A 57,671-nucleotide genomic window follows, 5' to 3' on the forward strand; every position below is an offset into this window, starting at 1 on the left:
TAATACAATCGTACTGACCGTTTTATTATGAAGGTTTATTGTAGCTACAAGGGGGAATTCGTACTTTGTAGGGGTCCATGGGTTTGAACTATGCTCGTGTTATAAAAAGAATCGGATCCGTTGTAAAAAACAAAGACCCATTGTAAAAAATAAATTCCTGCCCTATGAAGAAAAAAGCAATATTACTTGGCGCCAGTGGTTTAATCGGTTCTGGTTTGTTAACGCAACTGCTCGATAGTCCGCAATATAGCGCTGTCCTGATTGTGGTTAGAAAGCAGCTGGATCTTGCACACCCTAAATTGCAGCAACTGGTGGTGGATTTTGAAAAACTCAATGATTACCGCTCAGAAATGACAGGTGATGTGGTCTTCTGCTGCCTCGGCACTACAAAAAGTAAAACCCCGGACCCGGCTGAATACCGTAAAATCGATTATTTATACCCCCTCGATGCTGCCGCAATTACACAGGCGAATGGCGCAAAACAGTATCATTTGATTTCTTCTCTAGGCGCAAACCCCGATTCCAGCATCTTTTACTCGCGTATGAAAGGGGAAACGGAACGCGATCTGCAAAGTATTCCTTTCCAAAGCATCCATATTTACAGGCCTTCTTTGTTAGATGGAGAACGTAAAGAACACCGGAGCGCTGAAGGATTTATGATTTCAGTGATGCGTGTTTTAAACCCGATTTTAATTGGAGGCCTCCGCAAATACAGAAGCATAAAAACTGAAAATGTGGCTTTAGCGATGTTAAAAGTATCTTTGAAGGATACGGAAGGGGTGTTTATTTATCCTTCGGACCGGATTGAGGAAATTGCTACAGGTAACTTTTCCGGCTAAAAGCCCAACATAAAAAGGCTGGTAGCGCTTTAGACCAGGTCTGGACGTTGTGCTTACCTCCTACCATTTCGTAATAACTGATGTGCTCCGGACGCTGGTATCCTTTTTTCAATAATTCCTTAATGATATCAATCGTATCGTCAATGGAATCAATGATGCCGTTGCGGTTTCTGTCGGCAGTTTCATCTTCAGTTCCGGTCATGAGCCAGAATTTAAGTGCCGGACTTGGTTCTACTATTGAATCTGCCCCGGGTCTTAGCTTGTTCTTGCTTTCGCGTATCATTTGATGCACGATACGATCATCATCGGTGTATCCCTCTTTAAGGTCTTTGCTCCGCCACCAGAAGGCTCCGGAAAATACCCCGCAGAGGTCAAAATAATCCGGATTGTTCCAGACAATATCAAATGCTGAAATTCCACCCAGCGAACATCCTGCAAAACCTTTTTTTCCGTTGATTGGGATTTTTAGCTCTTTTTCAAGGTAAGGAAGCAGCTCTGTCATCACAAAATCGTTATAGGTTTTAGCAGATGATCCCCGGCTAAGATAGTCCGGCATCCCGGCAACGCCATATTCCTGAATTCTGTTTTCTCCCGCATGGATGGCCACTACCACTAAGGCTTCCAGCTTATTCTTTTGATAAAGCACATTCAAAGTCTCTTCCATAGCCATCCCAACCGCATCCTGACCATCGTTTAAAAGTAGCAGATTTAAAGTTTCATTTCCCAGTAAATGATCAGGGATGAAAATATCCAGTATAACTTCTCTTTTTAACAAGACAGAGGGAATGGTATCTTGAGTAGATGTGACTTTGGAAAATAACATAACAATGGAATAGTAGGCAAAGGTACCATTCTTCATAAAACATCCTGCTACTGACAATATTTTTACTTAACTGGCAGATTTTTAGTGACAACTGAAAATATATCTTGTAGATGAAAATAGTTTTCTATACCTTAAAGAGCTAATTGCTCTATTATGGTTGAGACCTATAAAAAGTGGTATAGTCCGCATTTAAGTGCAGATTTTGAGGTGTTAATCTTCGGAGAAACCGGCTATCCCATTGTGCTTTTCCCAACCAGTATGGGCCAGTATTTTGAAGCAAAAGATTTCAAATTAATAGAGTCGGTACAACAGTATGTTGAGGAGGGAAAAGTGAAAATATACTGCGTGGACAGTATCGACAAACTCAGTTGGTATAACATCAATATTAGTCCGGCCGACCGTATTAGAAACCACATCTGGTATGATCAGCTGTTACTCAAAGAGCTTGCCCCTATTGCCCGACAGGAGACCGGCGCAGAGAAAATTATCGTTGCGGGTTGTAGTTTTGGCGGTTATCATGCAGCAAATTTCGCCTTCCGACATCCCTGGCTAGTCAGTCATTTGTTTAGTATGAGTGGCATATTTGATATTCGTGGTCAGCTGAACGGCTTCTATAATGACGATGTTTATTTCAATAATCCAATAGACTTTTTGCCCCATGATCAGAACCGGGAGTTGTGGAATATGAAAATTGCACTCGGTACTACCGATAGAGATCCTTGTAAAGCCGATAATGAAAAGCTTTCGAAAGTATTAACCGACAAAGGAATTGATCATTGGCTGGATATCAAAGAAAATGCAGATCATGACTGGCCGGCATGGCGACAAATGTTTCCGGAATATATCTCTCAATTGTAATCAACTTGCCGGATTTTAGATCGCAACCCAATACCTTAGAGAACATTAGCCTTGTTTTTTTGTTTAAAAAGCAATGGATTTTCAACATACCGTTTAAACCAGTTTACCTATTAAAAAGAGTAGAAAAAGACAAGTTAAGGAGCATAGCGTATAGGAATCCAGCAACGAAAGCAGTACAGAACCTTTAAAATCGACAAGGAATGAAAAAAATCGGAATCTTATTCGGGCAGGAAAGATCTTTTCCTGCAGCCTTTATAAAGCGTGTAAATGAAATCGAAGGAAAAGATATCATCGCAGAATCTGTAAGTATTGACAAGATTTTTCAAGCTACTCCTTTGGAGTATGCCGTAATTATGGACCGTATTTCTCAGGATGTTCCTTTTTATCGGGCAGCCATGAAAAACGCAGCAATTACCGGAACAGCAGTCATCAATAATCCATTTTGGTGGAGTGCGGATGAGAAGTTTTTCAACAATGCATTGGCGGTAAAACTGGGGATTCCTGTTCCTAAAACAGCTTTAATCCCTTCTTATGACCAGCCATCCGATACTTCTGACGCTTCTTTTAGCAACCTCGCATTCCCCATGGATTGGGAAGGAATTTTTGAATACATCGGCTTTCCAGCTTACATGAAACCCTATGATGGCGGTGGATGGAAGGACGTTTACAAATTAACCGATAAAGAGGAATTTTTTGATAAACACAGTCAAACCAAACAAACGGTCATGATGCTTCAGGAAGAAATCGTTTTCGATGAATATTTCAGGTGCTATTGTATCGGTGGGAAATATGTGAAAATCATGCAATATGAGCCGCGAAATCCAGCGCATTTAAGATATGTAGTAGATAGTCCACCTTCCAGTGAAAAACTTTTGAAAACCATTCATAATTATGTGATTCTATTGAATCAATACCTGGGTTACGACTTCAATACCGTGGAATTTGCCGTTAGAGAGGGTATTCCTTATGCCATTGATTTTTGTAATCCGGCACCGGATGCTGATGTTTCCAGCGTAGGTCTGGAAAACTTTGAATGGGTGGTTGAAACTTCCGCCAGATATGCCATAGAACGTGCAAAAGCACACATCGACGGTCAGGATAATCTTACCTGGGGCGAATATCTCCGAACTTCTGCTACCGGAATCTCATTAATTGAAAAAATGAAAGTATAAAACCATAAAAAGGCCAAAAGAAAAAATCAAAAGATAAAACTTAAAATTAGTATCAAAAGAAAATACTAAATACCAGCCTCCACAGTATTTAGCCATAAATAACCAGGTATCACAAGCTAAAAATCAAACGATGAATATTTTTACACTTGGTGTAGAGGAAGAGTACATGGTAATCGATCCTGTAACCCGCGAATTGACCTCCCATGATCAAAAGATTGTGGAGGCCGCACAGAAAATACACAAAGACCAGGTGAAGGCAGAAATGCACCAGGCGGTAGTAGAGGTTGGTACCGGAATCTGTAAAAACACAGAACAGGCACGCGCAGAAATCTCCCAATTGCGGTACACGGTTTCGCAGTTGGCAGGGGAACAAGGCTTACGAATCGGCGCTGCCGGTACGCACCCTTTTTCACACTGGGAAAAACAACTGATCACGGAGCACCCAAGGTATAGCGAGATTGTAAATGAGCTTCAGGAGGCCGCCAGGTCTAATTTAATCTTTGGACTGCATGTACATGTGGGCTTCCAATCCAGAGAATTGGCGATACATATTGCCAATCAGGTGCGCTATTTCTTACCGCATGTGTTTGCTTTATCTACCAATTCGCCTTTCTGGGAAAGCAGAAATACCGGTTATAAATCGTACCGGACGAAAATATTTGATAAGTTTCCTAGGACTGGAATTCCGGATATTTTCAATAGCATTGAAGATTATGATAACTATGTGAAGTTATTGATCAAAACGAACAGTATTGATAATGCCAAAAAGATCTGGTGGGACATTCGGGTTCATCCATTTTTTGAGACAATAGAGTTCAGAATCTGCGATTGTCCGATGTTAATTGATGAAACCATGGCCTTTGTAGCGCTATTCCAGGCGCTATGCGCCAAATTATACAAACTTCGCTTGCAAAACATGAAATTCATCAGCTATTCCAGAGCCTTGATTAATGAGAATAAATGGAGAGCAGCCAGATATGGTATTGATGGGAATCTGATCGATTTTGGAAAAGAAATGGAGGTAAATTGTCGGAACCTGGTCCTGGAATTACTAGATTTTGTGGATGATGTAGTAGATGATCTGGGTTGTAGAGAAGATCTGAAATATGTACACACGATTTTGGCAAATGGCACGGGTGCCGACAGACAATTGGCTGTCTACGAACAAAATGGTAACTTTGAATCAGTAGTAGATTACATTACAACGCAAACATTAATCGGTGCCAGATAAGTATGAACAAAGATAAAAACAACATCAGAGTTGCTGTAATTGACATGAATAATGGCGCTGCGAATCAAGGAATGCGTGGGATACAAGAGGTATTGCTCCGTTATCAAAAAGAAACCGCAATTAACTTATCTTTTGATCTTTTTGATTTGAGGCTAAAAGGAGAAATTCCGGATGCTACTTATGATATTTATATTTCCAGTGGTGGCCCTGGTAGTCCTTTTGATGGCATTGGCCAGCAATGGGAAAGTGATTTCTTTGCGCTAATGGACGAATTGGAAGCTTTCAACCTGGAGCATGAACATCAAAAGAAACATGTTTTCTTAATTTGTCATTCTTTTCAAATGGCCTGCCGAAAATTTGGCGTAGGAAAAGTGATCAAAAGGCGCTCCACCGCCTTCGGTATTTTCCCGATCTTCTTAACGGAAGAGGGTGAAAATGATCCGGTTTTTAATGGTGTTCCAAATCCTTTTTATACCGTGGATAGCAGAGACTGGCAGGTGATCAATCCGGAAGATATTTTCTTTTCTAATCATGAAGCCGAAGTATTGGCCATAGAAAAGGAACGTCCGCATATTGAGCTTGAACGCTGTGTAATGGCCATTCGCTTTACCCCGGAAATTGTAGGCACGCAGTTCCATCCCGAAGCAGACCCTGTGGGCATGAAATTGTACCTGCTCCAGGAAGACAAGAAAAAAGCAATTATAGAAAATCATGGCGAGGAAAAATATCTGGATATGCTGAACAGCGTGGACGATCCGAATAGAATCAGCCTAACCCAAAGCCTGATTTTACCGAATTTTTTAAATGAAGCTTTAAACGCCTTGCAGGAAGCGTAAAATGCACTAACTATTGCATCACCATTCAGCGCAACATAAAATATGATCAACAGTTACCGGGCTTCTTTCAACGAGAAATTTTCAAAAGAGCAGTACGCTTTGTTTTTAAAAGCGCTGGAAAAAGGATTTATGGAAATTCCATTCAGGGTAGCTGAAAGTCCTGTATTTCTTCCGGCTGCATTAAAAAATCAATTGATCACAGCCGGTGCAGAGATCATCGCCTTGATTAAAAATGAAAACTTTAAAAAGCTCACAGAAAATGCTATTCCAGCGGAATGGAATGTCCCTGCCGAAAATGATCATCCTCATTTTCTAACGTTCGACTTTGCCATTTGTAAAGATCAGGCAGGAAATCTCTACCCAAAATTAATTGAACTACAGGGATTCCCTTCGCTTTATGGCTTTCAATCACATTTAGCAAAGACTTTTCAACAATCATTTGATTTATCACCGGAACTGACTCCCTATTTCAATGGTTTAAATGAAGAAAGCTACCTGGATTTGCTGAAAGAAGTGATTATTGGCAAGCATCAAGCCCATGAAGTTGCCTTGATGGACATAGATGCCCCTCATCAGAAAACTGCTATTGACTTTATGATCAGCGCAAAACATCTGGGGATTAAGGTACTTAGCCTTGCTGATATCAAAAGAGAAGGAAAGCAGCTTTATTACCTGGAAAATGATCAAAAGATAATCCTCAAAAGGATATATAACCGATTGATTTTTGATGAAATTGGCAACAACACCGCTATTTTCAAAGACAGTTTCGATCCCCGTGAAGCACTGGATATAGAATGGGTAACACATCCAAACTGGTTCTACCGAATCAGCAAGTATACCATGCCCTTTTTAAAGAGCAACTTTGTGCCTCCTACCTGGTTTCTGAAAGATCTGGAGGAGCTTCCGGAAGATTTGGAAAACTATGTCTTGAAACCTTTGTTCTCTTTTGCAGGCATGGGCGTGATTATTGATGTTGAAAAGAAAGACATTGAAAACATTTCTGATCCGGAGAACTGGATTCTCCAGCAAAAGGTAAGTTACGAACCTGTCGTTCAGGCTCCAGATGGCGGCATTAAAGTAGAGATCAGGCTGATGTATCTATGGCCGGATGGAAAAGAACCGGTACTTTGTATCAGTCTTGCGCGGTTAAGTCGCGGGAAAATGATCGGTGTCCGATACAATAAAGATTTCGATTGGGTCGGCGGAACCGTTGGCCTGATGGAAAAGTAAATTTACATTTAACAGACCTGCCTGAAGCAGGCTTTACCTAGTTTTGTACTTATGGATATACAGACCATATTAGTTGTCATTCTTTTCATCGCTGCTATATTTTATGTAGGGCGCATGATTTTCAGATCAGTATCTCCCAAAAAAGGAGGCTGTGCATCTAACTGCAAATGCGGTGTAGATTTTTCCAATATCGACCCTGTTAAAAAATAGATTTTATCTATATCATATATGCTTGAGCAGTTCAAACTCTATTTGCAAAATAAAGTCGCCCTTACAGATGAGCAATTCGACCTGATTTCTGGTCGGCTTAAAGTAAAGAGCTTTGATAAAAATGAAATGATCCTGATGAAGGGGGAAGTCGCTTCTCATGGATATTTCGTCCTCAGCGGATTATTGCGCAGCTATTCGATAGATGCGAAAGGAAAAACCCATATCATCCAGTTTGCCCCGGAACAATGGTGGCTTTCTGATCGTAATGGGATGTTTAATGAAGCTTCCGAGTTTTTTATAGATGCTATTGAGCCTACACAGGCGATCGTAATGCCCAAAAATTTTATTGATGAAGCGGCCAAACATGTTCCCTGCATGTATGATTTAAACAACACGATGCTGAACAATTCTATTCGTTTCATGCATAAAAGGATCAATATGTTGCTCAGTGCTACCGCTGAAGAAAGATATTTAAACTTCATTCAACTCTACCCAAACCTCACCCTAAGGGTGCCACAATGGATGATTGCATCCTATCTGGGCATCACACCGGAGTCTCTCAGCAGGGTTCGTAAAGACCTCGCGCACAAGCATTTTAAAGTATAGCGTTTTCTTATCATACATCAATGTGTGCTTAGTTTTGTGGCCGTAATTTTGTGTTGTTAATAAAGAACAACTAAAAACAACAATACTATGGCAACTACTCAATGGTCATTAGACCCAACACACAGTGAACTACAGTTTAAAGTAAAACATTTAATGATCACTACGGTAACTGGTAGCTTGAAAACCTTATCAGGAACTTTAACTTCTGATACGGAAGATTTTGAAAATGCTAAAGTGACTTTTGAAGCAGAAATCAACTCCATTGATACCGGTAATACAGACAGAGATAATCATTTGAAAAGCGCTGATTTCTTTGACGGAGAACAATTCCCAAAAATGACTTTCAGCTCTAGTTCTTTTGAAAAAGATGGTGGTGATTATGTTTTAAAAGGTGATTTAACCGTTAAAGGAACAACTAAACCGATCAAGTTAAATGTAGAATTCGGTGGTATCGCTACAGATCCATGGGGAAATACTAAAGCTGGATTTACCATTAGTGGTAAAATCAACAGAACTGAGTTTGGTTTAACCTGGAATGCAGCACTGGAAACTGGTGGAGTGATGGTGAGTGAGGACGTTAAAATATTAGGCGAGTTACAGTTTGTAAAGCAAGCTTAAAAACAACACGTCCATCTTAATTTAGAATGGAGAGACGTAATGAATGAAAATATAAAACAGGTATCGGCGGTTTTAAACCCGCCGGCACCTCATATGGTTGGCGACGGATTTAGGGTTCATAATTTTTTCCCCAATGGGTATAAATTGAAAATGAGTCCGTTTTTTTTGCTGGATTACAATTCCAAAATCCAGTTTTCTGCACGTAATGAGCCCAGAGGCGTGGGTGTTCATCCACATCGTGGATTTGAAACGGTAACTATCGCTTATCATGGCGCAGTTGCGCATCATGATAGTGCCGGAAATAGCGGCATAATTTATCCCGGAGATGTTCAATGGATGACTGCAGCAAGTGGTATTTTACACAAAGAATATCATGAAGAGGCTTTCAGTAAACAAGGCGGTGCCTTCCAAATGGTACAGTTATGGGTCAATTTGCCTGCAAAAGATAAAATGAGCAAGCCGAAATATCAGGCGATTAGTCAGGCACAAATTGCGAAACATCAATTGCCGGATCATGCTGGCCTGGTAGCCGTCATTGCCGGAGAATATCTGGGCACAAAGGGTTCTGCAAGCACTTTCACCCCGATTCATGCCTATAATTTACGCTTGAATAAAACTGGAAAAGCGACTTTCAATTTTCCTGCTGATTTCAACACTGCTTTTGTGGTGATTGAAGGGGAAATCAAAGTGAATGACACTGAAATCGCCAAAGCAGATCAAATGATTCATTTCAAAAATGAAGGGGAACAGATTTTTGTAGAAGGCATTCAGGATAGCGTTGTGCTTATTTTAAGCGGCGAGCCTATAAACGAGCCTATCACACATTACGGGCCGTTTTTAATGAATAAACCAGAAGAAATCCAACAGGCTATTGCCGACTATAACCAGGGAAAATTTGGTTATTTAGAAGAATAGTACCGTTTTAAGCATCGTTATATGCTTTTTAAGAAGCCGGCCATTGCAAAAAGCAATTTACCGGCTTTTTGTATTTTATCCTTTTTGAATCAGGCAGACTGCATAAGCAACCACACCTTCTTCTCTTCCAATAAATCCCATTTGTTCGTTGGTTGTCGCTTTAATCGAGATATCTTCGATATCCATGCCCATTGCGGTAGCAATATGTTGTTGCATTGCCGGAATATGCGGGTTGATTTTCGGTGCTTCCAAACAAAGCATCGCATCGATATTGCCAATTTCAAACCCTTTTTCTTTGACCAGCTTCACACTTTCCTGCAACAGGATCAGGCTGCTAATTCCTTTCCAGCGGGGATCGGTATTCTTAAAATGGTAACCGATATCGCGCAGGTTTGCGGCACCAAGTAATGCATCGCAAATTGCATGAAGCAATACATCCGCATCTGAATGACCAAAAGCACCTTTATGGTGTTCCAAATTTACTCCTCCTACGATGAAAGGATGTCCATCCTTTAGCTGGTGTACATCAAAGCCAAATCCTACCTTAATCTTCATTTCTATATCTATTAGTTTATACGTATTCTCTTTTACTATCGCGATCTTTTCCGGCTTGATCATTTTATGATCAGCAGCTGCTAATCCGGTCTCCCCGAAATTAAGCAATAAAGCTAACCTTAACGTGTTTCTGCTGGAATTTTTGGACGGTCGCCAGCAAATATCCAAATACCAGCACAAATCCCTTAAATTTTAGACGCATCTCCTGTTTTCTGTGGTCAGCTAAAAATTTCAGGTTAATTCGGACAGATTATTGCAAAACCTGCCTTAGATATGCGCAAAACATATTTTACAAAAGATTATTTTTTATCTAAGTCGTGTTTTTTCTTGCTCGGTAACTCTTTTTTTATGTAATTTTAACAGTTAAAGCACTATGAGTCCCTCAATATGAAAAAATCATACTTATATTATTCGATTGCATCCCTTGCAATCGTAGCTTCTCTCTCTTCCTGCAAGTCAAAATCAGGAACTTCAGAGAAGACAGGAATGGCGTATAACAAACGCGAGTTTGGTGGCTTTGAAGTAAATAAAAAATTTAAGCGTGGCCCCGGTCCTGGATTAGTGGAAATTGAAGGTGGTGTTTTCGTGATGAGCGGAAGTGCAATCAATGTTGCCGGTGAAGAACTGAGCAATTACAACCACAAAAGAGAAACTACTGTTTCTTCTTTTTATATGGATGAAACCGAAGTTTCCAATACCAACTGGCTGGAATATCTGAGCTGGATTCGTACCACTTATCCGACAGATCACGAATACTATTATAACGAACTTCCGGATACTTTAGTGTGGCGCAGACCGCTATCCTACAATGAACCTTACGTAGATAATTATTTAAGGCACCCCGCTTACCAGGATTATCCGGTAGTAGGTGTAACCTGGGAACAGGCAGAAAGATATTGCGCCTGGAGAACAGACCGCGTGAATGAGCTTTTACTCCGCGAAAAAGGTTACATGACCAGCTTCAAAGACAAAAATGGCGGAAACTCCAACTCAGCAGCGGCTGCCACAACGAATAATTCCAAAGGAGCCTTCAATACAGATGTTTACCTGAACGGTCAGTACGACGATAAGGGAAAAAGAGCGATGAAAGACCTTAATCCTTCCAATGCAGCTAACGGAGCAACCAATACAGGTGGCAGAAGTGGCGCAACCAGAAATGTAAGACTGGAAGATGGCATCATCAAACAACCTTACCGCTTGCCAACTGAAGCAGAATGGGAATATGCAGCCCTTGGATTGATTGGCAACACGCAATATGAAAATATCAATGCCAACAAGATTTATCCATGGAATGGCCTGGGCTTAAGCTCTGCCAAAAAAAATACCAGAGGATTGATTTTAGCCAACTTTAAACGAACTAAAGGAGATTACATGGGTGTTGGTGGTTCCCTGAATGATAAAGGTGGTGTAACCGTTGCAGTCAGATCTTATATGCCAAATGATTTTGGTTTGTACAACATGGCTGGAAACGTAAACGAATGGGTTGCTGACGTTTATCGCGCCAAAACATTTGAAGCTGCTGATGCATTCAACCCATATAGAGGTAACTATTATAAAGACAAAAAAGTTGCTGATCCAATCAGTGGGAAAATAGAAATAGATAAGTACAACAGACCGGTCTTAACCGATGCTAAGGCTTATAAGAAACAAACCTGGGCTGAGAAACAAGCAGCAGCGCCTGCCACAGTGACGGCAAATACTTATGCGGATCAAAGAGGCTTCCGTGATAAAGCCAATGAATTATATGGCGAAATCACCCTGGTAACCGATAAATCAAGAGTTTTCAAAGGTGGCTCATGGGATGATCAGGCATTATGGCTAAACCCAGCGACCAGAAGATTCCTGCAACAGGATGAATCTACAGCCGATATCGGCTTCCGTTGCGCCATGACGATGTTGGGTGCACCAGAGATCAGATCAGCCGGTAAACCACAGTTTAAACCGAAACCTGCAAGGGCATTCAAGGCTAGAAACTAAAAAATCATCATAAAAGAAGGCGTATCAATTGATTGATACGCCTTCTTTTTTTATAGGTTCATTTTGAATGTATATGTATTTTGAATGATCTAACAATCAACCCTTTACTTTAGGCAAATTGTATCAGAATACCATTCTTCTCTACTTTATCTCCTTTTTGCACTAAGATCCGCTTCACGGTGCCTGCGGCAGGAGATTTAATGATGTTTTCCATCTTCATCGCTTCCAGCACCAACAGACTGTCGCCCTTAGCCACTTCCTGACCTTCGGTGACCATGATCTGGAGCACTAAACCAGGCATCGGAGCTTTGATTTCCTGCACTTTATGCGCAGCAGCACTGTCCATTCCTAATTGTTTCAACAATTCATCATACTGGTCTTCCACTTCTACCTGATATAAATTCCCGTTTACCCTGATTGTCGCCTGCTTTTCTCCTTCTTCCCGTTCTACGACTTCTACTGTATAGGATTTATGCTCATAAATGATGTGTTGGGTGTTCGCCGATAATTCTTTGGCATCAATCTCCAGTGCTTTTCCGTCTACCGTTAAGTTTTCTTTTGATACGGTTACGTCAAAATTGTACTGCTCATTTACTTTTACCTTCATAGTTATTGTGTTAGTGCATACTGAACCAAATTGGCGCCCATTTTTAGCGCGTTCAGGCGTTTATCTTGTGTATCCTCTGGATAGGTCCCTAAATCCTCCCAGCCATTCCCCAGATCGCATTCAAAGGTGTAATAGCAAACTACCCTACCTTCGTGTATCAAAGCCAGACCCTGAGGGGATTTCCCATCATGTTCGTGGATTTTCGGTAAGCCATTAGGGAACTTAAATTTCTGCTGATAGAGTGGATGATTTGCTGGTAATTCTACAAATGAAAGTTCAGGAAAAACCTTTTTCATTTCCTTGCGAATGAACTTATCCAGACCGTAATTATCATCGATATGGAGAAAGCCTCCCCCATTAAGATATTTCCTTAGGTTCTGTGCTTCAGCATCGCTGAAAACCACATTACCATGCCCTGTAAGATATACAAAAGGATAATTGAATAGTTCGGCACTGCCCACTTCAACGGTGGCATCCTGAGGCGCGAAATTAGTATTCAGGTTTTTATTGCAGAATTCGATGAGATTTGGAAGCGCGGTTCTGTTGGCATACCAATCACCTCCCCCATTATATTTCAACTTAGCCATCTTATAAGTTGGCGGCTTAAAGCCACACAACAAAAACATTATTCCGACAACTAAGCCTGTTTTTAATTTCATCTGTTTAAATAATTCACCTCAAAGCAGGCTGCTAATGCAGCAGTTTCTGTTCTCAGACGTGTATTACCTAAAGTTAAGGGTTTAAAGCCGTTTTGCAAAGCGAGTTCGATTTCTTTCGGACTAAAGTCCCCTTCCGGGCCGATCAAAACCGTGTAGTTTTGATGAGGTTCGGTCACCTGACTAATGTACAGGCGGGGTTCTCCATCGATGCAATGTGCAATCATTTTAATGGAGTTATTTTCAATTTTCAGAAAATCTGTAAAAGAGATCTGCGGATTTAATACCGGATGGTAAGCTTGTAAAGATTGCTTAACCGCAGAAGTGATCACTTTATTAAGCCGATCTTCTTTGATGACCTTCCTTTCGGAGCGCTCGCAGATGATCGGAGTAATTTCATCGATCCCTATCTCGGTTGCTTTTTCAAGAAACCATTCCAGGCGATCTATATTTTTTGTAGGTGCCACCACAATATGTAAGTGGTGATTTCGTTTTTGATACTCCTGAATTGCTTTGATCACTCGAAGCTGGACATTTTTCTTTCCTTCTCCAATGATTTCTGCTTCATAAAAGCCTCCTTTTCCATCAATCAGATTCACCACATCGCCAAGTCCTAATCTCAGGACTTTCAGACAATGTTTACTTTCTTCTTCATTTAAAGAATACTCGGTTGCATCAATATCAGGGGTATAAAAAACGTGCATTGTATAAAAGTTTTAGTGCTTGTCCACCATATCGCTTTTATCAATAACCAGTTCAAGCTTTATGGTTTCAATATTTTGCTCAGTTTTCTTTAAGATGGTAAACAGATACCCATAGCATTCTTCGCTATCACCTACTTCCGGTATTTTACCAAAAGCATGAGATACCAATCCGCCTACGGTATCAAAATCCTCATCTTCGGGAAGATCGTGCGGTAAATGCTCATTCACATCATAAACAGTGGCATAAGCGTTAATGATGAATTCAGTATCAGAGATTTTCTCTACTGTTGGCTTCTCTTCATCATACTCATCCTGGATTTCCCCAACGATCTCTTCTACGATATCTTCTAGTGTAACCATACCTGCGGTACCGCCAAACTCATCAATTACGATTGCGATCTGAATGCGTTTCTGTTGAAGTTCGCTCAACAGGTCATTAATTTTCTTTGTTTCAGGAACGAAGTAAGGTTTTCTGATGATGTCTTGTAAGACCCAGTCCTTTTTAGAGGCCAACAGCGGTAAGATATCCTTGGCATGAATAATACCAATGATTTTATCGATGATGCCATCATATACCGGTAGTCTGGAATATCCGTCGCCGATGATTTTATCAATCACAACTGCCGGAGGTGTAGACAATTCAATTCCTGATATTTTGGTTCTTGGAACCATAATATTTTTTACAACTCTTTCGTTGAAGTCAAAGACATTTTTAATCAATTCGTGCTCATTGGTATCTAAAGCACCACTCTCTTTACCTTGATCTAACAAATAATGAAGCTCTTCCGTACTGTGTACCGACTCATGGCCACCAACAGAGGAGATTCCGAATACTTTAAGAATCATATTTGCAAATCCGTTCAGCACCCAGATGAAGGGTCTGAAGACCAGGTAAAACCCTTGTAATGGCACTGCGATAAACAGTGTGGTCGCTACAGGACGTTGTATCGCTATCGATTTAGGCGCCAGTTCACCAAATACAATGTGCATTACAGTGATAAATAAGAAGGCAATTGCGGTAGAGATGGAAGTGATGTAAACTTCAGAAAAATTAAAGCCGACAAGGAAGTCGTGGATCAGACTGTGCATCACAGATTCACCGACCCAACCTAAGCCCAGAGAGGCTAAAGTAATACCTAGCTGCGTGGCAGCCAGGTATCCATCCAGATGCTGGGTAATATATTTTGCAATATTGGCTACCCTGCTACCTGATTTTGCTTTAATTTCAATTTGTGATGCCCGGACTTTTACAATTGCAAATTCTGCTGCAACGAAAAACCCGTTCAGTGCGACCAGGAAGAAAGTTAAAAATATCTTGAATCCTTCCATTAAGTTGTTTGATTTCTAAACTTCTGGTCATAAAGGAGGATACTTTCCTGTATCACTTTATGCGCATATCGAACGCCCAACAGGTGTTCAATAGTAACTTGCTTCTCTTCTAAAGCTTTGTAGTCCTGGAAGAATTTCACAATTTCCTTCATCGTATGAGGAGGCAATTCAGCTAAATCATTGATGTAGTTTACAGACATATCATTTTTTGCTACTGCAATAATTTTATCGTCTTGTTCACCATTATCCACCATGTGCATTACACCGATAACTTTTGCTTCTACGATTGACATCGGATAAACGTCAACAGAACAAAGTACAAGGATATCCAGAGGATCATTATCATCACAATAAGTTTGTGGGATAAAACCGTAGTTAGCCGGATACATTACAGAAGAGAAAAGTACCCTGTCTAATTTAATCAGGTGGGAATCTTTATCGATTTCGTATTTTGCTTTAGATCCTTTAGGAATTTCAATAATTGCATTTACTGTTTCAGGTAAGTTTTCACCTGGAGAAACAAAATGCCACGGATGACGCTCGTCTTTAATCATTTTTAATGTTCAGTGTTTGATATATCGTCATTGTCGTCTTTCACCACTTTCTTCTTTACAAACGTGTAAACCAGTGGAATGGTGGTGATGACAATAAAACCTATAATAATGTATAATAAATAATCGTTAATTTCTTTTTCAAATCGTTTGCCAAGGAAATAACCCAGCAAAGTTAAGGAAGCAATCCAAATAATTGCACCCGCAAAGTTATATAATGCGAATCTTTTAAAGTCCAGTTTTACTACACCAGCAAAAATCGGTGCAAAAGTTCTTACAATCGGAACAAAACGCCCCATAATAAGTGCAAAGGCTCCCTGTTTATTATAATAATCTTCGGCAGCCTTTAAATAACGTTTTTTAAAGAAGAAGGAGTCCTTTCTTTGATACAGGACGGGGCCCGTCTTTCGACCAAACCAGTAGCCAGTAAAATTACCTGAGACGGCGGCAACAATTAGTCCTAGAATCAACACATAAAGGTTGACGTCTAATTTGCCTGTAGCGACGAACATGCCGGCAAGAAACAACAGGTAGTCTCCTGGTAAAAAGAAACCAAAAAACAAACCTGTCTCGGCGAAGATCACAAACATTACTACATAAAAACCACCTTCTTTAAGTAGTTTTTCAGGATCAATGAATTGCAGTAACGAGTTCCAAAAATCTTGCATAGTTCAATTATTCGTAAAACTACATATAATTATCTACAGATATTGACTATATCAGATTTAAAATTATAGCTGGATATATCCCAAGGAAAACGGTGACGATCAGCGACAACACCAATACAACTTTGTACTGCACAGGCGTTTCCAACACGATCTCCGTACCCTCTTTGAAATACATCGCCACAATTACTTTGAAATAATAGTAAAACCCTACTAAAGCATTCAAAATTGCGAAAGCAACTAAATAAAAATGATAATCGTGCATCACATTCAGGAACATCAGGTATTTACCGATGAAACCAGCTGTTAATGGGATACCCGCTAAGGACAACATCGCTACCGTAAGGGCAAATGCCGCGAATGGATTGCGCTTTCCTAAGCCATTGAAGCTTTCGAAATTATCGTTACCTGTTTTCTGTTTCACAAGGATAAGTACCGCAAAGGCCGAAATACTTGCAAAAGTATAAGCAGCAGCGTATACAAACACATTGTTCATAGAACTGGCAGTAAGAGATACTAAAGAGAATAATAAGTAACCTGCATGAGAGATACTGGAGTAGGCCAGCATTCTTTTGAAGTTCTTTTGAAATAACGCAGTTACGTTACCGATGAATAAAGTCAGACATACAATCACCATCAAAGGAGGTAACCAGAAATCATGTAGCGGTGCAAAAGTATCTGCGAATAAACGTAGAATCGCTGCGAAACCAGCAGTTTTAACTACAGTAGACATGAAAGTCGTTACCCATGTTGGTGAACCTTCGTACACATCCGGAGTCCAGAAATGGAAAGGTGCAGCACCAATCTTAAAGCACAAACCGATCAGTAACAAGACAACTCCTGTATAAAATAAAGGAGAAATCGCCTGTGGATTATCAATCAGGTATTTATTGATCGTATCCAGATCAAAGGAAGCCGTAGCACCGTAGATCAGGGTAATACCGAACAACAGGAAGCCTGTAGAGAAGGCACCCATCAGGAAGTACTTTAAAGAAGCCTCATTGGAAGCGAAATTGTTCTTTCTGATCCCTGCCAGAATATATAGGGCCACAGACATGATTTCCACACCGATAAATAACATCGACATGTTTTTGTAAGAAACCATGATGATAATCCCCGTTAAGGCAAAAAGCATCAGGGTAAAGTATTCTGCTACATTTTCACTATTGGCCGCAAAATAATTCTGCGTCAACAGGAAGATTAAAATAGTTCCGGTAATCGCTAAACCTGCGAAAGCTAATGCAAAGTTATCCATTTGCATCATTCCGTAATGAGTCTGATTTGTGTTCCAGGAAGTAACGACAAAAGTCAGCGAGGTAAGCAACCCAATTAAGGTAAGGGGTAATAACGCTTTTTTCGCTTTAAACAAACCTGCATAAAGCACCACTAAAGCTGTAACAATAATTGTTATGATGATATTCATTTGCTTAGTTTACCGATGTTAATTTTTGTGTTACCTGTTCTATTAATTGTTGTACCGAGGCTTCAGATAAGTGAAGAATTGGCTTAGGATATACACCTAAAGCAATGATCATGGCACAAATGACATACAATACTACTTTTTCAGATCCTTTAATATCTGTAAAGCCGATGGTTAAGTCATTGGTTTTTCCCAGCATAATGTTCTGATACATTCTGAACATATATACCGCGCCGAAGATGATAGACAATCCAGCGAAAACGCCTGCCCATACCTGGTACTGATAAATGCCGATCAGCAATAAGAACTCGCCAATGAAACCATTTGTTCCCGGTAATGCTACCGTTCCCAATACAATGATTAGAAATGCGATGGCCAGTTGAGGTGCTTTTTTAGCAATCCCGCCTAACTCCGCGATTTTATTAGTTTTCATGCGACTGGCGATAATGTCCAGCACAAAGAATAAACCAACAACGTTGATACCGTGACTTAACATCTGCACCATAGCACCCTGCATACCCTGCGTATTTAACGCGAAGATACCTGCGGAGATTAAGCCTACGTGAGCAATAGAAGAATAAGCAACCAGTCTTTTAGCATCCTTCTGCGTAAAAGCAATCAGGGAAGCGTAAACCACACCTATAATCGAAAGGATCATGGCTACATGGCCCCATTGCTCAACACCTGCAGGTGCAATCGGCAATAACCATCTGATCAGACCGTAAATACCCATTTTCAACATAATACCAGACAATAACATCGTACCCGGAGTTGGAGCCTCCACATACGTATCCGGCTGCCAGGTATGGAATGGGAAGATTGGCATCTTAATCGCAAATGCGATAAAGAAAGCCCAGAAAATCCATCCTTGCTGTGCAGCATCAAGGTTTAGGTTATAGAAAGCCTGAATCTCGAAATTGTGAGCAGGGTTTTGTAAGTATAAGTAAATGATACCCATTAGCATGAATAGAGATCCTGCAATGGTGTACACGAAAAATTTCATGTTTACTTTAATTCTGTCTTTACCACCCCAGATGGCGCAGATAAAGTAGATTGGAATTAAAGCCGCTTCCCATCCGATATAGAATAAGAACGCGTCTAAAGCAGTAAAAACCAATAATAAACCAAACTGCATAAACAGGATCAATGCAAAGAAAGCATTGGCCTTTTTATACTCATGTTGATAAGCCGATAAAATGATAATCGGAACCAACACATTGGTTAATAAAACGGTGATCATGCTGATACCATCAATTCCCGCATGGAAATTGATTCCTAAATCCTGAATCCAGGGATAGTTTACCGCAAATTGCGTACTGGCATCTGGTGTAAAGTTACATACCATGATGAGCGTCAGTCCTAATGAAAGGATTGCCGAGCCCAGAGCCACATGTTTTGCTGCATTACCTGTGAATGCAGTAACCACAGCGCCTAGCAATGGTAGAAAGATAAGAAGTATTAAAAGTTGTTCCATTATGTTTTCTTGAACGATCTTTTACAGAGATAAATAAGTATACAATAACAATGAGATGATTCCTACCACCATCATTAACAGATAGAAGCCAACGTTTCCGGACTGAACCAAACGTAAACCTTTACTGGCTTCCGAAGTTCCCCAACCTAAACCGTTCACTATACCATCAACAATTTTATTGTCAATAATTTTATAGAAGAAAGTTGAAAATGCATCCAAAGGTTTTCTGATCAGCATATCATAAATCTCGTCGATATAGAATTTATGGTAAGATAAGTTAGCCAAAGCCGGTCTTTTTCCTTCATCAGGAAGTGGGATATGGCTTTGTTTAACATATTTCACATAGGCAAAGCCGATAGCAATCAATACCCCGATTACTGAAACTGCCATTAACATATATTCCGTTGCATGGTCTGGAGCTTCAGCAGTGTGCTTAATCACCGGAGCCAACCAATGAGATAACCAATGATTACCACCCAATGCTTCCGGTACACCGATCATTCCACCGATAGCAGATAAAACTGCCAACACGATTAAAGGAATGGTCATAGATTTCGGAGATTCATGGATCTTCTCTTCTGCATGATGCGTTCCGCGGTACTTTCCGGAGAAAGTAAGGAACAACATTCTGAACATATAGAAAGCCGTAAGGAAAGCGGTGAATACACCAATTGCCCACATCGTTTTATCATGTGCATAAACATGTGCCAGAATCTCATCCTTAGAGAAGAAACCAGAGAATGGAGGTAAACCAGCGATAGCGATGGTACCAATCAACATCGTCATAAAAGTAACTGGTAATTTCTTACGTAAGCCACCCATATGTCTCATGTCTTGTTCATGGTGTAAAGCATGGATCACAGAACCTGCACATAAGAACAGTAACGCTTTAAAGAAAGCATGTGTGATGACGTGGAAGAAAGCACCGTTGTAAGCGCCAACTCCTAAACCAAGGAACATATAACCCAATTGAGATACTGTAGAATAAGCCAGTACCTTTTTAATATCTGTTTGTGTCAAGGCGATCACTGCACCTAATACTGCCGTAGCTAAACCAACGATAGCAATAATATGCTGAATCATTGGCGCCAGGTCGAAGAGCACATTTGATCTTGCGATCATATATACACCTGCAGTTACCATGGTAGCCGCGTGAATTAACGCAGAAACCGGCGTTGGACCAGCCATCGCATCCGGTAACCAGGTAAACAAAGGCAACTGAGCCGATTTACCACAAGCACCGATAAACAACAGTAAAGCGATTAGCGCGATGCTGCCATTTCCAGGAAGCATGTTTGCCGCCTGAGGAAAGATTTTAGAGAATTCAACGGTACCGAAAGTGGTAAAGATGAAGAACACACCTAACAGGAAACCAAGATCACCGATACGGTTCATGATAAAAGCTTTCTTAGCTGCCGAAGCATAGCTGCTATTCGTGTACCAGAATCCGATCAGCAGGTAAGAACAAAGTCCTACCCCTTCCCATCCGATAAACATCACGATGTAGTTAGAGCCTAATACCAATAGCAACATGAAGAAGATAAACAGGTTCAGGTAGCTAAAAAACTTACCGAAGGCCTCATCCGTATGCATGTAGCCAATGGAGTAAATATGGATTAAGAAACCTACGCCGGTAATGATCAGCAGCATAATTGAGCTTAACGGATCTACCAGGAAGGATAATGGAATGTTCAGCTTACCAGCGCTGATCCAGTCGAACAAAAAGATCTCGTGCGACTTATTCGCATCTGCTCCCAATTCGAAGAAGATACCTACACTGATGGCAAAGGAAATGAATATCACGCTGCTTCCGATGAAACCGATCAGGTTTTTAGAAAGCGTATTTCTTCCCAGGCCATTGATAACAAAGCCTAAAAGAGGAATTAAGGGAACCAGCCAAACTAAATTTATCATGTTATTACTTTATTCTTATTAATTACCACTTAAGGCGATTCAACACATTTATATCTATAGATTGTGTATTTCTGTACACCATTACAATTATACTTAGTCCAACTGCAACTTCAGCAGCGGCAAGTGCCATAATGAAAAATACGAATACCTGTCCTGACGGATCATTGTTATGTACCGAAAATGCGGTTAACAGTAAATTTACTGCATTCAGCATCAATTCTACCGACATAAAGATGACGATGGCGTTTCTGCGGGTCAATACCCCAACTACACCAATGGTGAAAATAATCGCACTTAGCCAGATGTAGTGGTTAAGTGGTACTCCCTGCAATCCCTGAGTTATGTTTTCCATTCAGTTTATACTTATTTTATGACCATGAGCTTTACATCAGATGATGCAAACCCAAATCCTATGCTTTTTCTTTTTTAGTTAACAATACTGCGCCCACCATTGCCGTCAGCAATAGAATAGAAGACAGCTCAAAAGGTAACATGTAAGGCCCAAATAACTCCTTACCTAAATTCTTCACCAATCCAAGGTTCGGGTTTTTCAGTAATACCGGATCAGAAATCGCAGTTGCTTTTAAAGAACCGATGATCGTTACTACTAAGCAACATCCTGCAATCACGCCGACCACCTTAACCAGGTTAGATTTTAATGGCTCATTCTCCTTGTTGAGGTTGAGCAACATCAGCACAAAGAGGAATAGCACCATGATGGCCCCCATGTAAACGATAAAATTCACGACTGCCAGAAACTGTGCATTCAATAGAATGTAATGAATCGTTAATGTAAAGAAAGTAACAATTAAGTAAAGTACGCTATGCACCGGGTTCTTAGAAAAGATGACCATCAGTGAAAAGATGACGCTTAATGCTGCTACAAAATAGAATACCGATGTACCCATTTATTATATGTTTAAACTGTTTATATTAATAACCCGAAGGTTACGTATGCTAATTATTTCTTTTCTAATGGTGCCTCTACCAGTTTATCCTTGCCGTAGATAAAATCTTTACGCAGGTAATCTGAAGGGACAATCGGACCGTCTAAGTAGATGGCTTCTTTTGGACAGGCTTCTTCGCACAATCCGCAGAAGATACAACGTAACATGTTGATCTCATATACTGAGGCGTATTTTTCCTCACGGTAAAGGTCTTTCTCTTCCGGTTTACGTTCTGATGCAATCATCGTGATCGCTTCTGCCGGACAAGATAATGCACAAAGACCACAGGCCGTGCAACGCTCTTTACCTTCTTCATCTCTTTTCAAAGAGTGCATACCCCTGAAGTTCGTAGAAAACTCTCTTTCTTGCTCCGGGTATCTGATGGTCGCTTCCTTCTTAAAGAAGTGGCTGATGGTAATAGCTAAACCCTTAGTGATTGCAGGCAAATACATGCGTTCTGCAAACGTGAGGGGTTTTTTCTCTAATACTTTCTTTTTACTGGTTAATGGTTCCATTAAACCTCCTATTATACCGCTAAATGCGGATAGTTAAAACTTTTCAATTATAGCAATCACAATACTTGTGATGATGATATTCGCAATAGCCAAAGGAATCAACACCTTCCAACCTAAGTGCATCAGCTGATCATAACGGAAACGAGGAATAGTCCAGCGTACCCACATGAAGAAGAAGATGAAAGCAAAGATTTTAATAAAGAAAACAGCCGTTCCAATTAGTGGAGCTATCACTGTTCCTGTTTGTGCCAGTACCCAATCCATACCCGGGTAGTTGTAACCACCAAAGTATAAACTAGCCATTACCGCTGCAGAAACAAACATATTGATGTATTCCGCGAACAGGTAGAAACCTAGTTTCATAGACGAATATTCTGTGTGGTAACCACCGATCAGCTCCGTCTCACATTCCGGTAAATCGAAAGGAGCTCTGTTCGTTTCTGCAAAAGAGCAGATCATGAACAATAAGAAACCTAGTGGCTGATACAATACATTCCAGCGCCATCCGTGCTGATTGGCAACAATCTCACCCAAACTCATCGAGTTCGTTACCAATAATAAAGCAATGATCGAAAGCCCCATTGCAATCTCATAACTGATATTTTGTGATGCTGCACGAATCGCACTTAATAAAGAGTATTTGTTGTTAGATGCCCAACCACCGATCATGACACCATATACACCCAGAGAAACAACTCCGAAAATATAAAGAATACCAACGTTGATGTCAGTTACCTGCAAAGGAATCACACGGTCACCAATGGTCATATTACTACCCCATGGAATCACTGCTGTACCGATACAAGCTGTCAACATAGATAAACCAGGACCCACCATAAACAACCATTTACTGGCGTTCGTAGGAATGATTTCCTCTTTCATGAACATTTTCACCCCATCAGCTAAAGGCTGAAGGATTCCAAATGGACCTGCTCTGTCTGGTCCTAACCTATCCTGTAGAAATGCAGCCACTTTCCTTTCTGCATAAGTGGAATACATGGCTATCAATAAACTTATACCGAAAATAATCGCTACCAGTACAAATTTTTCTATTACAAAAGATATATCCATTAGAATTTAGTGGTTTTTTCTAGTTCAACCCTATTTGCTTCCTTCAATCGCTCATCTTCCTGAATTACCGGTAAAGGAACGAAGGTTTCATAGTGATTAGAGGCAATTACAGACGTATCCGAAATGTGTGTAGGATGTTCAAGAGTCCAGTCTGCAGTCAGTTTCTTATCAAAACGACAGGTATTACAGATAAACTCTTCCACTTCACCATACACATCTTTACGAGCTGTAACGCGCAAAACATCTGCTCCTTTATACCATAGTGTTACTTTACCGCTACAAGTAGGGCAATCTCTATGCGCATCAATCGGTTTAGTAAACCAAACCCTGTTTTTAAATCGGAAAGTTTTGTCTGTTAATGCACCAACCGGGCAAACATCGATCACGTTTCCGGAGAAATCATTGTCGACAGCCGTTTGGATATAAGTAGAGATCTCTGAATGATCTCCACGGTTTAAGATACCGTGAACACGTTTATTGGTAATCTGATCTGCTGTAAATACACAACGGTAACACAAGATACACCTGTTCATGTGTAACTGGATTTTATCACCGATATCAATGCGTTCAAAAGTTCTTCTTTCGAATTCATATCGTGTTTTCTGCAAACCGTGCTCATAACCTAAGTTTTGAAGGTCACATTCACCGGCCTGATCACACACAGGGCAATCTAATGGATGGTTGATTAACAACATTTCCACTACACCACTTCTTGCTTCGATCACTTCCGGAGAAGTAATATTCATCACTTCCATTCCATCCATTACAGTGGTACGGCATGAAGCTACTAATTTCGGCATTGGGCGCGGATCTTTTTCAGAACCCTTGCTCACCTTTACGATGCAGGTTCTACATTTACCACCGCTACCTTCTAATTTGGAATAATAACACATCGCCGGAGGAACAATATCCCCACCGATTTGGCGCGCAGCATTAAGGATGGTCGTCCCTGGTGCTACTTCTACGGTTATTCCGTCTATGGTTACCTTAACTTTATCACTCATTGTTAAAGATATTCTTTATCATCACTTTACTTTTCAAGGCTTAAAGCCTCTTGGGCATCGGTTTGATCGTTAATTTTCTGTACTAACTGCTTTAGCTATTGGCTCGGCATAATTTGCCAGGCCGTAATTTGTATCCAGGGATAACAGCGGGTTTTTCACATGCCATTCAAATTCATCTCTGAAATGTCTGATGGCACTTGCTACCGGCCATGCTGCTGCATCACCTAAAGGACAAATGGTATTACCTTCGATTTTCTTCGCTACATCAACCAGCAAATCTATATCGCTCATTTTACCATGGCCATATTCAATGCGGTGAAGCACTTTTTCCATCCATCCGGTACCCTCACGACAAGGCGAACATTGTCCGCAACTCTCATGGTGATAAAAACGGGAGAAATTCCAGGTGTTTCTAACCATACACTGGTCTTCATCAAAAGCGATGAAACCACCGGAACCCATCATCGATCCAGTCGCAAAGCCACCTTCAGATAAAGATTCATAACTCATCAAACGAGGCTCCCCGTTCGCAAGTTTTAAAGAAAGATTAGCAGGAAGCACCGGAACAGAAGATCCACCGGCAACAGTTGCCTTTAGTCTTTTGCCATTGGCGATACCACCACACCATTCATCAGAATAGATAAACTCTTCTACAGGTAAGCCCAATTCAATCTCATAAACACCTGGTCTTACCAAATTTCCAGAGGCTGAGATTAGTTTTGTACCTGTACTACGACCAATACCAATCTTTGCATACTCATCGCCCCCATCATTGATGATCGGTACAACAGCAGCAATAGATTCCACATTGTTAACTACCGTTGGGCAGCCATACAATCCTGCAATGGCAGGGAATGGAGGTTTGATTCTTGGATTACCACGTTTTCCTTCTAATGATTCTAACAATGCCGTTTCTTCACCGCAGATATAAGCACCACCACCCGGCTGAACGTATAATTCCAGGTCGTAACCTGTACCTAAAATATTTTTACCTAAAAATCCAGCGTTCTTAGCTTCAGCAATTGCCTTTTCCAGAATACGAATTTGAGGCATCATTTCACCACGTACATAGATAAAAGAGGTTTTTGCACCTAGCGCAAAGCTGGATACAATCATACCTTCAATCAGTGCATGAGGAATGTGAGTCATCAGATAACGGTCTTTAAACGTTCCCGGCTCCGATTCATCGGCATTACAAACCAGGTAACGTGCTACCCCCTCAGGTTTAGCTAAAAAGCTCCATTTCATTCCCGTAGGAAATCCTGCACCCCCGCGACCACGTAATCCGGACTTCTTCACCTCTTCCACGATTTCATCAGGAGTCAGTGTTTTCAGCGCCTTTTCCACAGCACGGTACCCGCCTTTCTGGCGATAAACATCCAATGTATGAATGCCCGGTACGTTTATATGTTCTAATAATAGTTTACGACTCATTATTTCTTGCGTAAGTCTTGTATCAAATCGTCTACCTTTTTCTCGTCAAGGTTCTCGTAGAAAGTATAGTCAGGGCCAATTTGTAAAACCGGACCATAGCCGCAAGCAGCCAGACACTCTACGCCTCTCCAGCTGAACAAGCCATCCGGAGTAACCTCATTTTCTTTAACGCCAAGGCTTTTTTCAATATGGCCCATCAGTTTTTCTGCACCAACTAAACAGCAAGGTCCCGTTCTGCAAACTTCCAGAACGTATTTTCCTTTAGGCTGTAAGAAGTACATACTGTAGAACGAAGCTACTTCATATACCTCAATTGGCTCAATGCGCAGATATTCCGCAATTTTATCCATAGCCGCCGGACTTAACCAGCCCAGCACTGCCTGTACTTCATGCAAAATTGGCAATAAAGCGGACTTTTGCTTGCCTTCCGGATACCTTTTAACGATCTCTTCAAACTTTTCAACTAAAGCTGAGGAGAACGCTACAGGTTGTTGTTCTTCTACTTTAAGCATCTAATTCTCCTGCAATAATATTCATACTACTCATGTTAATGATGGCATCTGATAACATCATACCAACACTCATGGGCGCAAACATTTGATAATTTATAAAGCTTGGTCTTCTAAAGTGCAAACGATAAGGCGTTCTACCACCATCGTTGATCAGATAGAAACCCAATTCTCCGTTACCACCTTCTACTGCATGGTAAACTTCTGCTTTTGGTGCATCAATCTCTCCCATCACAATTTTGAAGTGATAGATTAAAGCCTCCATATTGTTGTAAACTTCTTCTTTGGCTGGCAAATAGAATTCAGGAACATCTGCATGGAAAACACCTGCAGGTTCATGCTTCAATTTCTCCATACCTTGCTCAATGATTTTAAGACTTTCCCACATTTCTGCATTACGCACCAGGTAACGGTCATAAATATCACCGCTGGTACCTACCGGAACTTCAAAATCAAAATCTTCGTAAGAACAATAAGGCTCGCTGATACGAACATCATAATCTACCCCTGTAGAACGCAATAAAGGGCCAGTCCAACCATAATCCAAAGCTGCTTCTGCAGTAACTGCAGCCACACCTGAAGTACGGTCAATAAAGATCCTGTTGCGGTCAAGCAAGCTTTCGAATTCTTTTAATGCTACCGGAAATGTTGTTAAGAATTTATTGATTTTCGCGAATGCGATTTCATTGAAATCTCTTTCAAAACCACCGATTCTACCAATGTTAGTCGTTAAACGTGCACCACAAATCTCCTCGAAGATTTCATAGATGTGTTCTCTGAACTGGAACAGGTAAAGGAAAGTAGTGGTTGCACCAGTATCCTGAGCAATAATGGTGTTACAAATGATGTGATCGGCGATCCTTGACAACTCCATAACGATCACCCTAAGGTAATCTACCCTTTTAGGCATCTGGATGTTCAGCAATTTCTCTACCGTCATGTGCCATCCCATGTTATTGATCGGCGATGAGCAGTAGTTCAATCTATCTGTCAGTGGAGTGATCTGATAGAATGGGCGATGTTCTGCAATTTTCTCAAAAGCGCGGTGGATATAGCCAATGGTGGAAACACCACTAACAATAATTTCGCCGTCTAATTGAATTACATTTTGAAAAACACCATGTGTTGCCGGGTGAGTAGGCCCTAAATTCAGGGTTACTAACTCATTCTGAGGATCATTATCTGTATATACCGGTTGATTGTGATTCATATGCTTATCTACCAAAGTATTTGTCTTTTTTATCTACTCTATTTGGATCTTCCAAAGGATATTGTTTCAACATCGGATGAACACCAAGCTCGTCCATGTTCAATATTCTTCTTAAATCCGGGTGACCTTCAAATTTTACTCCGAAGAAGTCATAAGTTTCTCTTTCCATCCAGTTCGCTGCATTCCAAAGAACGGTTGCAGTAGGAATTGTTGGATGATGTTCATCGATAAACACTTTTACTCTTACCCTTACTTTTTTCACCATGCTGTGCAAGTGGTAAACCACTGCAATCCCATGTTTCTTCTCCGGGTAATGAACTGCTGTAATATCAGTCAGGAAGTTAAAGTTAGTATCGCTTTCTTTTAAGAACCTCAACACATCGATGATGACATCTTTTGTGGTTTCGAACGTCAACAAACCATAAGGTTCATTTACGCCTGTTATTTTGGCGCCAAACTTTACATTTAGGGCGTCTAAGATTTCATTATTTGTCACTTCTGCCATTATAAAATTCCGTATGAAGCCAACATTTCTTTGTATTGATCTGAATCTCTTCTTCTCAAAGATTCATTTTTAACCAGCTCCTGAATTTTTCCGAAACCATCTAAGATTGCTTCTGGTCTTGGCGGACAACCCGGAACGTATACATCCACAGGAATGATCTCATCGATCCCCTGAAGTACAGAATACGTATCAAAGATACCACCACTGGAAGCACAGGCACCAACAGCAATCACCCAACGAGGTTCAGCCATCTGTAAATATACTTGTTTTAAAACCGGACTCATTTTCTTAGCGATGGTACCCATCACCATTAATAAATCCGCCTGACGAGGAGAAAAACTTAAGCGTTCAGATCCAAAACGACCAAGGTCATAATGAGAACCCATTGTAGCCATAAATTCGATACCACAACAAGAAGTTGCGAATGGCAGGGGCCATAATGAATGGGAACGTGCCAAACCAATTACTTTGTCTAAAGAGGTGGCGAAAAAACCAGATCCTTCTATGCCTGGAGGCGCGTCTACTATATTGATGTTACTCATGATACAAAACGAAAAAAGGTTCATTCCTACAAAGAATGAACCACAAATTTACAATATTTTGAAAGGAATTGACCTAAGCCATGATCATTTAGAAACAATCTAAATAGGTTAATTCCAGTCTAATGCTTTCTTTTTCAAAACGTAGATAAAACCTAGCAATAAGGTTCCCATAAAGATGAACATTTCAACCATACCAGCCATTCCAAGCTCTCTGAAGTTCACTGCCCATGGGTACATGAAGATGACCTCCACATCGAACAATACGAACAGGATAGCCACCAGGAAGTACTTAATAGAGAAAGGTTGACGTGCATTACCTACAATCTTTACACCAGCTTCAAAAGTCGCTAGTTTATCAGCTGTCTTTCTTTTCGGGCCTAAAAAGTGTGTGGCTATTAAAGTCACAACAACAAATCCCAGAGCAACAATGATCTGAAATACTATAGGTAAAAAATCTACGGGTACACTTTGGGTTTCCATGGTATTAAATTTGGGACAAAATTAAAAGAAAAAGGCAGGATAACAACCCTGCCTTTTTCTTTTATTGGAAAATATTACTTTTTCTTTACCGGAGCCTTAGCAGCTGCTGGCATTAATTGCTTCAAACGCTCCTGAGCACCTGAATTTGCAGGGTCAATTGCTAAAGCTTTATTTAGGAATTCTTTTCCTTTTTCTTTATCAGTTTGTGCATAATAAGACCCTAAATAGATGTAAGCTTCTACCAGTTCTTTTGGTTGAGCTGCTGCAAGCTCAGGCTTAGTTACCGTTAACAATTTAACCAATTCTTCATACTGAGGAACAGCTAACCATTTAGGGGCATTTAAATCATCCTGAATTTTAGCAATACGAGCTCTGTAAGCATAAGCTAAAACAAAATCACTTTTACCTTTAATGATGTTTACAAAAGCGGAATCCGCATCTGCCAGGATTTTTTTATCAGGGTTTTTACCAGCCTGACTTTTAGTTCCATAATCAACGTATTTAGCTACACCTACATAATAGTAATTCTGTAAAGTGTTTTTACCGTTAGGATTTTCTTTAATCGCGATTGCAAACACATCTCCAGCTTTATCATATTTTTTAGCTTTGAAAAGCGCACTTCCGATTTCTTCTAATGCTTCTGCATTAGTAGAATCTTTTTGAACTGCTTTTACAATGTTTCCCATAGCTAAACTATCCTGACCAGCTTGCATTTGCGCTCTACCAAGGTACAGGTAATCACCAGCAATAATACGTGAAGTATCTTTAGCTTTTGTAAAGAACTCATTCATCAGCTCTAAACTTTTAGGGTAATCTTTATTCTCATAAGCAGAATAACCACGTAATCTTGATACTACCAATGCTTTCTCATTGTTAGGATTCATTGTAGCCAATTCAGCAGTTACCTGCGCTAAACCCGGGTAGTCTTTTGCATAAAACAAGAACTGCGCATAACGCAATTTAGAGTCGTATGAGTTGTCTGTCAGGTCCAGATATTTTTTATAGTTAGTCAATGCCAAAGCAGACTTCGCAACTTGTTCAGTTGCTACCTGATTTGCCCATTGCATGTACAATTCAGCAAGTTCTCTGTAAGCCGGACCATAGTTTGGATCAGCAGCAATAGCGTCATTGAATTGCGCTTCTGCTTCAGGGAATGCTCTTGATTCAGTGTACATTCTACCAATCTGAGTTGTAGCTCTGATTAGGCCAGCATTGATGTTCAATGCTCTCATGTAGTTTTGCAAAGCTTCAGAGTTCTTTTTCTGAGCAGCATAGTAATCACCTAGTGCTAAGAAAGTTTCTGCGTCTTTATCATTTGCATCTAACTCATCTGCTTTCTGCAGGTAAGGTAATGCAGCAGTAAAGTCTTTGTTATCAGTTGCGATGTATGCTTTACCGATATATAACTGAGGGATATAATCTTTTTTAGAAGATACATCTACAGCTTTATCAAAATTAGTTTTTGCTGAAGTCGGATTTTTTTCAAATAAATCTGCTTCACCTAAACCAATATAGTTTAAAGGATTTTTTGGATCTGCCGTTACACCCTGAGTAAACGTTGCTCTGGCTGAATCGATATAATCCATTCTCAAATAAAGATCACCCAAATTGAAGTAGTTTTCTCCTTTATTGGCTTGTGATTTTACCAATGCTTTCAGCATGGTTGTCGCTTTCTGGTACTGTTCGGCATCTACAGCCTTCTTTGCATCATTTAAGCTTTGAGCAAAAGAGGCAGAACCCATCACTACTAAACCTAAACTTAAGGTTATTGCTTTCTTTGTCATTTTCATGGTTCACTATTGTTTTAATTGTAATGGAGCTTGTAACCAGACTCCATAGTTCAAATATAAAATTTAGTTTGTATTCTTTAAATTAAATTCTCTCGGCATCATCTTATGTGGACCCAATCCGGATTTAAGAACAATCAGTTGTGCACGCTGACTTACTAACCAGTTTGCAAAACCTGTGCCTAAACCTTCGCGGCCCTCCGCATTAATGATGTAGATATTTCTTAAAAAAGGATATATCCCATTAATTAAATTCTTTTGGATCGGCGTATAATACGCGTCATCCCCTTTTTTTCCTGGTAAATTCTTAACCCCCAGCATCTTCACTTTCGCAATTGACCCGGCCATATCCGGCTGATTAGAGATTAACCAGTTGACACCGACTACGCCAATAAAACCTTTATTATTCGCAACGTACTTTATCACGTCATTATTGTTCTGTAGTGTAAAAACTCCGGTTTTTGGCAATTCTTTAATTTTAGCCAATTCCATAAAGTAACGAATGGTACTGGAGTAAGCATTATCGAACACCAGTTTTTTACCCGAAGTTGACTTTCCCTTCAAAATATCAATCACTTCCTGCACCGTAATGGTACTGTCCGGACTATCCACATTGCTGATCAAAGCGATCCCGTCAATGGCAAATCTCGAAGCTCTTGGAACAATACTTCTGTTTCTATACATTTTATCCTCTTCCGGAGTCAGCATTCTGGAAGAAATCATCACCCTGATGCTATCGTTTAAAAAGGTAGGGAAAATTTTCTGTTCATTACCTTCAATCACTTTAAATTCCGCTTTGGGATAATCTGATTTAAAAACATCAATCTGATCGGCCAGTACTCTGGCAAAAGACTCGTCTGCGAGGATCGTTACGCTACCTGTGGTACGGCTTTGTTCTACGGCATCAACTGCCTTAGGTTTGCGCTTACAGGCCACAAATACGAACAATAACAAGATCAGACTTAAGTACTTCATTTGAATCAATTTTTTTTTGTTAGTTAATGCGATTATTCTAAGTTATTTCAAACTCCTTAACTTAGGATAATTCGGATTTAATCGTCTTTTGGATTAATTAACCGGGAAAATCTAATGGCTGCATAAACGATTAGCAGTCCCCCAAACAAGATGCGATAAGTTTTTTGAATTTCAAAAGGAATATCAGTCCAGAATATCAACAACAGCCCTAATACGAAATAAAACGTAAACATCACCAGGCCTAAAATGAACAGAAATCGCTGTTGAGGCGATTTCTGCATAAATGTTTTCAAATTAAACATCCTTAATACTATTGAGATAAAGTAAAGCTGATTGGAATATTGAACTTCACACGAACCGGTTTTCCGTTTTGGATACCCGGAGTCCAACGTGGACTAGCTTTCAATACTCTGATTGCTTCTTCATCAGTACCACCACCAAGTTTTCTTTCCACCTTGATGTCAGTTAAGGTTCCGTTTTTCTCTACTACGAAAGAAAGGAACACTTTACCTTGAATGTTATTTTCCTGAGCCATAGGAGGATATCTTACCGTTTTTTTCAAATAACCGTAAAATTTATCCATCCCACCAGGGAAACTTGGTTGAGTTTCGATACTCACGAAGTCATAAACCTTGGTATCTTCTACAGCAGCTGCTTGTTTAGGGCCATCTCCAACAGGACCGGCAATTACAATATCAGCAGTAGGATCACCTTCAATGGTTTTCTGACCAGGATCCGCTTTCTTCAAATCTTCGATCTGAACAGGCTCTTTATCGATTACCTCATTATCCGGTTTTACAATCGGAGGAGGGAATTTAATCTGATCCTGCTTTGGCGGCGGTGGTTGTACCGGCGGTGGTGGAGGGGTATCCGGATTTACCGGTGGCGGTGGTTGAACCGTTACCTCTACCTGTTTTACAATCTCTTCTTCAGGAATACTGCCCTTGATCAAATTTACAAGTTTCGGCGCTAAAAACGCTCCCACAAATATACAAGATGCAATTAATAAAGCTTTTGTCGTATTCGAGGCACTAGTACTGCGTAGCTCGTAAGCTCCGTAGTTCTTGTTTTTACCCGCGAAGACAACATCAAGCCATTCCCGTTTCAATAAATCTATTTTAGAACCTAACATAGCTTACTATTTTAATATTATTAATTCTTTTATTATAAAATTCCAGCTTGTTTCATGAACTGTTTCTCACCATCAGTGATGTTCTCATCATCGATCGCAGGAGCCGTTTTGATCTTAGTGATCGCCAACTCATCCATAATATCTACAAAGTTCTTGTAGGTAGCTCCTGAAGTAGGCTTGATCACCATTACGATCTGTCTTCCGCCAGTCGCATCAGCAACTTTCTTTTTATTCTCTAATATTGATTTTCTGACTTCAGCAAAACCCTCAACATGTGGTTGAGCAGTCTTCGCTTCTCCCATATACCAGGCAACTTTATCGTTTTTACCCAATAAAATAGTCATAGTCTCAGAAGCACGTAATTCATTTTTCTCTTCTGAATTATCGTCTTTATCAGGCTTTGCAATATCCATTGCAATTGGTTTCGACAGGGAAGTGGTCAACATAAAGAAGGTGATCAGCAAGAAGGCTAAATCTACCATTGCCGTCAAATCGACTTTGGTGTTCGCTTTCTTACTCCTTACTTTTTTGCCTTTTTTCCCCCCGCCGGAGGTATCTAATTCAGCCATAATATTTATTTATTGAGCATCGCCTTCGGCAGATGTGATTAAACTAAACTTGTTAATTTTTTGCTTCTGCAGAATATCAACTACTTTCTTGATCGCAGGATACTCTTCTTTAGCATCACCTTTGATACTGATACGCATTGGGGCATTGTGTAACTCCGCCACAGCAGTACGAGACTGCATAATCCATTCCGCCAGTTGATTGTTAGTTGAATCAGTTGGGATACCTGCATCAATACCAGATTTAGTACGCTCATCGCCGTTCATCATGATGAACTGCTTTAAACTCTGAACTGGTACACCGAAAGCACCTACCACACCAAAACGCTCTCTTTCTTCCGGAGTGAATTTAATGCCGTACTTATCGCCCATTTTATCAAGGGTAGCCATTTTAATGTCTTTCCCTACGATTTCATAAAACACTTTGCCTTTACCTATCGACAAAATACCCATGTCCAAATCCGGAACTTTAAGTTTAAATGTCGATGAAGGGATAGTAACATCCAAAGGATCAGGTTGACGTGCTGTTGCTGTTAAAATAAAGAAAGTAAGCAATAGGAAAGATACGTCGCACATGGCGGTCATATCTATCGAAGTACTCTTTCTTTGAACCTTTGCTCTTGGCATAATTTTAAAAATTACTTATGTATTTAACTAATGATGTTAATTCTTCCGGTTTTCCATAAAAGCCGGTAAAAAAAATACATTATTTTTTATTTATGCGTAGAAGCGTAAGTTTGGATGATGCTGAAACCTGCTTCATCAATAGCGTAAGTCAATTTATCGATTTTCGAAGTTAAGATGTTGTACATGATAATCGCGAAAGTAGAAGTACCAATACCTGTAGCTGTGTTAATCAAAGCCTCAGAAATACCAGTTGCTAATGCAGCCTGATCCGGAGCACCAGAGTTAGCTAAACCACCGAAGGCCTTGATCATACCTGTTACTGTTCCTAATAAACCTGTTAATGTACCTACTGATACTAATGTTGCAATTACTGTTAAGTTTTGCTCTAACATTGGCATTTCTAATGTTGTAGCTTCTTCGATATCTTTTTGGATAGCTAAACATTTTTGATCTGTATCCATGTTTGGCTCAACTTCCATATCTCTGTATTTTTTCAAACCAGATTTGATTACGTTTGCCACAGAACCTTGTTGTCTATCGCACTCAGCCATAGCACCTTCGATGTTGTTTGAGTTTAAAAGTGATTGTACTTTTTTAACGAAAGCGTCTAAGCTACCTTTACCAGTTGCTTTACCAATTACGATCATACGCTCAATAGAGAAAACGATAACCATTAAGAACATACCCATTAATACTGGTACAATCGGACCACCTTTGTATGCCATACCCATGTAGTTACCTACTTTTGGCATAGTCTCATGCAAATCTGGATCAGCACCGTCAATAAAGTTATCTCTGCTACCCAGGACAAACTTGAAAATACAAATACCGATAATGATACAGATAGGAATTACTAATGTTGCGAATAAATTTGAAGCAGATGAAGAGCTTTCTTTTTGACCTGTTGTTGGTTTTGGTGCGTTTGCCATTGTTTTTTAGTTTTTTAGTTTTTAGTACTCGTGTTTTTTTAAAATTAGATTATTATTCTGTAATACACACAACGATCATTACAAACAATTGTTGCAAGAACAAATTTATAACTTTGATTTTAATTCCAAATTAAATAATCGTTAGTTTTCTTCCCTTGAACTAAGTTTCCCCCCTGTCCGCATCGGCGTATATTAAAAATGATTGTCCCCTTGCGGAGACAATCATTCACAATTTAAACTAAAAAAAAATTGATATGCAAATTTTTGAGCAAAAAAAAAGCTTTATGAGGCGTTTTCCACAACTTTAGGGAAGGATGCAAGGATTTCAGCACTCGCGAAAGCTTCAAATTGCTTAAAGTTGGTAATAAACTCCTGTGACAGCTCATTGGCTTTTTGATCATATTTCTTCTGATCTTCCCAGGTATTTTTCGGTTGTAATATTTCTGATGGAACCCCCGGACAAGCCTCAGGGATGGCTAAACCAAACACAGGATCTGCGTTGAAACGCTCTTTTTCCAGTTCACCATTTAAAGCCGCAGTAATCATAGCTCTGGTATACGATAATTTCATTCGTTTACCGACACCGTAGGCTCCCCCACTCCATCCGGTATTCACCAACCAGACATTCACATTGTGCTTACGCATTTTCTCGCCCAGCAATTCCGCATATTTAGTCGGATGCAAAGGCAGGAAAGCCTTTCCAAAACAAGCCGAGAAAGTCACCTGAGGTTCTGTTACCCCAGCTTCAGTTCCCGCAACTTTTGCCGTATATCCCGAGATAAAATGGAACATCGCCTGCCCCGGTGTCAACTTAGAAATCGGAGGCAATACCCCAAAAGCATCAGCAGTCAGGAAAAATATGTTTTTAGGTACGCCTGCAATAGAAGGCAGGATCGCATTCTCAATATAGTTAATAGGATAAGCAACTCTGGTATTCTCGGTTTTTTCCACGTTACTGTAATCCACCTCACGCGTACCAGGGAAATAATTGATATTCTCTAAAAGAGAACCATATTTAATCGCTTTAAAAATCTGAGGCTCCTTTTCTTCCGTCAGGTCCACACATTTTGCATAACAGCCACCTTCAAAATTGAAGATCGTGTCTTTACCCCAACCGTGCTCGTCATCGCCGATTAAGCCTCTTTCAGGATCAGCAGAGAGCGTAGTTTTGCCCGTACCCGATAAACCGAAGAAAATTGCCGTATCACCATCCTTGCCTACATTGGCAGAACAGTGCATAGAAAGCGTATTTTTTTGTTGTGGTAAGATGAAGTTCAATACGGAGAAAATGCCCTTCTTGATTTCACCGGTATAACCGGAACCACCAATAAGAATCATTTTTTTAGTAAAGTTCAACAGCGAGAAGTTTCCCTGACGGGTGCCATCTACTGCCGGATCTGCGAGAAAGGTTGGTGCAGCAATAATGGTCCATTCCGGACTATCAGGCAAACCTTCTTCACCAGATCTTAAAAACATGTTATGGGCAAACAAGTTCTGATAGGCACTTTCTGTCACCACTCTGATGGTCGTTTTATAACTCTCATCCGCGCAGGCATAAGCATCCCTTACATAGAATTTTTGCTGATTCAGGTGATCAGTAACCTTTTTTAGTAGCGAATCAAAGTGTTCAGGGCTAAATTTAATGTTGATATCACCCCACCACACCGTGTCTTCCGTCACCTCATCGCAAACAATAAATCTGTCTTTTGGAGAACGACCGGTAAATTTGCCGGTATCGATTGCCAATGCTCCCGTATCGGCAAGTGTTCCTTCTCCATTTTTTAAGGCCTCTTCAACCAATTGTGATACATTAAGCTGATACAGGGCATGATCTGAATTTAAATTCAAATACCCCAAATCCGGCTTAAGCGTAAATGCTCTGCTCATAAATAAATAAGTTAGTGAGGCAAAGTTATACAGATAAAAAGGTATTACCAGTGCTTTTGCCCGAAAAAATTTACTTATTGTCGTACATACACTAACAATAAAACCACTAAATATCAGTCTATTACAAATTACGAAGGCCTTTTGTTAGCCTCCGGATTTTTTAACTTTATAGCCTTCTTTCTGCAAGAGTAGCAAGACCTTATCCCTGAAATCTCCCTGAATCAGGATCTCACCGTCTTTAGCAGCGCCACCAACCCCGCATTTAGACTTCAGCATTTTGGCTAAAGTTTCTAAAGCATCTGTAGTACCGATAAAACCAGTCACTAAAGTTACGCCCTTGCCACCACGGTTTTTCCGGTCCAGCGTAACCCTAAGGTCTTGCTGATTGGCCGCTAATGGCGCATCTTCCGCTACATTGTCCTGTTCATATACAAAAGAAGGGTCTGTAGAAAACATTATCCCTCCAAAATCATTCAATATTTTCTTTTTCATCTTGCTGTTTCTTTATGAATCTGGAAGCTGTGCCGCTTCATAATCCGGTGTAATGATATTTAAAGATAAGGGAGCCATGGAAATATTCAGTTCCTTGCCCATAAAATAAGGCTCCCCGTCGATGTGAATCGCATCATTTACCGGCCTCACAATCCGGATGTCCTTGCCCTGGATGATTTCCACCATGGCCGTTTGATCTGCCGAACCATTCAACATGTGGTAAGCGAGTACCGGAATCTTAAACAATGGAAACTTCTTTATGATACACACATCCAATAAACCATCCGTAATGGAGGCATTCGGAGAAATATGCGCATTATTACCATATTGTGAGGAATTTGCCACACTCACCACAAAGGCAGTGCGCACATATTCTTTGCCATCTATATAAATATGGTAGGTCTGAGGTTTATAATTCAGCATTTCCTTAAGCCCGAGTTTCAGGTATCCCGACAGGCCTCTCGACTTATTCCCGGCAAATACGGAACTGATATGCGCATCGAAGCCCATACCGGCCATGTTAAAAAAGGACTTGTCATTAAACCTGCCCGTATCAATCACCCGGACTTTGAAATCATTGATCACCTTAATGGCCTGAATCGTCTTCATCGGAATCTTCAAGAATCTCGACAAGCCATTTCCCGATCCAAAGGGTAAAATCCCCAGGATCTTATTTTGCTGCATCACCTTCGTACCGATCTCATTGATGGTTCCATCGCCACCCACGGCTACAATCACATCGAAATTCTTGCTGGCTGCTTCTTCCGCAATTTCTGAGGCATGGCCAACGTATTCCGTAAAGCTGTAATTCGCGTTAAACTTGGAACGATCCAAATGCGCATCGATCAATGCTGGAATTTTCAGCTTGTCCTTTCCTCCCGAAATCGGGTTGATAATAAATAATATATTCGATTTTGACAAAACAGTGGTTTAAATACGGTACAAAATAATTGATATTTTTTGACTATTTGAATATATATAGTAATTTTGCATCATTAAAGTGGACTGATTTGCGATGCTATCATCAAAAATAGCGGGATTGCAACCACGTAAAAAAAAGTGCTAACCTTATCATACACTTCAATTTACTGCCTGCATTGCAGGATCAGAGGCCATTTTATATAATTGTTTATTATAAAATTAATTATTTAAGATGTCATATTTATTTACATCAGAATCGGTTTCCGAAGGTCATCCTGATAAAATCGCAGATCAAATCTCCGACGCACTAATTGATAATTTCCTTGCTTTTGATGCAGAATCAAAGGTTGCTTGTGAAACGCTTGTAACCACTGGCCAGGTGATCCTTGCTGGTGAGGTAAAGTCTAAGACTTATCTTGATGTGCAGCAGATTGCGCGTGATGTCATCAAAAAAATTGGTTACACTAAAAGTGAGTACATGTTTGAGGCCAACTCTTGTGGAATTCTTTCTGCAATTCATGAACAATCACAAGACATCAACCAAGGTGTAGATAGAAGCAGCAAAGAGGAACAAGGTGCAGGTGATCAGGGAATGATGTTTGGTTATGCAACCAACGAAACGGAAGATTACATGCCCTTAGCATTAGACCTTTCTCATAAACTATTACAGGAACTTGCTGAACTAAGACGCGAAAATAACGAAATCACTTATTTACGCCCGGATGCAAAATCTCAGGTAACTCTTGAATATAATGACAACAATAAACCAGTTCGTATTGATGCCATCGTAATTTCGACTCAACATGACGATTTCGACGAAGAAGCAACAATGCTTGCTAAAATCAAATCTGACCTGGTTTCGATCTTAATTCCAAGAATCATTACTAAATACCCTCAATACGCACATTTATTTAATGATGCCATTGAATACCACATCAACCCAACCGGTAAATTCGTAATCGGTGGTCCACATGGTGATACTGGCCTTACAGGTCGTAAAATCATTGTAGATACTTACGGTGGTAAAGGTGCGCACGGTGGTGGTGCTTTCTCTGGAAAAGACCCAAGTAAAGTAGATAGAAGTGCTGCTTATGCAACACGTCATATCGCTAAAAACCTTGTTGCTGCCGGTGTTGCAGAAGAAATCCTTGTTCAGGTAAGTTATGCCATTGGTGTAGCAAAGCCGATGGGAATTTACATCAACACTTACGGTACCAGCAAAGTGGCTAAAACTGACGGTGAGATTGCTGCAATTGTAGAAGGCTTATTCGATATGCGTCCTTACTTTATTGAGCAACGTTTGAAACTAAGAAACCCTATTTATAGCGAAACTGCTGCTTATGGCCACATGGGGCGTAAGAATGAAATCGTTACTAAAACTTTCAAAACTCCTTATGGAGAAGAAAAAACAGTAACGGTAGAATTGTTTACCTGGGAGAAACTAGATTTCGTAGACCAGGTTAAAGCTGCTTTCTCTTTGTAGAACGATAAAAAACCTATTGAAAAAGGCGCTATCCCTTCCGGATAGCGCCTTTTTTTTAGACCATCAATCCCTGACTTACTGCCCCAGCCTTTTCAGGGAAGCCAGCTCAGGCTCCAGTAAAGCATCATCATCTACTAAAAAGGATTTCACTGATCCAATATTCATCTCATCCAGTACATCTACAAAATTCTTATAGCTGGATTTAGCCGTTGGCTTAATGATGACCACCATAAACTTTGCCGGATCCTGACCATGGATTCCGGCAATGGCCTTTTTATTTTCCTGCAACACGTTGTTTATCCCCTGATAATTGCTTTTTAATATCGCTGATTTCCCCGGTTCTCCGCGGTACCAGAACACCTGATTCTCCTTCCCCAGAATTAAAGTGACTGTTCTTGAAGCCGGATAAGGCTGATCAGGAATGTCAATAACCGGTTTTGCCAGATCCATTGCGATTGGTTTAGATAAAGAGGTGGTCAGCATAAAAAAGGTAATCAGCAGGAAAGCCAGATCTACCATTGCCGTTAAATCTACAGTAGGAACAGCCTTGCGGCTCCTGCCGTTTCCCTTATCATTTTGGGATAGGTTTAGAGTTGCCATATGGAATAGGTTTAGTTTTATTAAGGATGTCAAAACCTCCCCGATTGCATAAAGAAAAAACCATTTTGGCAAAAAAATGTTAATTAAGGGAAACAACCAACAATCATTATGGAACAGCCCGCAGAAATGAATACCCTTAGCCAGATCCTGGAGAAATTAAGATTAAAAGGACTGGACAACGAAATAACGATGACCGATCATGGTAAAATGCAAGGCGTAGGCCTCAATAAAATATATAGTCCGGAAGATTTAACCATTATAAAAACCTATCGCTTTGAAGGTGATTCTGATCCCGGAGACAACTCCGTACTTTATATATTAGAAGATAAAGACGGTCAGATCGGGTACATCCTGGATGCTTACGGGGTGTACAGCTCTCAGGAAGGCGCTGGATTTGATGACTTTTTAAAGAAGATCCCTACCGCAGACAGGGACCTTCAGGAACTTTTTCAATAGCATTCATTTAACAGCGATAAGACCCGACCTAACCGACGGGTCTTATCGGTTTATACCTTTTTATCCATTACACTTATCCACAACACGATTAATCCATCGATAATCGCTAAAACCAATATTGCCCATTCATATAGTTGCATATATTTAACGTTTTAATAAGTAATAAAAATTAAACCCTTTGCTATTTAGCTATCTCATAAATGCGCAGTGGTTCTACAGCATCAGTTTTAAAATATAAGGTATCCACCTTCTTTAACGCAGACTTATCAATTTCGATATAATCAGCCTTCCCATTATACAAAACAAGCTCCTTACCTTTTTTATCTTTAGTAAACAGGGTAGCAGAATTCCCCTTTAAGCTCAACAACAATCTTAAATCGCTTTGCTGAACAGCTTTTGGCAAGTGGACCAACCTCGGTTCATTTTTAGAAAACGTGCTATAAGTAGCCAGATTACCATCCAATACATACACGCCATTGTCTGCTTCATCCCTGGTTTTAACTTCCAATTTAAACAATTTCAGGTATAAATGCTGTGCTTTATCAGACTTGTTCCGGAAACGGACGAAGGAAGCTGTGCTACCATCAAAATTAGTCGCCATACCTTTTCCCTTTTTTTCTTCGACCGGCAAAGCAATCCAGTTTAACCCATCTGCCGAAACTTCAAAAGTGCCCCATGTGGCCAGCGTAGCTGATTCCAGGTTAAACTGTAACGCAACAGGCCTTAAGTTAGGATGCAGGCGCAGGCCAAAGTAATCACCGGCATTCAGTGGAACTGTTTCCAATGCCGGGCTAATTGCCACAGCCTGATTGCCAATCTGCAATGGCTGAGATTTCAGCTTCGCATTATTGGTATAAAGTACCGTTTGATCGGGAGCATTCCTGGCCAGTCCCGCAGCAGCAGATCCGATTCCAGGTGTCATCTGCTGTCCAATCGTTAACAAAACCTCCTTTACAAAAGGTGTCATTACTAAAGAGCCTGTTTTAACACCTGGCTGATAAGGATTCTGATTCATTTTTTTATCAAGATCAGCCATCTGCTCCAGGTACTGTTCTGCTGCCAGATACTGCGTCCATGCCACAGCTTCCGATTTGTTGTTCCAGGCTTCTGCCAGTCCCATCACTGCAACACCAGCTTTTCCCAGCAAATCAAACTGTGCCAGCCAGGGGGCAATCTGCTCCACAAGCCTTTTATTCTGACTTTTTAAAGAGATCTCTTTCGCCGCAGCAATCATTCCTTCAAATTCTGTTTTAAGTCGCGCGGCATCCTTCAGCGAATAACTACCTTCTTTTAAAGACTTCAAAAAAGCCTGAGTATAAGGTTGCATCTCTACCGATTCCGTTCTTCTGTAACGATGGCCGTTAGGCCCCGGATCACTGTTATGCGTGTTAAACAACTGAAAAGCTTCCGCAGCTTCCGGCATAATATAACGGTGAGAAGCGATCCATGCCTGTTCAGGTTGGTAAGTTTTCATATTCCAGGTATACAAAGACACGCCAAAAATGGCCGTTTTAGAAGGCTCTGCTTTATCCATCGGATTAGACACAAAACCCGACATCTCCTTTTGCGCATCAATGTCTATTCCGTAAGATGGGCCCATTAATAAATGGTCGCGCACATAATCACTTACCGGAAAGTTCCACCAGACAAAAGCTGGTCTGCGAATGCGTTTATTCACCCATTCCAAACCTTCCTTCGTAATGTCGGCAACCACCGTATTCCCGGTCCACATGATGTGTACCGCAGGATCTAGTTTTTCGCCCAGGATATCCAGGTAAGTACCCGGTTTCGGATCAGACCAACCCTTATTGTATTCCGTAGGACACATGATTAAAGGGGTCACATCTTTTTTCTTATTCACAAACTCGTACTGAATGTAATTCAATAAACCGGCTTGTTTTGCCGCATCGGTGCCATCTCCCTCAATATCATCAAAGAATACCGCAAAAGAGCGAACCCCAAGACCATACATCATTTCGAACTTTTTAAGTACCGCAGTACTGTCTGCCAGGTTCCATTTAATATCTTTTCCCGGATGGATGGCCCAGACAAAATCTACATAATTCTTTTTTGCTTCCTGTACCAGCTGTTTGATCTGCGCTTCTTCTTTCTCCGGATAATGTAGCCTCCAGTTGGGCGAAGAATGGTAAGGATCGTCTTTAGGACCATATATATAGGTATTCAATTTCAGTGCGCCATAAAAACGCAATTGCGAAATCCGGTCTTCCTGAGTCCATGGATCTCCGTAAAAGCCCTCTACCGTACCACGGAAAGGAACATCAGGATAGTCGCTTACCTTAACAAAAGGAAGCGTATTTCGACCTTTTAGCAGCTGAATTAAAGTCTGTGCAGCATAAAAGGCACCTCTATCGTCCGCAGCAATGATCTTCAAACCCGATTTATCGATCAGCAACTCATAAGCACCGGAGCGCTGATTCAGAGATTTGCTTTTTACTACCGATAAAGGCAATGCTTTTTTATTGCCATCCAGTTTCAATACCGTACTTAAAAGAGCATGTAATTCCGGATTTACCGACCCTGATTTCACATAAAAAGCTTGTTCCAGGGGGAAAGACCCTTGCGCTATCTGCAATTGATGGGGTGTAGGATATACCGTAACCGGTACTTCCTGGGCCATACCCACTTTACTGAGTACACATAAAATAAGGGGAAGGAGTTGTCTTTTAAAGTTTAGCATCATAATTTATTGGTTCTTTTAGCTTGAAAAAAGGGAATCTTTATCAAAAATGGCCCGGGGTTTAACCCGGGCCATACAATAATAAGATTAATAAGAACTATTTCCTTACATAGGCTTCAAAATTGGCCAGACAAGGATAATCAGAACCGCTCAGTAAAGTAATCTTCACATATCGGATCGCTACCGGAGTCACCACGGCGAATGATTGTTCCGTAGTCACCGAAGGAGCAAAGTTCTTTAAGGAACCGCCGATATCTTCGAAATCAACACCATCCAGACTTCCCTCAATTCTAAAGGTATTAAAGCCCTGATTTGGGTCTGTATGGGCATTCAGACCAATCTTAGTGATCTTTTGTGCGGTTTTCATATCTACAATCAACCAGTGCGGGTAAGTGAGCATGGGCTCCACATTATAATCCGTTTGCCAGAAAGAAGGGCTGGAAGAAGTTAAACTCATCGTCTTCACATCATCTACAATATTGGCTGCACCATTAAGCTCATTGTCCTCATCATTGATTTCACTGGAAGCCGTCGCATTCCAGCCAATTTTGGGCAATTTCACTTCAGGGTACAAGATAGGAAGAATAGCCATTGCTCTGGTGCTAACGGCAGTTCCGCCAACATTAGAGATAAACACATTAAAAGTCGTTAAAGCCGCAATTGGGATGGATAATGTACCTGCTGCTTCCGAGCTTGTGGCCACAATTACCTCTCTAGGCACAGCGTCCTGGACATATTTAAATTTAAGATATACCGGTTTCTTCGCTGCATTAATCCAGTCAAACTTTGCGGCGCCCAATACTGCAGTAACCTCAATCGTACTAGCAACCGTCTCATAATTGGGATCCTCCGGTATTACCTCCACTTTTGGTGGCTCAACCGGTGCAATTGGCTCCACATTACTCTTTTTACATGACGCAATCGTCATAAGAGTACCTATCGCAAATAAATAAAGGCTCTTTCCTTTCATCGTATTCAAGTTATTTTTAACTATTCAGCTGTTAATTATTTTTTTAGGAATTCTATCTCATAGTTTGAAATCCATGATTTTCCTTCCATTCCCCATTTTTCATCTATCGGGATTTTCAACCAATAAAGGCAGAGCGCAGCCACATCCGGACTGGTTGGCACGATGGATACATCACCAAGAATCTGTTCCGTTCTGCTTACCGGAATATCATTCCCTAAAGCAGACCAGGCATTAGAACCGGCAACAGTCAGGTTATAACCCGTTGTTGCTTTATTACTAATTACTGAACCAGCACCATCATCAAATGGCCAGTATCCAACAAGGTTACTGTAGTTTGGGTGTTTGGTCACATCTTTCAGCGCCACATTTGCTTTAATAACCGCAGGGTCCAGGGCCACATTAAAATACTGCAGATCGGCAGCATAAAAATCAGAATAGGGCTTTGTTCCCTCTACACCACCTATTCTAAGCGGCGAAGTTGGGCTACTCAGGTTAATTGTACTGGCTATATTGGCCGTTGGCCCCGGGATACCGTCTGTAAATACAGAAGCAATCCTGGTATTGCCTACCGTTTTTACGGTAAACGTCAGGGTATGCCAGCCTTTATTGCCTACAGAAGTTCCTACCAATTGATTTTTCCCAGATCCACCAAACGCTTTACCTCCAAAAATTACCGCCCAGGTGCTGCCGTCATTCTGCAACATGGTCCAGCCGGTCATCGCATCACTCAGCAATGCCGTACCTTTAGAAAGAAATCTCGGATAGGTGGTAATCACATTAAACTTCATCTGTACCTGTACGGTAAAGTCTTTATTGCTACCTGCATCGTAAAGCCCATTGTCGTTCTTTACGGTTCCAACCATATCTACTTTCCCGAATCTCATCCCATTAAAGCCCACTTTTGTCAGGACTCCTTCTTTCAACGCAGGATTCGAAGCCACAATAAATCCTGCTTTAGGATTGGCTACTGTTCCTGCCCTGTTGGTGGTCACAATAATCAGCCAGTCTTCGGTATTAAAGTTCGGTCGCTTTTTTATCGCAGCAGTCATTTCAGCGATATAAGCATCTGTTTTCTCAATTGCCGCTTTATAAGCAGGAACACTTGCAGAATAACCACCCGCAGCACCTGCCGTTTCTACATCTTTAAAGCTAACCAGCACCAGACTCGGATTTTCTTTCGTTAACACATTTATTGTAGAATCTTTAATCAGCGCGTCATTTGACACTAAAATGCGGTGATCTCCTTCGATCAGGTATTTATTCAATGCCGCATCAGAAGTAATCACTGCCGTTTTCAACTCTGGTTTGATGTCGAGGATTCTCGACAACATATTTGGAAAATAAGCAGGTGTGCTGTGCTCATCATCCTCCGAAGGTGCCGGTCTGTAGCGGTCATCTATAATGCCGTGTGTAGTACTTGAAGCACCAGTGAGCAGACTTGCCCAGGTAGACTCTACGGTAGAAACCAGTTCCGGACTCCTGTTAAAACTATATTTTCCTGTTTTGATCAGGCTCATGATATTTGCCGGTGCAATTTTTTGCAATTCCGCGCCATCCGTTCCATCCATACTGATGAGTAGAATTCTCCGGGAAGGTTTCACCTCAATCGTTCCGTATTCTTCAAAATAAGGCGCTGGATTTGCGTATTTCTTACAGGCAGTAAAAGTACTGGCCAGCAGTAAAGCCATTCCGCAAAAGGCCAGTACCTTGTTTGTATTTTTATATTTCCTCATTATCTTATTTTCTAGCAATAAAAACCCTTAATTAATAAATGCGATTTCCGAAAGACAGGCATAGGAACCTGAAGACCACATGTCTTTAATAACCACCCTAAAGAACCTTGCTTTTTGCGCATCAGGAAAAATGTACCTGGTTGCTGTAGCCGCATCGGCAATCACAACCGTGCCCATTAAAACAAAGTTCACATTGTCCTGACTCACATAAACATCTGCCGTTTTTGGTCTTTGAGCACCAGAATTTGTTCTTGGTGTGAAGGACAAGCCTTTTGTAGAAACCTGTCTTTTCATGTCCATGTTAATGGTAAAAGGCTTCAGTGTTGGTGCAGTTGGCGTAGGATCATATTGCGAATGCCAGTAAGTCGCGGTATTCCCGTCAAACATACTGTTCACCGAACCTTCAGAACTTTGCGAAGAACTGGCCGTATACACCGGCACAATAGCTGCTGTACCGCCGGTTTGAGTAATCGGATTATACGTCCAGATCTGGGTGGTTAAAGCAGGGTAAAGGTTGGCAATTCTTTTTCTCGACAGGGAGCTGATTCTGATGTTATACGCATCAAAGAAAGTCTGTAAATCAAGTTTCGCAAATTCCGAGAACCGCTCATATACAAAATCCTGACGATCCTGATCATTCATCGAAAAACGCTCTGCATCTCTTGCTGCAGTATATAAATGAGTCATGGCACCATAACCCAGTTTCTCAAAAACCTGCACAAAAGGAAGGATGAAAAAGAAAGGATCTTTATTGTCATTAAAGTTTTTGGTCAGATCTGGTGTAGAGCTTACCGCTGCCCAGGCCAGGGCCTTAGGGAACTGCTCCAACACCGCAGAGTGTCTTGCGATAGTACCGTTTCTTCTGGCCCCTTTAAATACAAAAAGGTTATTGGTTGTTTCGCCTAAAGCGTCCCAGCTCCAGATTCGTGGTTGCTGACAATTGTGACCAATTTCATGAAAGAAACCCCAGTTACCACCATTTTTCAATTCAGAAAGTCTGGTAAATTCCGTAAACCAGTTGTCGTCCAGCTGTGCAACAAAAGGATAACCCGAGTGTGCATAACCTACAGAAGGCTGGATATCCAGGATCACGCGCCATGGTAAATCCGGACTTCTATGTTTAAAGTTAGAATTACCTGCTGTTAAGCCCATCCATTCATAGTAATCTTTGTCAATAACCACATCCCACTCTTTCATTAATGCCGTAGGATTTAATAACGGATAGCGGATAAACAAATCTCTTGGTAAGCTGAAGATCACGTTTTTACCTCTAAGCTCCAGCCATGGCACAGAAGATTCTACTACCGACTTTGCGAATTCCTCATCCGTAGTCTGGCCCAATACAAAATCAGGTGCTTTTACCACCCCTGTAAAGCGCATGTCTACCGGAGCTGCAATCGCTACAGAAGCATTGATATAAACCGTTCCACCATACAGGTTACGGATAAAGTTAGCACCCGGAAACAATTGCTTCCTGGTGGTGATTAGAGGATCTCTTCTTAGCGGCGAGAAAGCCGATAAGTTATCCGTATGGCCACCTACCTGAACGCTAAGTCCTTCGACGCCCGCAGGCACGATGATCCTGATCAGTTCACCGGCAGGAGCCCAAAAGCCCGTACTAAATTGTGGCTCAGGAGTCACGTTCATTCTCAACATCGCCGGTGATACATCCACAAAGTTGAAGTTCATTTGTAACTTCTCTTCCTTCAGACGAATCTCCTGAGGCTCCATTAAGCCCGGAAAAACACGGGCTCTGGGATACATACTACGATCGACCCTCGACATCGAGGTATCAATCTTTATATCCGTTGTCGGATTATCATTTGGTTTATTTGTTCCATCCTCAAAACTATAGCCATATTTTTTACAGGAGGCAAAGCTCAGGACTAAAATAAAACAGCTGATTTTGAATAAAATGTTAAAGCTTTTCATATTGAAAAATTAAATATTGTAAACAGTGGCGGCCCCTTAATAAGGCAGCTTTAGGTCAGTAAAAGTTGTTTTCCAGAGCTTTCCTTCCAGGGAAATTCCTGATGGTGCAGGAATATTCAGCCATTGATAAATGTGGTAAGGAATGTCTACGTTATTAGGCACAATCTTAAAGAAAGCATCAGAGATGCTGGCATCCAGATTTGGAGAATACTCACTGAAGGCAGTCCAGACGGCATTACCCACCATATTGAAGTTCCTACCCAATGCAACCGGCGCTTTATTGAACATCACCGTTCCTAAACCTTCAGCTAATGGCCAGTAACCAATCAGGTTATTGATATTCGGGTGATTCGGGTTTAAAACCGTACGACGGGAATTGGCGATAATCACCGCATCGGAAACCGCCACATTGAAGATCTGTAGATTACTAAAGGAAATATCAATGTCTCCTCCACCACCAGCAATATAACCAAGGATCAATGGAGCCGGAGAATTCAGACTACCGGCATCTTTAATCTCTATCGTTGCCTTTGATACCCCATCCGTAAAGATTCTTGCTTTACGTTTGTTGTCTGTATCTGTAAAAAACTTAGCCGTTAAGGTATGCCATAAGCCATCGCGGATTTTCCCGCCATTTGCCTGGAAATTCCCACCGTTTGCACGTCCTATATTCAGCTGCCAAACATCATATTCCAGGAAGAATACCCAGCCTGGTTTACCGATGGTAAAGCTTTCGCGCTTACCCAGAAGCGTTGGATAAATGCTGGAATTACTGTTAATTTTCACTCTGATATCAACGGTATAATCCCCTGTTGCGCCAAAATTGTACAACTCGTTATCACCACCAAGCACCGCTTGTCCTTTGTTATTTGTATTTCCTGTCAGTCGTGGCGCTATTCCTGTAAAAGGAATTTTATCGGAATCCGGTTTCGGGATAAAACTAGTGGCAAACCTTGGGTTATAGAAAACGATGAAATTATTGCGTAATGCATCTGCGTACACCGTTTTATCAGTCACCGTTGGATCCGGAGGCATTACCCCTCCTTTATTGGAAGCAATCACCACCAACCAGTTCTCCTCGGCAAAGGTCTTCCTTTTGGCAAGGGCAGCCATGATTTCACCGATATAAGTATCCAACTTCAGGATATTATTAACATAAACCGGGTTGGTTTCACTATAACCACTTTGCTGACCAGCAGTTTCTGCTGAACCAAATTCGCCCAGGACTAAAGTCGCATCCGGGTTTTCCAGCTCTGTGATCACGGCCGCTTTTACGCTTGCATCATTACCTGCAAAGATTTTGTTTTCTGTTGCATCGATGGTTAGGTTATTGGCAAAAGCAGGCGATGCACTGAAAGCTGCGGTTCTGGTTTTACCATTATTCTGCTGTTTCAGTGAAGAGAACACGCTTGGGTATTGCGCCAGTTTATTACCGGCAAAATCTTCCGTAGTGACGCCATGCTTAGCACGCGTTACGCCAGTGAGCATATTTGTCCAGGATCCCGCATTGGTGGTTCCCGTTCCGTCAAAATCACTAAGCGCATCAAAGGCATAAATCGACCTTTTATAAATCTGTGTCAGATTTGGTGCTTCGATCACTTTCAGTGCTTTTCCGCGAACGCCATCTAAAATCAGGTAAAGTACCTTTGCTTTTTTAGGGTTGATACCTGCGGTATCATTTTTAAAATCTTTCTGTAAAGTATTTGGAAAATCCTTATTGCAGGAAGAGCCTGCGATTAATACGCCAATCAATGCCACAAAGGAAAAGCATCCTCTCCTCCACTTCCCTGCCGTATTTTTTTCTATTCCGATCATATCAATATTCATTTATAAGGTGCAACAATTACTTAATTTCGACACGGACTACACTACCTACCCTTTTATTATCGAACTTACCGATGTAACCGGAAAGGATTACTGCTGGGTTCCCCAATGCAGAAGTCGTTTCAATTACAGTAGAGATCAAGCCCTGAAAGGTTCCTGTATTATTGTATCCGGCAGCAAGTGATCCATTCTGATTCAAGATCATAAAACCTTGTCTGACCACATTGTTATAAGTCTTAAACCCACCGGAAACAATGATCTTACCACTATTCAACTGATGTGCAAAAGTGACAATACCACCGGTTACAGGTCCTAAGTTGAACAGGTTATCCGTACTTCCGTCTTCATTTAACATGACGGCACCATTGCTGGGCTTACCATTAAAATTGCGGAACAAACCGGTGATCAGAATTTTTCGTTTCACACGGTTATAGGTGATTGAAGTGATGATATCATCTGCTCCGCTACCCGTATTAAAACTCTTATCCTGGCTACCATCTTCATTGATTCTGGTGATCCGGTTTGCACTGGCACCGTTGAAAGTTGAAAATTCACCGATGGCAACAATTTTACCATCTTCCTGCATAAATGCATCTGCAATCGAGCCATTAAGACCCGCCATCCCTTGTCGCGTGGCCAGATTAAAATTAAAGGTAGAATCCATGGTTCCATCGGCCTTCAATCTTGCCATCTGGTTCATTTTCGTCGCATCTATTCTTTTCTCTTCTCTGGTAGATCTTTCATAGAAGTAGCGGTAATAATGTGAAAAAGATCCCAATACCGTAATTTTGTTATTTCTAACAAATGATTTCCTGATGATACCATTCACCCCTCCATTAAAGGTGGCCACAGTATCATAGCCTTTCAAGGTATCTATTGGCGTTAAATTGATGACATTGACTCTCGAGGAATCTAAAGAACCATCGCTATTGAGGCGGGTAATGTTACTGATCCCTTCTCTGCGGTTATAACTATTGAGTAGACCTGCAACGATAAATTTCCCGTTATCCAGTCGGTTCACCGAGAACAAGGCGCCCATATCAGCGCCCTTGCCGGTATTTAAGGCCTGAAACTCCCCCTGTTTGCTCATCATAGAAACTCCATTTACCGGTTTTAATGCTGCTTTCCCATCAAAATCAGAAAACACGCCTACCATCAGGTAACTGTTATCAAAAGGAATCATCCCGTAAATCGGAGCATTTGCCCCGCTAACTACTTTAAAAGAAGCATCAATACTTAGTCGCCCTTCAATAGGAAAAGAGGGGCCGAAAAAAGTTTGTCCTTCAGCAACCACCGTAATTCCTCCTGTACTTGCAGTAAGTGGTACTTTAACGGTGATCGTACTATCTGTTAATTTTAAAACTTCCGTCTCGTTCTCATTTAAAAAGATTTTAAATTTCCCTTCAAATGCCCTTAGGCCGGTTACCTTAAAGGTGGCTTCCTCACCTTGGATTCCAGATTCGGGAATGGCTGATTCATTTGCAAATTTTATACCCAGTGGTTGTTTACCCCCCTCATAAGGATCTGCAATTTCTGTTACTTTCTTGCAGGAAGGCGTTGTTAAAACAGCCAATAGCAGGAGGCCGTACAGCGGCAGCATGAACCTTTTTGTATGAATTGATATCATCATTATTTCTATTAATATTCCTTTCTAAATAATCCTGTTTATTGTTTTGGAGAAATTCCGTTCGCAACGGCCAGCAAGACAAAATCATCTGCCTCGAAGCCAAAATACAGCGGGTACCTTACGGTGGTGAGCTTATCCTTTTTATCCTTAAAGGTGCTTATCCCCAAAATATTTAAAGCATGGATAATTCCATTGTTGGGTGCAATATCAGAACTGGCCACCTGTGCATAGTTCAAATAGCGGGTAGGCTGTGATAAGTCGGAGATATAAGACAAGACCAGCTGTCTGTATCCTGCATATTTAACCCCTGCGGCATCATTAAATACCACCCCGATATTCATGGTTCTATTCAGGTTCTCCTCCACATTTCCGTAGCCTTTATAGCCTTGTCCCGGAAAAGCAAGAATAGAGTTGGTATCAATCTGCTGATAATCTTTCAGGCGGTTAGTGCCTTTAAAAGTATAAAGTGCCAGCATCTGACGCCATACCACCGGCTTAATCTGCTCTAGCTGAGAAACGGTATCCCGGCCATTGTACCTTAAATATTGATTTAAACGCATCACTGATTTATGAACCAATGCACTTGGAGGTGCAAAAAAGGTCAGGTTCTCTTTCTCATAAATGTCATTCATTCCTGCCAGATTGATCACCCGAACCAGGGAGTCAAAATATACTGGTTTTGATTTCAGGTAGCTTAAGATACTCCCGTTATATTCGGCCTTATGCACACCGGTATCATAAAAATATTTGTCTTTATTACAGGCCGTCAACATCAATACGACTAGCAGTAAACTCAACAGTGGATTCTTTATTATTTTACACATATTTTCTTTATTAATAGCGTTAACTCCGCTGGTAATTATTTCCAAAAATCATTTAGCTTCATGTAAGGATTGTTGTTCATCGCGTCCTTATAAATCGGCCATGTCCATGCGCCCTGAATAAAATCGCTCACCGACATGACGGTAGACAAGTTAAATTTGGCATTCATGATGCGCTTGGTACGAACCAGGTCATTGTAATAATGTCCTTCGCCCATGAGTTCGCGACAACGTTCCCTGTAGATATCATCCTTCAGGTCCGATCCTGTGGTGGTGATTTGTGAGGCATTGGCTCTGGTTCTGATCATATTAACCAGGCGTTGCGCTTCGCCAACATCTTCCGTTTCAGCAGCTGCTTCTGCAGCCAGTAAAATGGCATCAGCATAACGGAATACAATGATGTTATCGTCATTTCTTACCGCGGTTCCTTCCCCACCATACACATTGATGAATTTTAAAAACTGAAAGCTCGCATCCCCGCTAAAAGGTTTATTAAACCAGGTGGTCAAACGCTTGTCTGGTCCTCCACTCGTAGGGTAAAGCGATTCCATGTATTTGGTGGTATAATAAGCCCTGTTGGTGGTCTCCCTAATCGTTCCGCGATACGGATAGTAAGTCATCAGATTCGCTAAGTTTGACCTTACATTGAAAAACTCCCCGTAGTTAGAATTCTGAAGCACTTCAAAAAGACCTTCTTTGGTACGTCCTTTAAATATTTGTTTGCTTTTTTCTAAGGGCAGCAATTCATAGACCCCCGGATTCGCCAGTAACTCGGCGCCCAGCTTTTGCGTTTCCACATAATGCGCGGTGGCTTTCCCCGAATCAAAAGCCGCAGCCCACATATTCAGGTGCATCAATAAAGCCAATGCACTACCACGGGTGGCTCTGATGGCTACGATAGACTGATCACCATAGCTCCATGGCAAATCTTCTTTTACCGCTTTCATATCCGCGATACATTTTTCTAAAACCTCTACCATGGGCATTCTTGCCAAAGGAGCAGTATGGTAAGCCTCCGTATAATAAGGGACATCACCGTATAACCTTACCATAAATAAATAGCTCAGGTTTCTCATGAAAACGGCCTCAGCACGGTAACGCTTCTTATCGTTCTCCGAAAAAGTAGCCGTAGGGATATTATCTACCTGCACAGTAAGAATATTGGCTGCCTGGATGATGTCATAAAACTTCTTCCAGTTGGTCATGTTATAATAGCCATAACCCCCTCCTTGTTTATCACCGGAAATACTCCAGTCCTCCTCCTTTTGCAAGTTCCTGATATTGCCCGCCGCCAGGATGTTCAAATGCTTGTCAATCGCCTCAATCGGGGCATTTCTAACATCAAAAGTTAAGTAAAAAGACTTGGCATCATTTCCGGCTACCTTAGCTCTGAATTGTTGGTATAAGCCTGAGGTAAATGCTTCAACATCCTTTTTATTTTGCCAGTAGTTGTTCCCGGTCAGGTTATCAATAGGCACTACATTTAGAAATTTCTTACAGCCTGAGAACAGTGCAACACTGCAACTAAGCCCGATTATTATATATTTTATATTTTTCATCATTAAATAGGATTGAAGATTAGAACTGAATATTTAAACCGAAGGTGTAAGAACGGCTATTTGGATATCCTCCTGAATCATCTCTACCCAGGGCATCTACACTTTCCGGATTCGGACCAGAATAATTGGTAAACGTATATAGGTTTCTTCCGGTCAGGTAAAGGCGTAATCCGGTAATTCCGATTCTTTTTGTCAATTCCTTTTTGAAGGTATAACCGAAAGTCACATCATTAATTTTCAGGTAAGAACCATCTTCCTGGAACAAGGTCTGGTCGTAACGGAATGGTCTGACCACTTCCTGACGGGTATAATCAAAAGGATTAGGGAAAGCCGCAATATCACCTGGATTATTCCAGAAATTGTAGCCCCAAAGCGGTGTTAATGATTTCTGTTCCGTTGGTTTACCAAAATTCTGGAAACGTTGTGCCGCAGCATTGTTCAGGATATCTCTTAGATAAGTATAGGAAAGGTTGATATTTAAACTAAACTGTTTGTAAATCATGGTTGAGTTAAAACCACCCACCATGGACGGTTGTGCCGTACCAACAGAGACTAAATCCTGATCATTCGATACATAATCCCCGTTTAAATCTGTCCATCTTGGATCACCAGCCTGGAAATACTGTACATTACCACCAGTTCCGGTGCGGTACCTTAATCCGGTAATCGGATCTACAGGAACATCACTGGTATTGGCATAGACCCCATTTGAATTCATCAATACATTAGACAGCGTATTTCTACCTAAACGGTATAAAATATTCTGACCGGTATTCGCATCTTTCACCATAAATTGTCTTACCCCATCTGGTAAACCGGTTAGGATTTCCCTGCGGTAATCACCATTCACACCAATCGTCCAGTTCAATTTGCTGGTTGCAGGAAGTGGTTTAAAGGAAACGGCAAGCTCATAACCACGAACCATAAAGCTCATCTCATTGGTAGAAATCTTTTCGAAAGAGTTCATCGTTGCCAGCTCTTTTCCTCTCAACTCATTGTCTACATATTTCCAGTAGGTATCGAAAACAACACTTACTTTATTCTGAAACACACTCGCATCGAAACCAAGATTGTAAGTAGTCGTAGATTTTGGCTCTAGTGCAACGTTAGGCACTGTTTTTAAGTCCAGACTAACGGTAGGGTTGTTGTTATAATTTCCCGAAGAAACGTAACGGCCATACACATCATAAATCGTTCCTGTAGGCACAATGTTACTACCATAACTTCCTCTTAGGGAAGCGTAATCTAACCAGCTCACTTTAGACAGCCAATCTTCCTTACTAAAGTTCCATCTTACCCCAACGGAAGGATTTTTAGCATAACCAGATTCCGGTCCATTCGTAGAGGTTCCATCCAGACGGTAACTTAAATCCAACACGTATTTCTGCATGTAGTTATAAGAGAAGGATCCTGCAAAAGCAACAGAACGTTTGTCGAAGAAATTGTCTAAGGTTCCACCCGGAGAAAAGGGATAGCCATAGCCCATCGTAGGCCCCTGGATATAATCATTTACCGTATTTTTGTTCATCATGGCATCTGCCGAGAACTTGGTAGAGGTAAGCTCATTAAATAAAGTAGCATTGATATTATGTTTTTCATCAATCGAAAGATTGTAAGCCAAAGTATTTCTGTTGTATAAGGCTACTTTCTTCTCGTTGTACAGGTAAAGCTGACCGGCATTGTTATTAATGGCCGCAGGGATAAAATTATCTTCTGTTCCGGAAGCATACGTATAACTAAAGCTGGTAGAAGCTGCCAGATTTTTTAAGAACTCATATCTTAAGTCCATATTGGCCACCATATTGATGGATTTATTCTCATTTTGCGTTTGCTTATTCGCCAATACAGCATTCACCGAAGTGTATTGAGAAGGAGCCGGCAATAAAGAGGATTGGTTACCGCCATCGGCCGCCTTGGCTTGCAATAAGCCGTTTCCACTCCCTTTACTGTTTTTAGCCAGGGCATTACTAATACTGGCAAACATCCTGAACTTCTGACTTGGCTGATATTGCATGTTCATATTTAAACTCACACGACTCAGCCCTGTGTTCTCCATAATCCCTTTTTCATCGTAATAACCGGTGTTCACTTTATAGTTAAAAGTGTTGTCACCACCAGAGATGTCTACGTTGTGCGATTGGTTATAGGTAGTGCGGTAGAAATAAGACTGCCAATCGGTTGCATTGTTGTAAAAAGCATTTAAACTATCTGCTAAGAAAGGACTGCCACTGATCGTTTCCATGGCGTGATAATAACTGCTGTCATTAGCCCTGATCTGATTGATACGCATATCACGTTCTCCCCTGCCACCGATTACATTCCTTAATTTTGGAACCGTATTCATGAAATAGTTGGATACATATTTGATAATCGGCACTTTCGAATTTCCACGTTTGGTGGTGATCAGGATAACCCCATAGGCACCACGAGAACCGTATAATGCGGTCGCCTGTGCATCTTTAAGGATCTCTATTCTTTCCACATCTTCCGCTGGAATCAGGGATAGCGGGCTAATCCCCGGGCCCGACTGCTGAAAACCGTAGTCAAAATTATTCGTGTCTTCGATTGGCACCCCATCCACTACAAATAATGGCGATGTTGGTGTTAAGAAGGCAGAACCACCGGATTCTGAAACATTGATACTGGATAAACCACGCAAGTTGATCGATCCACGCATCCCCGGAGAACCATTGTTGTTCTGCACGTTTAATCCCGGAACTTTACCCTGAATTAACTCCATCAGATTGGCAACAGGTACATCCTGGATCATTTTGGCGGTAATCACCACACTTGATCCTGTACTCGTTTCTTTTGTTTTAGTTTGATAACCAATGATCACCGTTTCTTTTAACGCACTTTGCTCTTCCGCTAAGTAGACGTTCATTTTTGATTTCTCATCGGCTTTTTTTCTGACTGTTGTATAGCCTATATACTTAAAAAACAACTCTGCATTTTCCGGAACACGGATGGTAAATTGTCCCTTTTCATTCGTTATTCCCACACTTTTCAATGGGCTTCCGGACTGGATGTTGACGCCGGGCATGCCCATTTTCTCGGCCTTATCAAAAACAGTTCCCTGTACTACAACCTGCTTCTGCTGCGCAAATACCTCTGTATTAAAGCCGCAGAACAGGAGTAAAGAAAACACTATAATTAGATACTTCATCTCTGATTTATATTAAAAATTAGAACCTTGGTTAGTCATTGGTGAATTTTGGACGCTCTCCTTTAAACTTGAAGATGAT

Annotated in this window: 56 protein-coding genes (1 of these 56 running past the window's edge); 13 read left to right on the top strand and 43 right to left on the bottom strand. The window is 41.0% G+C overall.

The genetic code is table 11. The features are described from left to right. Nucleotides 1-164 precede the first annotated feature (164 nt). Nucleotides 165-839 (top strand): oxidoreductase, encoded by a 675-nt coding sequence (locus R2Q66_RS05390; protein WP_316746979.1) that lies wholly within the window; start codon nucleotides 165-167, stop codon nucleotides 837-839. Here R2Q66_RS05390 and R2Q66_RS05395 read toward each other — a convergent pair. Beyond that, nucleotides 817-1,662: an alpha/beta hydrolase gene (locus R2Q66_RS05395; RefSeq protein WP_316746980.1), complete on the bottom strand. Its 846-nt coding sequence runs from the start codon at nucleotides 1,660-1,662 to the stop codon at nucleotides 817-819. The two genes, R2Q66_RS05390 and R2Q66_RS05395, sit on opposite strands and share 23 nt — an antisense overlap. 153 nt (nucleotides 1,663-1,815) lie before the next feature. Between R2Q66_RS05395 and R2Q66_RS05400 the strand changes: the two genes are divergently transcribed. The 9 genes from R2Q66_RS05400 to R2Q66_RS05440 all read left to right on the top strand — a co-directional run bounded on the left by R2Q66_RS05400 (nucleotide 1,816) and on the right by R2Q66_RS05440 (nucleotide 9,338). After that, nucleotides 1,816-2,520, top strand: coding sequence for an esterase family protein (locus R2Q66_RS05400; RefSeq protein ID WP_316746981.1), 705 nt, complete (start codon nucleotides 1,816-1,818; stop codon nucleotides 2,518-2,520). A 200-nt stretch (nucleotides 2,521-2,720) separates the two neighbouring features. Beyond that, nucleotides 2,721-3,692: a hypothetical protein gene (locus R2Q66_RS05405; RefSeq protein WP_316746982.1), complete on the top strand. Its 972-nt coding sequence runs from the start codon at nucleotides 2,721-2,723 to the stop codon at nucleotides 3,690-3,692. Nucleotides 3,693-3,822: 130 nt separating this feature from the next. Next, nucleotides 3,823-4,923 (top strand): carboxylate-amine ligase, encoded by a 1,101-nt coding sequence (locus R2Q66_RS05410; RefSeq protein WP_316746983.1) that lies wholly within the window; start codon nucleotides 3,823-3,825, stop codon nucleotides 4,921-4,923. A 2-nt stretch (nucleotides 4,924-4,925) separates the two neighbouring features. Next, the gene (locus R2Q66_RS05415; RefSeq protein ID WP_316746984.1) at nucleotides 4,926-5,759 is read left to right on the top strand and encodes a glutamine amidotransferase-related protein; all 834 of its coding nucleotides are present in this window, start codon (nucleotides 4,926-4,928) and stop codon (nucleotides 5,757-5,759) included. Between the two features lie 42 nt (nucleotides 5,760-5,801). After that, nucleotides 5,802-6,989 carry a hypothetical protein gene (locus R2Q66_RS05420; RefSeq protein ID WP_316746985.1) on the top strand — a complete coding sequence of 396 codons (1,188 nt, stop codon included), beginning with the start codon at nucleotides 5,802-5,804 and terminating at the stop codon, nucleotides 6,987-6,989. Between the two features lie 51 nt (nucleotides 6,990-7,040). Further along, on the top strand, nucleotides 7,041-7,199 hold the full coding sequence (locus R2Q66_RS05425) for a FeoB-associated Cys-rich membrane protein (RefSeq protein WP_316746986.1): 159 nt from the start codon (nucleotides 7,041-7,043) through the stop codon (nucleotides 7,197-7,199). A gap of 18 nt (nucleotides 7,200-7,217) precedes the next feature. Continuing rightward, the gene (locus tag R2Q66_RS05430; protein ID WP_316746987.1) at nucleotides 7,218-7,805 is read left to right on the top strand and encodes a Crp/Fnr family transcriptional regulator; all 588 of its coding nucleotides are present in this window, start codon (nucleotides 7,218-7,220) and stop codon (nucleotides 7,803-7,805) included. An 87-nt stretch (nucleotides 7,806-7,892) separates the two neighbouring features. Beyond that, on the top strand, nucleotides 7,893-8,423 hold the full coding sequence (locus R2Q66_RS05435; RefSeq protein ID WP_316746988.1) for a YceI family protein: 531 nt from the start codon (nucleotides 7,893-7,895) through the stop codon (nucleotides 8,421-8,423). Between the two features lie 93 nt (nucleotides 8,424-8,516). Then, complete coding sequence (locus R2Q66_RS05440) at nucleotides 8,517-9,338, top strand: pirin family protein (RefSeq protein ID WP_316747042.1); 822 nt, start codon at nucleotides 8,517-8,519, stop codon at nucleotides 9,336-9,338. Nucleotides 9,339-9,413: 75 nt separating this feature from the next. On the opposite strand, the gene ispF is transcribed toward R2Q66_RS05440, so the two are convergent. Then, on the bottom strand, nucleotides 9,414-9,893 hold the full coding sequence (gene ispF, locus R2Q66_RS05445) for a 2-C-methyl-D-erythritol 2,4-cyclodiphosphate synthase (RefSeq protein ID WP_316747043.1): 480 nt from the start codon (nucleotides 9,891-9,893) through the stop codon (nucleotides 9,414-9,416). A gap of 387 nt (nucleotides 9,894-10,280) precedes the next feature. On the opposite strand from ispF, the gene R2Q66_RS05450 reads away from it, so the two are divergent. After that, nucleotides 10,281-11,870: an SUMF1/EgtB/PvdO family nonheme iron enzyme gene (locus tag R2Q66_RS05450; protein ID WP_316746989.1), complete on the top strand. Its 1,590-nt coding sequence runs from the start codon at nucleotides 10,281-10,283 to the stop codon at nucleotides 11,868-11,870. A 109-nt stretch (nucleotides 11,871-11,979) separates the two neighbouring features. Here R2Q66_RS05450 and R2Q66_RS05455 read toward each other — a convergent pair whose 3' ends face one another. The 30 genes from R2Q66_RS05455 to R2Q66_RS05600 all read right to left on the bottom strand — a co-directional run bounded on the left by R2Q66_RS05455 (nucleotide 11,980) and on the right by R2Q66_RS05600 (nucleotide 38,723). Then, complete coding sequence (locus R2Q66_RS05455; RefSeq protein WP_316746990.1) at nucleotides 11,980-12,477, bottom strand: acetyl-CoA carboxylase biotin carboxyl carrier protein subunit; 498 nt, start codon at nucleotides 12,475-12,477, stop codon at nucleotides 11,980-11,982. Nucleotides 12,478-12,479: 2 nt separating this feature from the next. Beyond that, entirely contained in the window at nucleotides 12,480-13,136 is a 657-nt protein-coding gene (locus R2Q66_RS05460) for a DUF4159 domain-containing protein (protein WP_316746991.1), read from the bottom strand. Beyond that, a complete protein-coding gene (locus R2Q66_RS05465; protein ID WP_316746992.1) occupies nucleotides 13,133-13,837 on the bottom strand; it encodes a 16S rRNA (uracil(1498)-N(3))-methyltransferase in 705 nt (234 codons plus the stop codon). Before R2Q66_RS05465 ends, R2Q66_RS05460 begins: the two co-directional genes overlap by 4 nt. A gap of 12 nt (nucleotides 13,838-13,849) precedes the next feature. Next, nucleotides 13,850-15,166 carry a hemolysin family protein gene (locus R2Q66_RS05470; protein ID WP_316746993.1) on the bottom strand — a complete coding sequence of 439 codons (1,317 nt, stop codon included), beginning with the start codon at nucleotides 15,164-15,166 and terminating at the stop codon, nucleotides 13,850-13,852. Continuing rightward, nucleotides 15,166-15,720 carry an inorganic diphosphatase gene (locus R2Q66_RS05475; protein WP_316746994.1) on the bottom strand — a complete coding sequence of 185 codons (555 nt, stop codon included), beginning with the start codon at nucleotides 15,718-15,720 and terminating at the stop codon, nucleotides 15,166-15,168. Before R2Q66_RS05475 ends, R2Q66_RS05470 begins: the two co-directional genes overlap by 1 nt. Before the next feature lie 2 nt (nucleotides 15,721-15,722). Next, the gene (locus tag R2Q66_RS05480) at nucleotides 15,723-16,385 is read right to left on the bottom strand and encodes a DedA family protein (protein ID WP_316746995.1); all 663 of its coding nucleotides are present in this window, start codon (nucleotides 16,383-16,385) and stop codon (nucleotides 15,723-15,725) included. A 46-nt stretch (nucleotides 16,386-16,431) separates the two neighbouring features. Then, nucleotides 16,432-17,805 carry an NADH-quinone oxidoreductase subunit N gene (locus R2Q66_RS05485; RefSeq protein WP_316746996.1) on the bottom strand — a complete coding sequence of 458 codons (1,374 nt, stop codon included), beginning with the start codon at nucleotides 17,803-17,805 and terminating at the stop codon, nucleotides 16,432-16,434. Between the two features lie 4 nt (nucleotides 17,806-17,809). Then, nucleotides 17,810-19,276 carry an NADH-quinone oxidoreductase subunit M gene (locus R2Q66_RS05490; RefSeq protein WP_316746997.1) on the bottom strand — a complete coding sequence of 489 codons (1,467 nt, stop codon included), beginning with the start codon at nucleotides 19,274-19,276 and terminating at the stop codon, nucleotides 17,810-17,812. A 21-nt stretch (nucleotides 19,277-19,297) separates the two neighbouring features. Beyond that, nucleotides 19,298-21,190, bottom strand: a complete 1,893-nt coding sequence (gene nuoL, locus R2Q66_RS05495) for an NADH-quinone oxidoreductase subunit L (protein WP_316746998.1) — start codon at nucleotides 21,188-21,190, stop codon at nucleotides 19,298-19,300. 22 nt (nucleotides 21,191-21,212) lie between these two features. Next, entirely contained in the window at nucleotides 21,213-21,542 is a 330-nt protein-coding gene (gene nuoK / locus R2Q66_RS05500; RefSeq protein ID WP_265842716.1) for an NADH-quinone oxidoreductase subunit NuoK, read from the bottom strand. Nucleotides 21,543-21,600: 58 nt separating this feature from the next. Beyond that, complete coding sequence (locus R2Q66_RS05505; protein WP_316746999.1) at nucleotides 21,601-22,098, bottom strand: NADH-quinone oxidoreductase subunit J; 498 nt, start codon at nucleotides 22,096-22,098, stop codon at nucleotides 21,601-21,603. 53 nt (nucleotides 22,099-22,151) lie between these two features. Next, the gene (locus R2Q66_RS05510) at nucleotides 22,152-22,652 is read right to left on the bottom strand and encodes an NADH-quinone oxidoreductase subunit I (RefSeq protein WP_316747000.1); all 501 of its coding nucleotides are present in this window, start codon (nucleotides 22,650-22,652) and stop codon (nucleotides 22,152-22,154) included. 33 nt (nucleotides 22,653-22,685) lie between these two features. Beyond that, nucleotides 22,686-23,723 carry an NADH-quinone oxidoreductase subunit NuoH gene (gene nuoH / locus R2Q66_RS05515; protein ID WP_316747001.1) on the bottom strand — a complete coding sequence of 346 codons (1,038 nt, stop codon included), beginning with the start codon at nucleotides 23,721-23,723 and terminating at the stop codon, nucleotides 22,686-22,688. Continuing rightward, a complete protein-coding gene (locus tag R2Q66_RS05520) occupies nucleotides 23,723-24,727 on the bottom strand; it encodes a 2Fe-2S iron-sulfur cluster-binding protein (RefSeq protein ID WP_316747002.1) in 1,005 nt (334 codons plus the stop codon). The genes nuoH and R2Q66_RS05520 overlap by 1 nt, the downstream gene beginning before the upstream one ends. 69 nt (nucleotides 24,728-24,796) lie before the next feature. After that, complete coding sequence (gene nuoF, locus R2Q66_RS05525; RefSeq protein WP_316747003.1) at nucleotides 24,797-26,161, bottom strand: NADH-quinone oxidoreductase subunit NuoF; 1,365 nt, start codon at nucleotides 26,159-26,161, stop codon at nucleotides 24,797-24,799. Further along, a complete protein-coding gene (locus tag R2Q66_RS05530; protein ID WP_316747004.1) occupies nucleotides 26,161-26,673 on the bottom strand; it encodes an NAD(P)H-dependent oxidoreductase subunit E in 513 nt (170 codons plus the stop codon). The genes nuoF and R2Q66_RS05530 overlap by 1 nt, the downstream gene beginning before the upstream one ends. Beyond that, nucleotides 26,666-27,880, bottom strand: a complete 1,215-nt coding sequence (locus R2Q66_RS05535) for an NADH-quinone oxidoreductase subunit D (RefSeq protein ID WP_316747005.1) — start codon at nucleotides 27,878-27,880, stop codon at nucleotides 26,666-26,668. Before R2Q66_RS05535 ends, R2Q66_RS05530 begins: the two co-directional genes overlap by 8 nt. A 4-nt stretch (nucleotides 27,881-27,884) precedes the next feature. Beyond that, nucleotides 27,885-28,385 (bottom strand): NADH-quinone oxidoreductase subunit C, encoded by a 501-nt coding sequence (locus R2Q66_RS05540; RefSeq protein ID WP_316747006.1) that lies wholly within the window; start codon nucleotides 28,383-28,385, stop codon nucleotides 27,885-27,887. Then, complete coding sequence (locus tag R2Q66_RS05545; protein WP_265842728.1) at nucleotides 28,385-28,927, bottom strand: NADH-quinone oxidoreductase subunit B; 543 nt, start codon at nucleotides 28,925-28,927, stop codon at nucleotides 28,385-28,387. Before R2Q66_RS05545 ends, R2Q66_RS05540 begins: the two co-directional genes overlap by 1 nt. A gap of 108 nt (nucleotides 28,928-29,035) precedes the next feature. Further along, nucleotides 29,036-29,407, bottom strand: coding sequence for an NADH-quinone oxidoreductase subunit A (locus R2Q66_RS05550; protein ID WP_265842729.1), 372 nt, complete (start codon nucleotides 29,405-29,407; stop codon nucleotides 29,036-29,038). A gap of 74 nt (nucleotides 29,408-29,481) precedes the next feature. Further along, nucleotides 29,482-31,197: a tetratricopeptide repeat protein gene (locus tag R2Q66_RS05555; protein ID WP_316747007.1), complete on the bottom strand. Its 1,716-nt coding sequence runs from the start codon at nucleotides 31,195-31,197 to the stop codon at nucleotides 29,482-29,484. A gap of 63 nt (nucleotides 31,198-31,260) precedes the next feature. After that, complete coding sequence (locus R2Q66_RS05560; protein WP_316747008.1) at nucleotides 31,261-32,169, bottom strand: substrate-binding domain-containing protein; 909 nt, start codon at nucleotides 32,167-32,169, stop codon at nucleotides 31,261-31,263. 77 nt (nucleotides 32,170-32,246) lie between these two features. Further along, nucleotides 32,247-32,450 (bottom strand): hypothetical protein, encoded by a 204-nt coding sequence (locus R2Q66_RS05565; RefSeq protein ID WP_316747009.1) that lies wholly within the window; start codon nucleotides 32,448-32,450, stop codon nucleotides 32,247-32,249. A 29-nt stretch (nucleotides 32,451-32,479) separates the two neighbouring features. Beyond that, complete coding sequence (locus R2Q66_RS05570; protein ID WP_316747010.1) at nucleotides 32,480-33,301, bottom strand: TonB family protein; 822 nt, start codon at nucleotides 33,299-33,301, stop codon at nucleotides 32,480-32,482. A 32-nt stretch (nucleotides 33,302-33,333) separates the two neighbouring features. Next, nucleotides 33,334-33,870, bottom strand: coding sequence for a biopolymer transporter ExbD (locus tag R2Q66_RS05575; RefSeq protein ID WP_316747011.1), 537 nt, complete (start codon nucleotides 33,868-33,870; stop codon nucleotides 33,334-33,336). A 9-nt stretch (nucleotides 33,871-33,879) separates the two neighbouring features. Then, nucleotides 33,880-34,494, bottom strand: coding sequence for a biopolymer transporter ExbD (locus R2Q66_RS05580; RefSeq protein WP_316747012.1), 615 nt, complete (start codon nucleotides 34,492-34,494; stop codon nucleotides 33,880-33,882). An 86-nt stretch (nucleotides 34,495-34,580) separates the two neighbouring features. Beyond that, nucleotides 34,581-35,423 (bottom strand): MotA/TolQ/ExbB proton channel family protein, encoded by an 843-nt coding sequence (locus tag R2Q66_RS05585; protein ID WP_316747013.1) that lies wholly within the window; start codon nucleotides 35,421-35,423, stop codon nucleotides 34,581-34,583. Nucleotides 35,424-35,705: 282 nt separating this feature from the next. Next, complete coding sequence (gene pckA / locus R2Q66_RS05590) at nucleotides 35,706-37,310, bottom strand: phosphoenolpyruvate carboxykinase (ATP) (RefSeq protein ID WP_316747014.1); 1,605 nt, start codon at nucleotides 37,308-37,310, stop codon at nucleotides 35,706-35,708. Nucleotides 37,311-37,454: 144 nt separating this feature from the next. After that, nucleotides 37,455-37,802: a translation initiation factor gene (locus R2Q66_RS05595; protein ID WP_316747015.1), complete on the bottom strand. Its 348-nt coding sequence runs from the start codon at nucleotides 37,800-37,802 to the stop codon at nucleotides 37,455-37,457. Nucleotides 37,803-37,814: 12 nt separating this feature from the next. Beyond that, nucleotides 37,815-38,723 (bottom strand): diacylglycerol kinase family lipid kinase, encoded by a 909-nt coding sequence (locus R2Q66_RS05600; protein ID WP_316747016.1) that lies wholly within the window; start codon nucleotides 38,721-38,723, stop codon nucleotides 37,815-37,817. Between the two features lie 232 nt (nucleotides 38,724-38,955). Between R2Q66_RS05600 and metK the strand changes: the two genes are divergently transcribed. Further along, complete coding sequence (gene metK / locus R2Q66_RS05605) at nucleotides 38,956-40,206, top strand: methionine adenosyltransferase (RefSeq protein ID WP_316747017.1); 1,251 nt, start codon at nucleotides 38,956-38,958, stop codon at nucleotides 40,204-40,206. A 75-nt stretch (nucleotides 40,207-40,281) separates the two neighbouring features. Here the strand turns inward: metK and R2Q66_RS05610 are convergent, their stop codons facing one another. Continuing rightward, complete coding sequence (locus R2Q66_RS05610) at nucleotides 40,282-40,806, bottom strand: biopolymer transporter ExbD (RefSeq protein ID WP_316747018.1); 525 nt, start codon at nucleotides 40,804-40,806, stop codon at nucleotides 40,282-40,284. Nucleotides 40,807-40,914: 108 nt separating this feature from the next. Here R2Q66_RS05610 and R2Q66_RS05615 point away from each other — a divergent pair, with 108 nt between their 5' ends. Continuing rightward, complete coding sequence (locus R2Q66_RS05615; protein ID WP_316747019.1) at nucleotides 40,915-41,262, top strand: hypothetical protein; 348 nt, start codon at nucleotides 40,915-40,917, stop codon at nucleotides 41,260-41,262. 181 nt (nucleotides 41,263-41,443) lie between these two features. On the opposite strand, the gene R2Q66_RS05620 is transcribed toward R2Q66_RS05615, so the two are convergent. The 10 genes from R2Q66_RS05620 to R2Q66_RS05665 form a co-directional block, all read right to left on the bottom strand. Continuing rightward, on the bottom strand, nucleotides 41,444-43,963 hold the full coding sequence (locus R2Q66_RS05620; RefSeq protein ID WP_316747020.1) for a beta-N-acetylglucosaminidase domain-containing protein: 2,520 nt from the start codon (nucleotides 43,961-43,963) through the stop codon (nucleotides 41,444-41,446). A gap of 94 nt (nucleotides 43,964-44,057) precedes the next feature. Further along, the gene (locus R2Q66_RS05625) at nucleotides 44,058-44,930 is read right to left on the bottom strand and encodes a discoidin domain-containing protein (protein WP_316747022.1); all 873 of its coding nucleotides are present in this window, start codon (nucleotides 44,928-44,930) and stop codon (nucleotides 44,058-44,060) included. Nucleotides 44,931-44,965: 35 nt separating this feature from the next. Beyond that, complete coding sequence (locus tag R2Q66_RS05630; protein ID WP_316747023.1) at nucleotides 44,966-46,663, bottom strand: DUF4983 domain-containing protein; 1,698 nt, start codon at nucleotides 46,661-46,663, stop codon at nucleotides 44,966-44,968. A 27-nt stretch (nucleotides 46,664-46,690) separates the two neighbouring features. Then, complete coding sequence (locus R2Q66_RS05635) at nucleotides 46,691-48,595, bottom strand: M60 family metallopeptidase (RefSeq protein ID WP_316747024.1); 1,905 nt, start codon at nucleotides 48,593-48,595, stop codon at nucleotides 46,691-46,693. Between the two features lie 36 nt (nucleotides 48,596-48,631). Beyond that, nucleotides 48,632-50,410, bottom strand: a complete 1,779-nt coding sequence (locus R2Q66_RS05640; RefSeq protein ID WP_316747025.1) for a DUF4983 domain-containing protein — start codon at nucleotides 50,408-50,410, stop codon at nucleotides 48,632-48,634. Nucleotides 50,411-50,438: 28 nt separating this feature from the next. Continuing rightward, nucleotides 50,439-52,049: a DUF5008 domain-containing protein gene (locus tag R2Q66_RS05645; RefSeq protein WP_316747026.1), complete on the bottom strand. Its 1,611-nt coding sequence runs from the start codon at nucleotides 52,047-52,049 to the stop codon at nucleotides 50,439-50,441. Between the two features lie 35 nt (nucleotides 52,050-52,084). Continuing rightward, on the bottom strand, nucleotides 52,085-52,870 hold the full coding sequence (locus R2Q66_RS05650; protein ID WP_316747027.1) for a hypothetical protein: 786 nt from the start codon (nucleotides 52,868-52,870) through the stop codon (nucleotides 52,085-52,087). A gap of 35 nt (nucleotides 52,871-52,905) precedes the next feature. Further along, entirely contained in the window at nucleotides 52,906-54,429 is a 1,524-nt protein-coding gene (locus R2Q66_RS05655) for a RagB/SusD family nutrient uptake outer membrane protein (RefSeq protein WP_316747028.1), read from the bottom strand. Nucleotides 54,430-54,445: 16 nt separating this feature from the next. After that, nucleotides 54,446-57,592 (bottom strand): SusC/RagA family TonB-linked outer membrane protein, encoded by a 3,147-nt coding sequence (locus R2Q66_RS05660; RefSeq protein ID WP_316747029.1) that lies wholly within the window; start codon nucleotides 57,590-57,592, stop codon nucleotides 54,446-54,448. A gap of 31 nt (nucleotides 57,593-57,623) precedes the next feature. Then, nucleotides 57,624-57,671: the final stretch of a DUF5007 domain-containing protein gene (locus R2Q66_RS05665; RefSeq protein ID WP_316747030.1), read on the bottom strand. 987 nt of this gene lie beyond the right edge of the window; the window shows 48 of its 1,035 coding nt (coding positions 988-1,035); the start codon falls outside the window, past its right edge — the gene reads right to left on this strand; the stop codon is at nucleotides 57,624-57,626.

It is taken from the genome of Pedobacter gandavensis, assembly GCF_032677645.1.
GTDB classification, from domain to species: Bacteria; Bacteroidota; Bacteroidia; order Sphingobacteriales; family Sphingobacteriaceae; genus Pedobacter; species Pedobacter gandavensis_A.

Excerpts from the sequence above, each read along its gene's own strand:
- pckA (WP_316747014.1), bottom strand. The coding sequence starts at position 37,310 with ATGAGCAGAGCATTTACGCTTAAGCCGGATTTGGGGTATTTGAATTTA.
- R2Q66_RS05650 (WP_316747027.1), bottom strand. The coding sequence starts at position 52,870 with ATGTGTAAAATAATAAAGAATCCACTGTTGAGTTTACTGCTAGTCGTA.
- nuoL (WP_316746998.1), bottom strand. The coding sequence starts at position 21,190 with ATGATAAATTTAGTTTGGCTGGTTCCCTTAATTCCTCTTTTAGGCTTT.
- R2Q66_RS05450 (WP_316746989.1), top strand. The coding sequence starts at position 10,281 with ATGAAAAAATCATACTTATATTATTCGATTGCATCCCTTGCAATCGTA.
- R2Q66_RS05635 (WP_316747024.1), bottom strand. The coding sequence starts at position 48,595 with ATGAAAAGCTTTAACATTTTATTCAAAATCAGCTGTTTTATTTTAGTC.
- R2Q66_RS05565 (WP_316747009.1), bottom strand. The coding sequence starts at position 32,450 with ATGCAGAAATCGCCTCAACAGCGATTTCTGTTCATTTTAGGCCTGGTG.
- R2Q66_RS05480 (WP_316746995.1), bottom strand. The coding sequence starts at position 16,385 with ATGCAAGATTTTTGGAACTCGTTACTGCAATTCATTGATCCTGAAAAA.
- R2Q66_RS05645 (WP_316747026.1), bottom strand. The coding sequence starts at position 52,049 with ATGATGATATCAATTCATACAAAAAGGTTCATGCTGCCGCTGTACGGC.
- R2Q66_RS05415 (WP_316746984.1), top strand. The coding sequence starts at position 4,926 with ATGAACAAAGATAAAAACAACATCAGAGTTGCTGTAATTGACATGAAT.
- R2Q66_RS05540 (WP_316747006.1), bottom strand. The coding sequence starts at position 28,385 with ATGGCAGAAGTGACAAATAATGAAATCTTAGACGCCCTAAATGTAAAG.
- R2Q66_RS05505 (WP_316746999.1), bottom strand. The coding sequence starts at position 22,098 with ATGGGTACATCGGTATTCTATTTTGTAGCAGCATTAAGCGTCATCTTT.
- R2Q66_RS05455 (WP_316746990.1), bottom strand. The coding sequence starts at position 12,477 with ATGAAGGTAAAAGTAAATGAGCAGTACAATTTTGACGTAACCGTATCA.
- R2Q66_RS05475 (WP_316746994.1), bottom strand. The coding sequence starts at position 15,720 with ATGATTAAAGACGAGCGTCATCCGTGGCATTTTGTTTCTCCAGGTGAA.
- R2Q66_RS05570 (WP_316747010.1), bottom strand. The coding sequence starts at position 33,301 with ATGTTAGGTTCTAAAATAGATTTATTGAAACGGGAATGGCTTGATGTT.
- R2Q66_RS05660 (WP_316747029.1), bottom strand. The coding sequence starts at position 57,592 with ATGAAGTATCTAATTATAGTGTTTTCTTTACTCCTGTTCTGCGGCTTT.
- R2Q66_RS05535 (WP_316747005.1), bottom strand. The coding sequence starts at position 27,880 with ATGAATCACAATCAACCGGTATATACAGATAATGATCCTCAGAATGAG.
- R2Q66_RS05550 (WP_265842729.1), bottom strand. The coding sequence starts at position 29,407 with ATGGAAACCCAAAGTGTACCCGTAGATTTTTTACCTATAGTATTTCAG.
- R2Q66_RS05625 (WP_316747022.1), bottom strand. The coding sequence starts at position 44,930 with ATGAAAGGAAAGAGCCTTTATTTATTTGCGATAGGTACTCTTATGACG.
- R2Q66_RS05520 (WP_316747002.1), bottom strand. The coding sequence starts at position 24,727 with ATGAGTGATAAAGTTAAGGTAACCATAGACGGAATAACCGTAGAAGTA.
- R2Q66_RS05615 (WP_316747019.1), top strand. The coding sequence starts at position 40,915 with ATGGAACAGCCCGCAGAAATGAATACCCTTAGCCAGATCCTGGAGAAA.
- R2Q66_RS05470 (WP_316746993.1), bottom strand. The coding sequence starts at position 15,166 with ATGGAAGGATTCAAGATATTTTTAACTTTCTTCCTGGTCGCACTGAAC.
- R2Q66_RS05395 (WP_316746980.1), bottom strand. The coding sequence starts at position 1,662 with ATGTTATTTTCCAAAGTCACATCTACTCAAGATACCATTCCCTCTGTC.
- R2Q66_RS05545 (WP_265842728.1), bottom strand. The coding sequence starts at position 28,927 with ATGAGTAACATCAATATAGTAGACGCGCCTCCAGGCATAGAAGGATCT.
- R2Q66_RS05490 (WP_316746997.1), bottom strand. The coding sequence starts at position 19,276 with ATGGAACAACTTTTAATACTTCTTATCTTTCTACCATTGCTAGGCGCT.
- R2Q66_RS05485 (WP_316746996.1), bottom strand. The coding sequence starts at position 17,805 with ATGAATATCATCATAACAATTATTGTTACAGCTTTAGTGGTGCTTTAT.
- R2Q66_RS05555 (WP_316747007.1), bottom strand. The coding sequence starts at position 31,197 with ATGAAAATGACAAAGAAAGCAATAACCTTAAGTTTAGGTTTAGTAGTG.
- R2Q66_RS05560 (WP_316747008.1), bottom strand. The coding sequence starts at position 32,169 with ATGAAGTACTTAAGTCTGATCTTGTTATTGTTCGTATTTGTGGCCTGT.
- R2Q66_RS05575 (WP_316747011.1), bottom strand. The coding sequence starts at position 33,870 with ATGGCTGAATTAGATACCTCCGGCGGGGGGAAAAAAGGCAAAAAAGTA.
- R2Q66_RS05530 (WP_316747004.1), bottom strand. The coding sequence starts at position 26,673 with ATGCTTAAAGTAGAAGAACAACAACCTGTAGCGTTCTCCTCAGCTTTA.
- R2Q66_RS05435 (WP_316746988.1), top strand. The coding sequence starts at position 7,893 with ATGGCAACTACTCAATGGTCATTAGACCCAACACACAGTGAACTACAG.
- R2Q66_RS05460 (WP_316746991.1), bottom strand. The coding sequence starts at position 13,136 with ATGAAATTAAAAACAGGCTTAGTTGTCGGAATAATGTTTTTGTTGTGT.
- R2Q66_RS05405 (WP_316746982.1), top strand. The coding sequence starts at position 2,721 with ATGAAAAAAATCGGAATCTTATTCGGGCAGGAAAGATCTTTTCCTGCA.
- R2Q66_RS05390 (WP_316746979.1), top strand. The coding sequence starts at position 165 with ATGAAGAAAAAAGCAATATTACTTGGCGCCAGTGGTTTAATCGGTTCT.
- R2Q66_RS05430 (WP_316746987.1), top strand. The coding sequence starts at position 7,218 with ATGCTTGAGCAGTTCAAACTCTATTTGCAAAATAAAGTCGCCCTTACA.
- R2Q66_RS05630 (WP_316747023.1), bottom strand. The coding sequence starts at position 46,663 with ATGAGGAAATATAAAAATACAAACAAGGTACTGGCCTTTTGCGGAATG.
- R2Q66_RS05465 (WP_316746992.1), bottom strand. The coding sequence starts at position 13,837 with ATGCACGTTTTTTATACCCCTGATATTGATGCAACCGAGTATTCTTTA.
- ispF (WP_316747043.1), bottom strand. The coding sequence starts at position 9,893 with ATGAAGATTAAGGTAGGATTTGGCTTTGATGTACACCAGCTAAAGGAT.
- R2Q66_RS05400 (WP_316746981.1), top strand. The coding sequence starts at position 1,816 with ATGGTTGAGACCTATAAAAAGTGGTATAGTCCGCATTTAAGTGCAGAT.
- R2Q66_RS05585 (WP_316747013.1), bottom strand. The coding sequence starts at position 35,423 with ATGGCAAACGCACCAAAACCAACAACAGGTCAAAAAGAAAGCTCTTCA.
- nuoK (WP_265842716.1), bottom strand. The coding sequence starts at position 21,542 with ATGGAAAACATAACTCAGGGATTGCAGGGAGTACCACTTAACCACTAC.
- R2Q66_RS05410 (WP_316746983.1), top strand. The coding sequence starts at position 3,823 with ATGAATATTTTTACACTTGGTGTAGAGGAAGAGTACATGGTAATCGAT.
- R2Q66_RS05425 (WP_316746986.1), top strand. The coding sequence starts at position 7,041 with ATGGATATACAGACCATATTAGTTGTCATTCTTTTCATCGCTGCTATA.
- metK (WP_316747017.1), top strand. The coding sequence starts at position 38,956 with ATGTCATATTTATTTACATCAGAATCGGTTTCCGAAGGTCATCCTGAT.
- R2Q66_RS05420 (WP_316746985.1), top strand. The coding sequence starts at position 5,802 with ATGATCAACAGTTACCGGGCTTCTTTCAACGAGAAATTTTCAAAAGAG.
- nuoF (WP_316747003.1), bottom strand. The coding sequence starts at position 26,161 with ATGAGTCGTAAACTATTATTAGAACATATAAACGTACCGGGCATTCAT.
- R2Q66_RS05440 (WP_316747042.1), top strand. The coding sequence starts at position 8,517 with ATGGTTGGCGACGGATTTAGGGTTCATAATTTTTTCCCCAATGGGTAT.
- R2Q66_RS05580 (WP_316747012.1), bottom strand. The coding sequence starts at position 34,494 with ATGCCAAGAGCAAAGGTTCAAAGAAAGAGTACTTCGATAGATATGACC.
- R2Q66_RS05640 (WP_316747025.1), bottom strand. The coding sequence starts at position 50,410 with ATGATCGGAATAGAAAAAAATACGGCAGGGAAGTGGAGGAGAGGATGC.
- R2Q66_RS05655 (WP_316747028.1), bottom strand. The coding sequence starts at position 54,429 with ATGATGAAAAATATAAAATATATAATAATCGGGCTTAGTTGCAGTGTT.
- R2Q66_RS05620 (WP_316747020.1), bottom strand. The coding sequence starts at position 43,963 with ATGATGCTAAACTTTAAAAGACAACTCCTTCCCCTTATTTTATGTGTA.
- R2Q66_RS05595 (WP_316747015.1), bottom strand. The coding sequence starts at position 37,802 with ATGAAAAAGAAAATATTGAATGATTTTGGAGGGATAATGTTTTCTACA.
- nuoH (WP_316747001.1), bottom strand. The coding sequence starts at position 23,723 with ATGGATATATCTTTTGTAATAGAAAAATTTGTACTGGTAGCGATTATT.
- R2Q66_RS05510 (WP_316747000.1), bottom strand. The coding sequence starts at position 22,652 with ATGGAACCATTAACCAGTAAAAAGAAAGTATTAGAGAAAAAACCCCTC.
- R2Q66_RS05610 (WP_316747018.1), bottom strand. The coding sequence starts at position 40,806 with ATGGCAACTCTAAACCTATCCCAAAATGATAAGGGAAACGGCAGGAGC.